47 protein-coding genes, 1 riboswitch and 1 other annotated feature (1 of these 49 only partly in view) are annotated in these 57,671 nt (G+C 49.1%); of the genes, 27 read left to right on the forward strand and 20 right to left on the reverse strand.

The window, feature by feature from the left end:
- Together nadR and HGT70_RS01825 are read left to right on the forward strand one after the other, a co-directional pair.
- Window positions 1-903 carry the 3' portion of a multifunctional transcriptional regulator/nicotinamide-nucleotide adenylyltransferase/ribosylnicotinamide kinase NadR gene (nadR, locus tag HGT70_RS01820; protein ID WP_071434032.1) on the forward strand. It extends 345 nt beyond the left edge of the window, so 903 of the gene's 1,248 nt are visible here — the last part of the coding sequence; the start codon falls outside the window, past its left edge; it ends in the stop codon at window positions 901-903.
- Between the two features lie 79 nt (window positions 904-982).
- Window positions 983-1,264 carry a hypothetical protein gene (locus HGT70_RS01825; protein ID WP_214194740.1) on the forward strand — a complete coding sequence of 94 codons (282 nt, stop codon included), beginning with the start codon at window positions 983-985 and terminating at the stop codon, window positions 1,262-1,264.
- Window positions 1,265-1,306: 42 nt separating this feature from the next.
- On the opposite strand, the gene ettA is transcribed toward HGT70_RS01825, so the two are convergent.
- Window positions 1,307-2,974 carry an energy-dependent translational throttle protein EttA gene (gene ettA, locus HGT70_RS01830; RefSeq protein WP_214194741.1) on the reverse strand — a complete coding sequence of 556 codons (1,668 nt, stop codon included), beginning with the start codon at window positions 2,972-2,974 and terminating at the stop codon, window positions 1,307-1,309.
- Window positions 2,975-3,163: 189 nt separating this feature from the next.
- Between ettA and sltY the strand changes: the two genes are divergently transcribed.
- Window positions 3,164-5,083, forward strand: a complete 1,920-nt coding sequence (gene sltY / locus HGT70_RS01835) for a murein transglycosylase (RefSeq protein ID WP_214194742.1) — start codon at window positions 3,164-3,166, stop codon at window positions 5,081-5,083.
- Between the two features lie 46 nt (window positions 5,084-5,129).
- Entirely contained in the window at window positions 5,130-5,468 is a 339-nt protein-coding gene (trpR, locus tag HGT70_RS01840; protein ID WP_241569358.1) for a trp operon repressor, read from the forward strand.
- Here trpR and yjjX read toward each other — a convergent pair.
- On the reverse strand, window positions 5,413-5,940 hold the full coding sequence (yjjX, locus tag HGT70_RS01845; RefSeq protein ID WP_214194743.1) for an inosine/xanthosine triphosphatase: 528 nt from the start codon (window positions 5,938-5,940) through the stop codon (window positions 5,413-5,415). The two genes, trpR and yjjX, sit on opposite strands and share 56 nt — an antisense overlap.
- Window positions 5,941-5,992: 52 nt before the next feature.
- Between yjjX and gpmB the strand changes: the two genes are divergently transcribed.
- Window positions 5,993-6,640 carry a 2,3-diphosphoglycerate-dependent phosphoglycerate mutase GpmB gene (gene gpmB / locus HGT70_RS01850; protein ID WP_071434044.1) on the forward strand — a complete coding sequence of 216 codons (648 nt, stop codon included), beginning with the start codon at window positions 5,993-5,995 and terminating at the stop codon, window positions 6,638-6,640.
- Between the two features lie 31 nt (window positions 6,641-6,671).
- On the opposite strand, the gene robA is transcribed toward gpmB, so the two are convergent.
- The gene (gene robA, locus HGT70_RS01855; protein WP_071434046.1) at window positions 6,672-7,538 is read right to left on the reverse strand and encodes an MDR efflux pump AcrAB transcriptional activator RobA; all 867 of its coding nucleotides are present in this window, start codon (window positions 7,536-7,538) and stop codon (window positions 6,672-6,674) included.
- A 213-nt stretch (window positions 7,539-7,751) separates the two neighbouring features.
- Here robA and creA point away from each other — a divergent pair, with 213 nt between their 5' ends.
- Window positions 7,752-8,243: a protein CreA gene (creA, locus tag HGT70_RS01860; RefSeq protein WP_214194816.1), complete on the forward strand. Its 492-nt coding sequence runs from the start codon at window positions 7,752-7,754 to the stop codon at window positions 8,241-8,243.
- Between the two features lie 41 nt (window positions 8,244-8,284).
- On the opposite strand, the gene arcA is transcribed toward creA, so the two are convergent.
- Window positions 8,285-9,001, reverse strand: coding sequence for a two-component system response regulator ArcA (arcA, locus tag HGT70_RS01865; protein ID WP_071434048.1), 717 nt, complete (start codon window positions 8,999-9,001; stop codon window positions 8,285-8,287).
- Between the two features lie 543 nt (window positions 9,002-9,544).
- Between arcA and HGT70_RS01870 the strand changes: the two genes are divergently transcribed.
- The 4 genes from HGT70_RS01870 to thrC all read left to right on the forward strand — a co-directional run bounded on the left by HGT70_RS01870 (window position 9,545) and on the right by thrC (window position 15,288).
- The gene (locus HGT70_RS01870; protein ID WP_214194744.1) at window positions 9,545-10,231 is read left to right on the forward strand and encodes a tRNA/rRNA methyltransferase; all 687 of its coding nucleotides are present in this window, start codon (window positions 9,545-9,547) and stop codon (window positions 10,229-10,231) included.
- Between the two features lie 212 nt (window positions 10,232-10,443).
- Window positions 10,444-10,565: a sequence feature (Thr leader region), on the forward strand.
- Window positions 10,566-10,591: 26 nt separating this feature from the next.
- Window positions 10,592-13,054: a bifunctional aspartate kinase/homoserine dehydrogenase I gene (gene thrA, locus HGT70_RS01875; protein ID WP_214194745.1), complete on the forward strand. Its 2,463-nt coding sequence runs from the start codon at window positions 10,592-10,594 to the stop codon at window positions 13,052-13,054.
- 2 nt (window positions 13,055-13,056) lie between these two features.
- The gene (gene thrB / locus HGT70_RS01880) at window positions 13,057-13,986 is read left to right on the forward strand and encodes a homoserine kinase (protein ID WP_214194746.1); all 930 of its coding nucleotides are present in this window, start codon (window positions 13,057-13,059) and stop codon (window positions 13,984-13,986) included.
- Between the two features lie 3 nt (window positions 13,987-13,989).
- A complete protein-coding gene (gene thrC, locus HGT70_RS01885) occupies window positions 13,990-15,288 on the forward strand; it encodes a threonine synthase (protein WP_214194817.1) in 1,299 nt (432 codons plus the stop codon).
- Window positions 15,289-15,321: 33 nt separating this feature from the next.
- On the opposite strand, the gene yaaA is transcribed toward thrC, so the two are convergent.
- Window positions 15,322-16,095: a peroxide stress protein YaaA gene (yaaA, locus tag HGT70_RS01890; RefSeq protein ID WP_214194747.1), complete on the reverse strand. Its 774-nt coding sequence runs from the start codon at window positions 16,093-16,095 to the stop codon at window positions 15,322-15,324.
- 263 nt (window positions 16,096-16,358) lie between these two features.
- On the opposite strand from yaaA, the gene tal reads away from it, so the two are divergent.
- The 5 genes from tal to dnaJ all read left to right on the forward strand — a co-directional run bounded on the left by tal (window position 16,359) and on the right by dnaJ (window position 22,645).
- On the forward strand, window positions 16,359-17,312 hold the full coding sequence (gene tal / locus HGT70_RS01895; protein ID WP_071434059.1) for a transaldolase: 954 nt from the start codon (window positions 16,359-16,361) through the stop codon (window positions 17,310-17,312).
- A 54-nt stretch (window positions 17,313-17,366) separates the two neighbouring features.
- On the forward strand, window positions 17,367-17,954 hold the full coding sequence (gene mog, locus HGT70_RS01900; RefSeq protein WP_214194748.1) for a molybdopterin adenylyltransferase: 588 nt from the start codon (window positions 17,367-17,369) through the stop codon (window positions 17,952-17,954).
- A gap of 86 nt (window positions 17,955-18,040) precedes the next feature.
- Window positions 18,041-19,333, forward strand: coding sequence for an MFS transporter (locus HGT70_RS01905; protein ID WP_214194749.1), 1,293 nt, complete (start codon window positions 18,041-18,043; stop codon window positions 19,331-19,333).
- A 165-nt stretch (window positions 19,334-19,498) separates the two neighbouring features.
- Complete coding sequence (gene dnaK, locus HGT70_RS01910; RefSeq protein ID WP_071434065.1) at window positions 19,499-21,403, forward strand: molecular chaperone DnaK; 1,905 nt, start codon at window positions 19,499-19,501, stop codon at window positions 21,401-21,403.
- Between the two features lie 99 nt (window positions 21,404-21,502).
- Window positions 21,503-22,645 (forward strand): molecular chaperone DnaJ, encoded by a 1,143-nt coding sequence (gene dnaJ, locus HGT70_RS01915; RefSeq protein ID WP_071434067.1) that lies wholly within the window; start codon window positions 21,503-21,505, stop codon window positions 22,643-22,645.
- 229 nt (window positions 22,646-22,874) lie between these two features.
- On the opposite strand, the gene rpsT is transcribed toward dnaJ, so the two are convergent.
- Complete coding sequence (gene rpsT, locus HGT70_RS01920) at window positions 22,875-23,138, reverse strand: 30S ribosomal protein S20 (RefSeq protein WP_048911476.1); 264 nt, start codon at window positions 23,136-23,138, stop codon at window positions 22,875-22,877.
- A 318-nt stretch (window positions 23,139-23,456) separates the two neighbouring features.
- On the opposite strand from rpsT, the gene ribF reads away from it, so the two are divergent.
- From ribF to folA, 9 genes are all read left to right on the forward strand, one after another.
- Window positions 23,457-24,395, forward strand: a complete 939-nt coding sequence (gene ribF / locus HGT70_RS01925; RefSeq protein ID WP_071435239.1) for a bifunctional riboflavin kinase/FAD synthetase — start codon at window positions 23,457-23,459, stop codon at window positions 24,393-24,395.
- 25 nt (window positions 24,396-24,420) lie between these two features.
- The gene (ileS, locus tag HGT70_RS01930; protein ID WP_214194750.1) at window positions 24,421-27,237 is read left to right on the forward strand and encodes an isoleucine--tRNA ligase; all 2,817 of its coding nucleotides are present in this window, start codon (window positions 24,421-24,423) and stop codon (window positions 27,235-27,237) included.
- Window positions 27,237-27,746: a signal peptidase II gene (gene lspA, locus HGT70_RS01935; protein ID WP_071434071.1), complete on the forward strand. Its 510-nt coding sequence runs from the start codon at window positions 27,237-27,239 to the stop codon at window positions 27,744-27,746. Before ileS ends, lspA begins: the two co-directional genes overlap by 1 nt.
- The gene (gene fkpB, locus HGT70_RS01940; protein ID WP_214194751.1) at window positions 27,743-28,216 is read left to right on the forward strand and encodes an FKBP-type peptidyl-prolyl cis-trans isomerase; all 474 of its coding nucleotides are present in this window, start codon (window positions 27,743-27,745) and stop codon (window positions 28,214-28,216) included. Before lspA ends, fkpB begins: the two co-directional genes overlap by 4 nt.
- Complete coding sequence (gene ispH / locus HGT70_RS01945) at window positions 28,197-29,150, forward strand: 4-hydroxy-3-methylbut-2-enyl diphosphate reductase (RefSeq protein ID WP_071434075.1); 954 nt, start codon at window positions 28,197-28,199, stop codon at window positions 29,148-29,150. Before fkpB ends, ispH begins: the two co-directional genes overlap by 20 nt.
- Before the next feature lie 147 nt (window positions 29,151-29,297).
- Window positions 29,298-30,104, forward strand: a complete 807-nt coding sequence (gene dapB, locus HGT70_RS01950) for a 4-hydroxy-tetrahydrodipicolinate reductase (RefSeq protein WP_214194752.1) — start codon at window positions 29,298-29,300, stop codon at window positions 30,102-30,104.
- A 451-nt stretch (window positions 30,105-30,555) separates the two neighbouring features.
- A complete protein-coding gene (gene carA, locus HGT70_RS01955) occupies window positions 30,556-31,704 on the forward strand; it encodes a glutamine-hydrolyzing carbamoyl-phosphate synthase small subunit (RefSeq protein ID WP_071434077.1) in 1,149 nt (382 codons plus the stop codon).
- A 14-nt stretch (window positions 31,705-31,718) separates the two neighbouring features.
- Complete coding sequence (carB, locus tag HGT70_RS01960; protein WP_214194753.1) at window positions 31,719-34,943, forward strand: carbamoyl-phosphate synthase large subunit; 3,225 nt, start codon at window positions 31,719-31,721, stop codon at window positions 34,941-34,943.
- Between the two features lie 118 nt (window positions 34,944-35,061).
- Window positions 35,062-35,547: a type 3 dihydrofolate reductase gene (folA, locus tag HGT70_RS01965; RefSeq protein ID WP_071434081.1), complete on the forward strand. Its 486-nt coding sequence runs from the start codon at window positions 35,062-35,064 to the stop codon at window positions 35,545-35,547.
- 36 nt (window positions 35,548-35,583) lie between these two features.
- On the opposite strand, the gene apaH is transcribed toward folA, so the two are convergent.
- From apaH to lptD, 6 genes are read right to left on the reverse strand one after another with little or no spacing between them, the layout of a single operon-like run.
- On the reverse strand, window positions 35,584-36,411 hold the full coding sequence (gene apaH, locus HGT70_RS01970) for a bis(5'-nucleosyl)-tetraphosphatase (symmetrical) ApaH (RefSeq protein WP_214194754.1): 828 nt from the start codon (window positions 36,409-36,411) through the stop codon (window positions 35,584-35,586).
- Window positions 36,412-36,438: 27 nt separating this feature from the next.
- Entirely contained in the window at window positions 36,439-36,816 is a 378-nt protein-coding gene (gene apaG / locus HGT70_RS01975; protein WP_071434085.1) for a Co2+/Mg2+ efflux protein ApaG, read from the reverse strand.
- The gene (gene rsmA / locus HGT70_RS01980) at window positions 36,816-37,643 is read right to left on the reverse strand and encodes a 16S rRNA (adenine(1518)-N(6)/adenine(1519)-N(6))-dimethyltransferase RsmA (RefSeq protein WP_071434087.1); all 828 of its coding nucleotides are present in this window, start codon (window positions 37,641-37,643) and stop codon (window positions 36,816-36,818) included. The genes apaG and rsmA overlap by 1 nt, the downstream gene beginning before the upstream one ends.
- Window positions 37,636-38,628, reverse strand: a complete 993-nt coding sequence (gene pdxA, locus HGT70_RS01985; RefSeq protein ID WP_071434089.1) for a 4-hydroxythreonine-4-phosphate dehydrogenase PdxA — start codon at window positions 38,626-38,628, stop codon at window positions 37,636-37,638. Before pdxA ends, rsmA begins: the two co-directional genes overlap by 8 nt.
- The gene (gene surA / locus HGT70_RS01990; RefSeq protein ID WP_071434091.1) at window positions 38,621-39,916 is read right to left on the reverse strand and encodes a peptidylprolyl isomerase SurA; all 1,296 of its coding nucleotides are present in this window, start codon (window positions 39,914-39,916) and stop codon (window positions 38,621-38,623) included. The genes pdxA and surA overlap by 8 nt, the downstream gene beginning before the upstream one ends.
- Window positions 39,917-39,970: 54 nt before the next feature.
- Window positions 39,971-42,328 carry an LPS assembly protein LptD gene (lptD, locus tag HGT70_RS01995; RefSeq protein ID WP_214194755.1) on the reverse strand — a complete coding sequence of 786 codons (2,358 nt, stop codon included), beginning with the start codon at window positions 42,326-42,328 and terminating at the stop codon, window positions 39,971-39,973.
- A gap of 181 nt (window positions 42,329-42,509) precedes the next feature.
- Here lptD and djlA point away from each other — a divergent pair, with 181 nt between their 5' ends.
- Window positions 42,510-43,322, forward strand: coding sequence for a co-chaperone DjlA (gene djlA / locus HGT70_RS02000; protein ID WP_071434095.1), 813 nt, complete (start codon window positions 42,510-42,512; stop codon window positions 43,320-43,322).
- A 27-nt stretch (window positions 43,323-43,349) separates the two neighbouring features.
- On the opposite strand, the gene rluA is transcribed toward djlA, so the two are convergent.
- The 5 genes from rluA to HGT70_RS02025 form a co-directional block, all read right to left on the reverse strand.
- Window positions 43,350-44,000, reverse strand: coding sequence for a bifunctional tRNA pseudouridine(32) synthase/23S rRNA pseudouridine(746) synthase RluA (rluA, locus tag HGT70_RS02005; RefSeq protein ID WP_071434097.1), 651 nt, complete (start codon window positions 43,998-44,000; stop codon window positions 43,350-43,352).
- 36 nt (window positions 44,001-44,036) lie between these two features.
- Window positions 44,037-46,943, reverse strand: a complete 2,907-nt coding sequence (gene rapA / locus HGT70_RS02010; protein WP_214194756.1) for an RNA polymerase-associated protein RapA — start codon at window positions 46,941-46,943, stop codon at window positions 44,037-44,039.
- 146 nt (window positions 46,944-47,089) lie between these two features.
- Window positions 47,090-49,456 carry a DNA polymerase II gene (locus HGT70_RS02015; protein ID WP_214194757.1) on the reverse strand — a complete coding sequence of 789 codons (2,367 nt, stop codon included), beginning with the start codon at window positions 49,454-49,456 and terminating at the stop codon, window positions 47,090-47,092.
- Between the two features lie 197 nt (window positions 49,457-49,653).
- A complete protein-coding gene (locus HGT70_RS02020; protein ID WP_214194758.1) occupies window positions 49,654-51,186 on the reverse strand; it encodes a phosphoethanolamine transferase in 1,533 nt (510 codons plus the stop codon).
- Between the two features lie 271 nt (window positions 51,187-51,457).
- Window positions 51,458-52,336: a LysR family transcriptional regulator gene (locus HGT70_RS02025; RefSeq protein ID WP_214194759.1), complete on the reverse strand. Its 879-nt coding sequence runs from the start codon at window positions 52,334-52,336 to the stop codon at window positions 51,458-51,460.
- 424 nt (window positions 52,337-52,760) lie between these two features.
- Here HGT70_RS02025 and HGT70_RS02030 point away from each other — a divergent pair, with 424 nt between their 5' ends.
- Window positions 52,761-53,339 carry a histidine phosphatase family protein gene (locus HGT70_RS02030; protein WP_071434106.1) on the forward strand — a complete coding sequence of 193 codons (579 nt, stop codon included), beginning with the start codon at window positions 52,761-52,763 and terminating at the stop codon, window positions 53,337-53,339.
- A 132-nt stretch (window positions 53,340-53,471) separates the two neighbouring features.
- A complete protein-coding gene (locus HGT70_RS02035; protein ID WP_071434108.1) occupies window positions 53,472-54,236 on the forward strand; it encodes a DedA family protein in 765 nt (254 codons plus the stop codon).
- Here HGT70_RS02035 and thiQ read toward each other — a convergent pair.
- The 3 genes from thiQ to thiB are packed head-to-tail and all read right to left on the reverse strand — an operon-like array spanning window position 54,223 to window position 57,501.
- On the reverse strand, window positions 54,223-54,933 hold the full coding sequence (gene thiQ / locus HGT70_RS02040) for a thiamine ABC transporter ATP-binding protein ThiQ (RefSeq protein ID WP_214194760.1): 711 nt from the start codon (window positions 54,931-54,933) through the stop codon (window positions 54,223-54,225). The genes HGT70_RS02035 and thiQ overlap by 14 nt on opposite strands.
- Window positions 54,920-56,527 carry a thiamine/thiamine pyrophosphate ABC transporter permease gene (gene thiP / locus HGT70_RS02045; RefSeq protein WP_214194761.1) on the reverse strand — a complete coding sequence of 536 codons (1,608 nt, stop codon included), beginning with the start codon at window positions 56,525-56,527 and terminating at the stop codon, window positions 54,920-54,922. Before thiP ends, thiQ begins: the two co-directional genes overlap by 14 nt.
- On the reverse strand, window positions 56,503-57,501 hold the full coding sequence (thiB, locus tag HGT70_RS02050; protein WP_214194762.1) for a thiamine ABC transporter substrate binding subunit: 999 nt from the start codon (window positions 57,499-57,501) through the stop codon (window positions 56,503-56,505). The genes thiP and thiB overlap by 25 nt, the downstream gene beginning before the upstream one ends.
- Before the next feature lie 43 nt (window positions 57,502-57,544).
- Window positions 57,545-57,639, reverse strand: a riboswitch (TPP riboswitch).
- Between the last annotated feature and the right edge of the window lie 32 nt (window positions 57,640-57,671).

Genomic DNA, 57,671 nt, shown 5'->3' on the forward strand with positions numbered 1-57,671 from the left:
GAACAGCCGACGACCGCTGATCGGTTGCGTTGGTTACTCCAAACCTTCAAGTACCAGAAAAATATTCGTATTCACTCTTTTAACGAAGAGGGGGTCGAACCCTACCCGCATGGTTGGGATGTTTGGAGCCAAGAGATTAGCGCCTTTATGGCGGATAAGCAGATTCATGCACAGCGTATCTATACCAGTGAGCAAGATGATGCTGAGATGTTCGAGCGTTACCTCAATATTGAAACGAGCGTTATTGACGCCCAGCGCAGCTTTATAAATATTAGCGGCCAGCAGATACGTCAGGACCCCTTTAAATATTGGGATTATATTCCTACCGAGGTAAAGCCGTTCTTTGTACGTAAGGTTGCGTTACTTGGGGGGGAATCCAGCGGTAAGTCGACATTAGTCAATAAGCTGGCGAATATCTTTAACACGACGAGTGCTTGGGAATATGGACGAGATTACGTCTTCTCACAATTAGGGGGAGACGAGCAGGCGCTCCAATATTCTGATTACGATAAAATCGCACTCGGTCAGGCACAATATATTGATTTCGCGGTAAAGTATGCCAACAAAGTCGCGTTTATCGATACAGACTTTGTGACAACCCAAGCGTTCTGTTTGAAATATGAAGGGAAGGCGCACCCATTCGTACAGGCTCTCATTGCAGAGTATCGTTTCGACTTGGTCATCCTCCTAGAAAACAATGTCCCCTGGGTTGCCGATGGCTTACGCAGTTTGGGAAGCTCGGTGGATCGTAAAGAGTTTCAATCTTTGCTCATAGCGCTGTTAGACGAAAATGAAATCCCTTTTGTACAGGTACTGGAAAACGATTACGACAGCCGTTTTCTACGCTGTATTGAGCTGGTTGAGCAAGTCCTCCTTAAATCTTCAGCGTCACGGTTAACGTAACGTTAGCGGAGCCATTGGTTTAGCTTTGATTGAAGGAGTCAGTATTATGCTCTCTACGAGGTATCACGGAGGAGAGGCAATGCAACGACGAGTTATTATAATGGGCGGTGTGGCGGCAATTATGCTGGTTGGCTGTTCGCCGCACAGCACGCAATTATCGGCCGATACGTATTTAGTTAAGTGTGAACAAATGTTTGGCGAGATGAGTGATTGCGTCGCGTTAGCAAGAAAGCAGTGTCCGGCAGGTTACGACGTTTTAAGTGCCAAAGACGAAACGTCGTCAGGGGCGATTGTGGGCGAGGACCAAACGACCCATTACACGGGTAACGTTAAACGCTCTATGTTGATCAGGTGCCCATAGGCAAGAAAAGAGAGCCGAAAAGTGGCTCTCTTAGTCGAGTAATTATTTACTCATTTTCTTATATTTCATTCGCTTAGGTTCGAGTGCTTCATTCCCCAGCGTTCGTTTACGATAATCTTCGTATTCGCTAAAGTTTCCTTCGAAGAACGTGACATTCCCTTCATCCTGATAATCCAGAATATGGGTAGCGATTCTGTCGAGGAACCAACGGTCGTGCGAGATAACCATGGCACAGCCCGGGAACTCTAGAAGCGCATTTTCTAAGGCGCGTAGCGTTTCAATATCTAAATCGTTGGTAGGCTCATCGAGAAGCAGTAAGTTACCGCCGACTTGGAGTAATTTGGCTAAGTGCAAACGCCCACGTTCGCCCCCAGATAGCTCACCCACGCGTTTCCCTTGATCGGTCCCTTTAAAGTTAAAGCGTCCAACATAGGCACGGCTCGGCATCTCGAAGTTACCAATACGCATAATATCTTGACCGCCAGAAACCTCTTCCCAGACGGTTTTACTATTATCCATCGCATCACGGAACTGATCGACTGAAGCCAGCTTCACCGTTTCGCCTAGGGTTATCTCACCGGAGTCCGGTTGCTCTTGACCCGACAGCATACGGAATAACGTTGATTTACCCGCACCGTTGGCACCGATGATCCCGACGATTGCCCCTTTCGGAATAGAGAAAGAGAGATTATCGATCAGTACGCGATCGCCGTAAGATTTGGTTAGGTTGTTCACTTCTACAACTTTATCGCCTAAACGTGCTCCAGGCGGAATGAAGAGTTCACTGGTTTCATTACGCTTTTGGTATTCGACGCTGTTTAGCTCATCAAAGCGGGCAAGACGTGCCTTACCTTTTGACTGACGGCCTTTAGTACCTTGGCGCACCCACTCCAGCTCTTTCTCGATCGATTTACGACGAGCCGCTTCTGCAGAGGCTTCTTGAGCTAGGCGTTGATCTTTTTGTTCCAACCAAGAGGAGTAGTTACCTTCCCATGGGATCCCCTCACCACGGTCAAGTTCTAAGATCCAGCCGGCTACGTTGTCGAGGAAGTAACGGTCATGGGTAATCGCGACCACTGTTCCCTCGAAATCATGCAGGAAGCGCTCTAGCCATGCGACTGATTCCGCATCTAAGTGGTTAGTTGGCTCATCCAGCAGTAACATATCCGGTTTTTCGAGCAGGAGGCGACAAAGTGCTACGCGACGGCGCTCACCTCCAGAGAGGTTGGCGACTTTAGCCTCCCACTCTGGCAGGCGGAGTGCATCGGCTGCACGCTCAAGTTGTGTATTGAGGTTATGACCATCGTGAGCATCGATTATCTCCTCAAGACGTCCTTGCTCTGCCGCTAACTTATCAAAATCGGCTTCTGGTTCTGCATAGAGGGCATAGACCTCATCCAGACGTTTTAGCGCTCCGACGACTTCAGAAAGGGCTTCTTCGATAGACTCGCGTACCGTATGTTCAGGATTAAGTTGGGGCTCCTGAGGAAGATAACCGATTTTGATACCCGGTTGTGGTCTTGCTTCGCCTTCGATATCTTTATCGATCCCCGCCATGATGCGTAGGAGTGTAGATTTGCCCGCACCATTCAGGCCTAGTACGCCAATTTTTGCCCCTGGGAAGAAGCTAAGAGAAATATTTTTTAAGATATGTCGTTTAGGGGGAACAACTTTCCCTACACGGTGCATACTGTATACGAATTGCGCCACGAGATAAGCCTCTTAGTAGTCGTTAAACGTGTTATTTGCTGAGAAGTGTATCTGTTTTCCCATCATATTCACAGTAACCGCGCAGTGGAAAAGACTATAATCGGAGGGCATTGCAGGAAAGCTGAACGAAGTGTTAGAAACATGTTAGCGTAAGCAGGTATTCACTATAGCGACGATAAGGGGTAAAACGTGGCAGATTGGAAGCATTGGGTAACAGGAATATGTCTTACCACTGTGAGTTGTGCGGCTTTTGCTGACTCACTTTCGGAACAGCGTCAGCGCTATAGTCAAATACGTCAAGCCTGGGACGCCAAGCAAATGGATGTGGTGGCACAGTTGATGCCAACGTTAAAAGATTATCCACTATATCCATACTTGGAGTACCGCCAGTTGTCACAAGATCTGAGCCAAGATACCGCGCTTGGGATCAATAATTTTGTGAACAGTTATCCTACCTTACCCGCTGCAAAAAGCCTGAAAAACCAGTTTGTCAGCGAGCTGGCACGGCGCGACGATTGGCAAGGATTACTGAGTTTTAGTCCGCAAGAGCCTCCTACTGCACAAGCAAAATGTAACTGGTATTACGCGAACTATGCGACTGGGCACCAGAGCCTGGCGTGGCAGGGCGCGAAGTCTATCTGGATGACGGGGCGTTCGTTACCCGCTGGTTGCGAGCGACTCTTTTCGGCCTGGCAAAATAGTGGTGATTTTAGTAACGATCAGATTCTTACCCGTCTTCTCCTCTCTGTTAAAGCGGGGAATGATAGCCTGACTCGTCAACTTACCGCCCAGCTCCCTTCTGATTACGATACGCTCAGAACTGCACTTAATGCCTTACAGAGCTCATCGCAGGGTGTTCTTACCTTCGCCGAATCCGTGTCGCCTACCGAGTTCAGTCGAAAAATAACGATAATCGCGTTTAACCGTCTTGCCCGCGATAATGTTGACCAAGCTCAGACCTTAATCCCACAGCTCGCGTCCCTACAACAGATGGACCAACAAGATACACAAGCATTGAAAGAAGCCGTGGCCTGGCAGCTGATGTCGACGGATATCACTTCGCAACAGCAACGCTGGCGCGATGAAGTGGTTATGGACAGTGAGTCTGAGACACTGCTTGAAAGACGTATCCGCCTCGCACTGAGCCAAAATGATCGGCACGGCTTAAATACTTGGATTGCGCGTCTGCCGGTTGAAGCCAAACAAAAAGATGAATGGCAATATTGGCAAGCCGATCTTCTGCTAGAAAGAGGTAGGAAGTCGGAAGCTGACGAAATACTGCATCAACTTATGCGTCAACGAGGTTTCTATGCCATGGCCGCTGCGCAGCGGCTCGGGGAGGAGTATCAGTTACAGGTGGATAAGGCTCCCGAGGCCGATAGCTCGGTCACCGAGGGACCAGAGATGGCAAGAATACGTGAACTCATGTATTGGAACCTCGATAATCTGGCGCGCAGTGAGTGGGCAAGCTTAATTAATAGTAAGAGTCTCACTCAGCAGCAGATGTTGGCGAGTTATGCCAATTCTCAAGATTGGTGGGATCTTAGTGTTCAAGCGACCATTACTGCAAAAATGTGGAACAGTATCAAAGAGCGTTTTCCTATTGCGTGGCAGACCTACTTCCAACGTTATGCAGCGGGTAAGGCGATCCAAACTTCCTTTGCGATGGCTATCTCGCGCCAAGAGAGTGCTTGGAATCCAAAGATTCAATCGCCAGTCGGCGCAACAGGTCTCATGCAAATTATGCCGGGAACGGCTAGCCATACGGTAAAAATGTATGAGATTGCTGACTATAGCAATAGTAGCCAGTTGCTCGACCCAGAGATGAATATCCAAATCGGCATGCAGTATCTAGACTACGTTTATCGCCAATTTGATAATAACCGTATTCTGGCGGCGGGCGCCTATAATGCAGGGCCTGGCAGGATCAACCGCTGGCTATCTTCCAGTCAGGGGCGTTTAGATCCTGTCGCCTTTATCGAAACAATTCCTTTCTCGGAAACGCGAAACTATGTCAAAAACGTTCTCGCGTACGATGCCTATTATCGTTATTTGATGGGATCTTCGGACAAAATCTTTACCGATAGTGAGTGGAATCGGCGCTATTGAGTATGTTATGCTTCTGTACTCGCCAATGAGTACGGAAGCCCACCTTATGACTATCGACCAAGACAATTCGCTTTCGGAGCGAGACTGGACGCGCTTCATCAAGCTTTTGGCGGAGGCTTTTTCCGCAGGGCAGGGTGAGGCGCTACTCAATCTTATGCTGACGGCAGACGAGCGACAGGGTTACGGGACTCGCTTGTGCATTATTGAAGAATTGCTACGCAGCCAGCTGAGCCAACGTCAGCTCAAAGATCAGCTTGGCGTTGGCATAGCCACCATTACACGTGGTTCCAACGGCTTAAAGTCGGCGGCTCCAGAATTACGTGAGTGGCTTACTGAGCAGCTTCTGCATAAAAAGGATGAAGCAACGGACTTATCGCGAGAATAATCGCTTGTTGATAAACCGAGGAGCGGGTTAAAACGCCCGACGTTATTGCCCCAATTGCGCCGCCTTTATGCTTTATGTTATCGATACCCGTAAGGGTGGACATAAGAGGCCCTAGCTCCGCACCTTCGTGCAGTGCATCAAGAATACGTGAGGGTAATTTAAAGCTCGCGGAACGAGACTCGCTACGCTGAAGACTATTTTCGACGATAACCCAAGCAAATGCTTGGTTGTCGTCTATACCCGCTTCGATAGCGAGCCAGAGTGAGGCGGCTGGGTAACGTTCTTTTGCATGACGTAAACGGTTATCGGCACCTTGCCATGTTTCTTCGTCCGTCAGGGGTTGTGCGCAGACACCACTCTCGACATCCACTCCTTGTATTTCTACTTGTTCATCAGGGAAGATAGCTTTACAGGCTTCGGTAACGGCTAATATTTTAGCTGGGTTGCAGGTTGCCACGACAACATGATACATAATGGTAGCTCGAAGGTAACAAAATTGTTTTGATCATATAATGGAAAGGGTTATGCAACAAGTTTTGCTGGTTCGCCACGGAGAGACGCTGTGGAATACTGAACAACGGATCCAAGGGCAAAGTGACAGTGAGCTCACTAAGCAGGGAATAGAGCAAGCACGGCAAACAGGTTTACGTCTACAACATTTGGGGATTACGCATATCATTTCGAGCGACCTAGGGCGGACACAGCAGACGGCAGCAATTATCGCGGAAAGTTGTCAATGTCAGTGTGTCATCGATGCTCGTTTGCGTGAAATCAACATGGGCGTATTAGAAGGGAGAGCGTTGAGCAGTCTGACTCAGCAAGAAGAACAATGGCGAAAGTCGCTATTGAACGGTGATCCTGCTGGGCGTATCCCACAAGGGGAAAGTATGGGAGAACTGGCTCAACGTATGCGCGAAGCGCTTGAAGCGACGCGATCACTACCTACCGGGAGTCGACCTGTATTAATTAGCCATGGCATTGCTCTCGGGTGTTTATTGGGGACCTTGCTAGGGTTGCCTGCATGGGCTGAAAGGCGCTTAAGATTAAGAAACTGCTCGGTATCGCGGGTCGATTATCAATCAAGTTCTTGGCTTGCCGAAGGGTGGATTGTCGAGAGTACCGGTGATATTGCACACCTATCAGCGCCTGCTTTAGATGAGCTGAAAGCTTGAACACTCCCGGCATATGGCCGGGAGGTAATAGTTAAGCGCTTTTTCTGATTGGGATCAGATAATCACAGCGAATATCGGCGGTGGTTACTCCATGTGGAGTATAAAAGCGCTCAATATCTTGCCCTGAACGACGTGTCAGATTCAACGTTGGCATACAGGTGCTGTAGAGCACTAAGATGAAATCTTGTAAGCCTTCTTTAAGCCCGTCATAACTAAACTGTACATAGTCTCCGCCTTCAAGAGTAATTTTCTCGACAGAATCTAATGTTTTCGCAAAGTTGTCGTCGGCAATAGCGGTGGTATAGAGGATCTCTTGTTCATCTTCTTTATCGGCGCTACTACGGACTTGGTGTAGCCCATAGAGCTTATCTGGAATAGTGTTTTTCGCGTTGTGCAAAAATTGCTGCCAGAAATGTTTACGCATCTCGGCGCGATACTGGGTAATTTGTTCAAGCGTACAGGCATAGCTCTGGGTATGACCAAATAATGTAATTTCGGGCAGATTCACCATCGTCGGCTGTGGCATTGAGAAGGCACCCATACGAATAGGGGGGCGCAGTCCAAACGATGACCAGTCTAATGCTCTACGATAACTCGCCGGAGTTTGATTAAATTGTTTCTTGAAAGCGCGAGTAAAGGTTTGTTGAGAATCGAAACGGTACTGAAGTGCGATATCTAAGATAGGCCTTCCCGTTAATCTTAATGCTACCGCAGCCTTTGAGAGGCGCCGTGAACGGATATAGGCACCAATCGCATGGCCCGTAATATTTTTGAACATACGCTGCAAGTGCCATTTGGAGTAGCCAGCTTTATGGGCAACATTATCGAGCGACAGAGGTTGGTCCAGATGACTCTCTAACCACACCAATAAGTCTCTGATAATTCCAGCTTGGTCCATAGTAAATCCCCTTATCCATTGGCAGGTTGAGCCGTGTAGGCAGACTATTATACGCTAGATTTCAATTTTCTGAATCTATTGCCACTAATAATTGAACCTATTAGTATTAATATTTGAAGGCATTGTTGTTATCCTTGGTTAATATAACGGTTAGTTATTATAACCTATAGTTACTTAGTGTATTATTTAAAGAGATAGATAGAATCTATGAGAATGCGTAACACAGCGGCAGTCATTAAACGTTTAGTTGGGGCTTGCTTAATTGCAACCACCCTCACACCACTTATCGCTCAGAGCGAGGAGATTGGCTCGGTCGATACAAAATTTAAAATAATCGGGGCAAATCATAAAATCGTTATTGAGGCTTTCGACGACCCGGAGATTAGTAACGTAACCTGCTATCTAAGCCGAGCGAAAACGGGTGGAATTAAAGGAAGCCTTGGTCTAGCAGAGGATACGGCTGATGCTGCCATTTCCTGTCATCAAGTAGGGCCTATCGAGGTACCTGATAATATTAAAGCAGGGAAAGAAGATGGTGATACCGTATTCAAACAGCGGACTTCTTTAGTATTCAAAAAGTTACAAGTTAATCGTTTTTACGATCAGAAAAGAAATACACTGGTTTATTTGGCTTATTCAGATAGAGTCGTAGAAGGGTCGCCGAAGAATGCCTTAAGTGCAGTCCCTATTATGCCGTGGCACTAAAAAAAAAGCCCAGATATTCTGGGCTATTCTGTCATACATATTTATTCTTCGATATCGCCGCAGAAGCGATAACCTTCACCATGGATCGTCGCAATAATTTCAGGGGTCCCTGGTGTGGACTCAAAATGTTTGCGAATACGACGGATGGTTACATCGACAGTTCGGTCGTGGGGTTTTAAATCACGCCCCGTCATTTTCTTCAAGAGCTCAGCGCGCGGCTGGATTTTTCCTGGATTCTCACAGAAATGTAGCATTGCTCTGAATTCACTGCGTGGTAATTTATATTGTTCGCCCTGCGGGCTAATCAGCGAACGACTATTAATATCTAGCACCCAACCATTGAAACGATAGTTTTCAACATGCTTTTGTTCTTCTTGAATCGGAGCAAGATTCATCGTGCGGGATAACAAGTTACGCGCACGGATAGTTAATTCACGAGGATTAAACGGTTTAGTGATGTAGTCATCCGCACCGATCTCGAGCCCAAGAATTTTATCAACTTCATTATCGCGACCGGTTAAGAACATCAGTGCAACACTTTGTTGCTCACGGAGTTCGCGTGCCAGTAAGAGTCCGTTTTTACCGGGTAGATTGATATCCATAATGACCAGGTTAACCGTGTGCTCAATCAACGCTTGATGCATTTCTGCACCATCTGTTGCCTCGTAAACGGTATAGCCTTCTGCCTCAAAAATACTCTTGAGTGTATTACGGGTGACTAACTCATCTTCGACGATAAGAATTTGTGGGATTTGCATGTTTTGCTACCTAAAATTTGCCAACGAAATTGATACAAGGCCACAGCGCTGATGTTGTAGAGAGTAAGTTAAATCAATTAATGCTGGGCGATGACGTACTGGGTTCGATATTTTGATTTTTAGCACGGACGATAAACATTAATAACTAGAATTCTCTATTTATGCTCGGTCAGCCAATAGGTTACTCACCTATCCTAACGCCTTTAACACTCAGCTAACAGCGTGAATAACATTCAGGAAGCAAATAAATGTGCTTCGTTGACTTATATCAAAGCTAAGTGTAGCACGTTAACAGTTGTATGAAAAATGACTATTTCTTTTTCTTTATCAGTATAATCAGTAACTTCTGAAATTCTTTTAGAAAAAAACCTCGCAATTCTTGAAGTTGCTACCATGGTACCGATTCCTGTCCTGTTACATTAACTCGGCATGATTAGTAAGAAAATTTAACATATCCCATCGAGTCTTCAGGAACAGTCATCGCTAGCCAAGATTATTTGGGCAGTCTATGATGGCTGCTTGCTTGGAATTTAAGGTATATGCATGTTTTTTCCGATTATATTAGTTGCCCCTGCGCGAGCTGAAAATGTGGGAGCTGTGGCTCGAGCCATGAAAACAATGGGGTTTACTCAGCTAAGGATAGTAAACAGCCAAGTTCATCGTGAGCCCGCTGCGCAGTGGACGGCGCATGGCGCAACCGACATTCTAGATAATGCTGAAACCTTCGCATCGCTGCCTGAGGCATTGGCAGATATTGATTTTTCTGTCGCCACCACCGCACGGAGTCGGGCGAAATTTCGCTATTATGCGACCCCTACGGAAGTCTTGGAACAGTTAAGCGAAAAGCGTCAATGGATGAACCGCTTTGCTTTGGTTTTCGGTTGCGAAGAGAGTGGATTGAGTAACGCCGACCTTGAATGTGTAGACCTGCTAACCGGGATACCAATGGCCGTCGATTATCCTTCACTTAATCTCGGCCAAGCTGTCATGGTATTTTGTTATCAGCTTTCCGCTCTGCATCTCGCTCCGCCTCCGGCTATACACCCAGAGTCCCCACAACAACTCGCGGCTTTAAGAGAAAGGATTTCACAACTTTTAACGAGGATAGAGGTCAGCGGAGACCAGAAATTGGTTGATTGGATTGAGCAGCGTCTAGGCTTTGCGCAGCAAAGAGATACGGCGATGCTGCATCGTCTTGTTCATGATATTGAAAAAAAACTCGCAAAATAAAATTCTGTCAATATGGCTTATGCTAGGGACTGATCTTGTTATAAGCGACCATGGTAAGGTATCAAGGAAATCGTTGTCTATTTTGAAGGATCTCTGCGCAATTCATAAGGCACAGTCCGCAGAATAAATTCGTTGACTTGGCGTAGCGTTTGCTTTACTTCTGTTAGGGACAGATTTTAAAGACAGACAGAACAATAGAGAAAAAATGCGTACAAACAGCCTGAATATCACCATTATTACAATTACCACCATTACAACAGGTAATGGTGCGGGCTAACGCATAACAGGAAAGATAGAAAAGCCCGCGCCCTATTCAGGTGCGGGCTTTTTTTTTGAACTATATTCAGGAGCTATAGCCCCATGCGTGTACTGAAATTTGGCGGAACCTCAGTGGCAAATGCCGACCGTTTTCTTCGTGTCGCTGAGATCATTGAAAATAATGGACAACAGGAACAGGTCGCGACGGTACTCTCCGCACCGGCTAAGATTACTAATCATTTAGTGGCATTGATTGAAAAAACGATCGCTGGTCAAGATACCACTGAAAATCTTGCGGATGCGCGTCGTATATTTGATGAGTTACTTAACGGGCTGGCTAGCGTTGAACCTAATTTCGATCTCGCGGCAATGCAGTTTGTCGTACAACACGAGTTCACGCAATTAGAGCAAGTGCTATTAGGTATTAGTCTCCTGAAGCAATGTCCCGATAGCATTAATGCCGGCATCATCTGCCGCGGGGAAAAACTTTCTATTGCGATCATGCAGGCGCTTCTGGTCGCGCGCGGTCATGCAGTGAGTGTAATCAACCCTGTTGAAAACCTTCTCGCCCAAGGACATTATTTAGAATCTACCGTCGATATTGCCGAGTCGACACGGCGCATTGCCGCACGTGAAATCCCAAGATCTCATTATATTCTCATGGCTGGGTTTACCGCGGGTAATGAAGCCGGTGAATTGGTCGTGCTGGGGCGCAATGGCTCTGATTATTCGGCAGCGGTGCTGGCTGCATGTCTACGTGCCCAGTGTTGCGAAATTTGGACCGATGTGGATGGTGTTTATACTTGTGATCCACGCCAAGTTCCTGACGCTCGCTTACTAAAATCCATGTCTTATCAAGAGGCGATGGAGCTGAGCTACTTCGGTGCAAAAGTCTTACATCCACGTACTATATCGCCTATCGCGCAATTCCAAATTCCGTGTGTGATCAAGAATACGGCTAATCCTCAAGCTCCTGGTACCTGTATTTCTGCGCAGGGGGGAGAAGATAAAACCCCGGTTAAGGGCATCACAAACCTTAATAATATGGCGATGTTTAGTGTCTCCGGCCCAGGGATGAAAGGCATGGTAGGGATGGCTGCACGCGTATTTGCGGTGATGTCGCGTAAGTTTATTTCCGTCGTGTTAATTACACAGTCTTCTTCTGAATACAGTATTAGTTTTTGTGTACCGCAAGGCGAAATGTTGCATGCTTGCCGGGCATTGGAAGAAGAGTTTGTGTTAGAGCTCAAGGAAGGTTTACTTGATCCTATCGACGTGACCGAGAATTTAGCCATTATCTCGGTGGTGGGCGACGGTATGCGTACCTTACGCGGTGTTTCAGCCAAATTTTTCTCTGCGCTTGCGCGGGCAAATATTAATATTGTCGCAATTGCACAAGGTTCTTCTGAGCGCTCCATCTCGGCGGTGGTAAGTAACGATAGCGCAACCACCGGAGTGCGTGCTGTTCATCAGATATTGTTTGCTACTGACCAAGTACTCGAAGTTTTTGTTATTGGCGTCGGTGGCGTCGGTAAGGCGTTACTTGAGCAGCTAGAACGCCAGCAAAGTTGGTTAAAGAAGAAACACATCGAGCTGCGGGTCTGTGGTATCGCTAACTCCAGTAAGATGCTGACTCGGGTAAACGGTATTGATCTTACCACGTGGCAGTCTGATCTAGACGGGGCGCAACAACACTTCTCGTTGGAATACTTAACGCAGCTGGCCAAAGAGTATTATCTCCTTAATCCGGTGATCATCGATTGTACATCAAGCCAATCGATGGCAGATCTCTATGCCGACTTCCTGAAGCAAGGTTTCCACGTTGTGACGCCAAACAAAAAGGCAAACACCTCCAGCTGGCATTATTACCAAGAATTACGAGCCGCTGCCGAGAAGTCGCGTCGTAAGTTCCTCTACGACACTAACGTCGGAGCGGGACTACCGGTTATTGAGAACCTGCAAAACCTACTGAATGCCGGCGATGAGCTGGTGGAGTTTAACGGTATTCTCTCAGGTTCGCTCTCCTTCATCTTTGGAAAGCTAGACGAAGGGATGAGTCTCTCAGAAGCGACAGGGCTTGCTCGTGAACTGGGCTATACAGAGCCGGACCCTCGAGATGACCTGTCAGGTATGGATGTCGCGCGTAAATTGCTGATCTTGGCGCGCGAAGCTGGATTAGCCTTGGAGTTAGCCGATATCGAGATTGCGCCTGTGCTGCCGCAGCATTTTCTCGATCTGCCTGATGCAAACAGCTTTATGCAGCAACTGCCTGAACTGGATGACCATTTCAATACGCTGTTCACCCAAGCGCAGTCGAATGGCAAAGTGTTGCGTTTTATCGGATCAATTAATGAAGCAGGTAAATGCCGAGTCGCGCTGAGTGAAGTCGATGCCAACGATCCTCTATATAAAGTGAAAAATGGCGAAAATGCCTTAGCCTTCTATACCCGTTATTACCAGCCGATTCCATTAGTGCTGCGTGGCTATGGTGCAGGTAATGATGTTACGGCAGCCGGTGTCTTTGCTGATTTACTGAGAACGCTGTCTTGGAAGCTAGGAGTATGAGCATGGTAAAAATCTATGCACCGGCCTCAATCGGGAATGTTAGTGTGGGTTTCGACGTTCTAGGCGCGGCAGTATCGCCTATAGACGGTTCGTTGCTTGGCGATTGTGTCAGTGTTGAAAGCGCGGACACGTTTACGCTTAAAACCCTCGGACGCTTTGTCAGTAAGCTACCTAGCGATCCAGAGCAGAACATCGTATTCCAATGTTGGAAACTCTTCTGTGAAACAGTGGGGGAAACACTGCCTGTCGTAATGACGTTGGAAAAGAATATGCCAGTGGGATCGGGCTTGGGGTCGAGTGCTTGTTCAGTCGTGGCGGCCCTAGTCGCGATGAATGAATTTGCCGGGAACCGACTCTCCGAACATCAATTATTATTGCTGATGGGTGAGCTAGAAGGGCGTATCTCCGGTAGTGTGCATTACGACAATGTTGCCCCTTGCTACCTAGGTGGCCTACAGTTGATGCTGGAAGAGCAGGGCGTTATCTCGCAGCCTGTACCGGCATTTGAACAATGGTATTGGGTGATGGCTTATCCCGGCATTAAGGTGTCTACCGCAGAAGCTCGCGCTATTCTTCCGGCACATTACGCGAAAGCCGACATTGTTCGTCATGGACGGTTGTTGGGGGGGTTCATCCATGCCTGCCACTCTCAACAAGCGGAACTGGCCATCGCCATGATGCAAGATATCGTCGCAGAACCTTATAGAACCCAATTGCTGCCGGGATTTGCGCAGGCACGTGAGCGTTCATTAGCGGCCGGAGCATTGGCCTGTGGTATTTCAGGTTCTGGCCCAACACTCTTCGCTATCTGTGATAACTTAACGGCAGCAGAGCAAGTCAAAGAACAACTCGTTAACCATTATCTACAAAATGATGAAGGTTTTGTCCATATTTGCCGACTGGATACCGCCGGCGCACGTAAACTGGGATAAATGATGAAACTCTATAATCTTAAAGACCATAATGAGCAGGTTAGTTTCACGCAAGCGGTAAAGCAGGGATTGGGATCGCAGCAGGGGCTTTTCTTTCCCCATGAGCTTCCTGAGATTGAATCAACCGTAATCGAAGAGTGGCTAGCGCTCGACTTCGTGACGCGTAGCAGTAAGATTTTATCTGCGCTTATCGGTGACGAGATCCCAGAAGAAGAACTGTTACAACGAGTGGGTGCCGCCTTTGCGTTTCCTGCTCCGGTTAAAGCCGTTTCTGATAACGTTGCTAGCCTTGAACTGTTCCACGGTCCAACACTAGCGTTCAAAGACTTTGGTGGCCGTTTTATGGCACAAATTTTGGCGTTAACGAAAAAACCTGAAGAAAAAATCACCATTCTTACGGCGACCTCAGGTGATACCGGTGCGGCAGTGGCCCATGCTTTTTATGGTATGGAAAATATTAATGTCGTGATCCTCTACCCTGAGGGTAAGATAAGCCCGCTACAAGAGAAACTCTTTTGTACGCTGGGCGGTAATATCACTACGCTTGCAGTAGCGGACGATTTCGATGCCTGCCAAAGCTTAGTGAAACACGCTTTCGACGATGTTGAACTGAAAAATGCGATTGGTCTTAACTCGGCTAACTCAATTAATATCAGTCGTCTACTGGCACAAGTGTGTTATTACTTTGAGGCAGTTGCTCAACTTCCTCAGGAGCAACGCAACCAATTAGTTATCTCCGTACCAAGTGGTAATTTTGGTGACTTGACGGCGGGCTTGATCGCCAAAGCAATGGGCCTACCGATCAAACGTTTCATTGCCGCGACGAATGCCAACGATACGGTACCCCGCTTCTTAGCATCGGGTCAGTGGACGCCAAACAAGACGGTTGCCACCTTGTCTAACGCGATGGATGTTAGCCAGCCGAATAACTGGCCACGAGTCGAAGAACTGTTCCGCCGGAAAAATTGGCAGCTGAACTCTCTCGGCTATGGTGCATTAAATGACGAACAAACGCGCGCTGCGGTTCGCTCGCTAGCGAGCCAAGGTTATGTTTCTGAGCCTCATGCCGCGATTGCTTGGCAAGTGCTGACCGAACAGCTGCAAGAGGGAGAATATGGCTTATTCCTCGGTACCGCGCATCCCGCGAAATTTAAGGAAAGCGTCGAAGATATTTTAGGTGAGACCTTGCCATTGCCGGAGCCACTGGCAGAACGCGCAGATTTACCTTTATTGTCTAACACTATCGGAGCTGACTTCTCTGAATTACGTCGTATCTTATTAGATACCGTCAGTAAAGTGTAATAGGCTAAGGCGGACCGTCGTCCGCCTTTTTTACTAGACTTCGTGGCGACAAAAAACCAGCTCATTTTCAGAGCTGCGTTGAGCGTCGTAAAAATACCCGTCCATATCGAATTGAGTGAGTTTTTCTGGCTGAGTGATCTTATTTTCGATAATAAACCGACACATCATGCCGCGCGCCTTCTTAGCGTAAAAACTAATCACCTTAAATTTCCCATTCTTCTCATCGAGAAAAACTGGCTTAATCAGCTTTGCCTGTAACTTTTTAGTGTTAACGGCTTTGAAATACTCATCGGAGGCGAGGTTGATGACCCACTTTTCGCGCTGCGTGTCGATGTGTTGATTAAGTTGTTGAGTAATAGTTTCGCCCCAGAATGCGTAAAGATCTTTTCCCGCCTGATTCGCGAGTTTTATCCCCATTTCCAATCGGTAGGGTTGCATCAAATCCAAGGGACGCAATACACCGTATAGCCCTGACAGCATTCTCAGATGTTGCTGAGCAAAGTGGATGGAGTCAGGTGAGAGTTGGTCTGCTTGCAGGCCGGTATAAACATCGCCTTTAAAAGCGAACAAGGCTTGACGCGCATTATCAGGAGAGAAGGGCGTTGACCATTGATTAAAACGATCGGCATTGAGGTGCGCGAGTTTGTCACTAATCTTCATCAGGGAAGCAATCTCGGCTGGCGAGAGTTTTTTCGCAATATCGATCAGTTGTTGGGAATCGTTGAGCAGCTCCGGTTGGGTATAGTCGAAAACCGGAACCGGTGATTCATAATCTAAGGTTTTAGCTGGCGAAATAAGCATTAACATCGTGAGACCCTCAGTCTGTATCGGTGTCAGTTGACAATATTCTGCAAGTGTAACAAATAAGTTGCACAAATCGACAAATGGCTCTGATACGAACAGGCTATGGTAGAGGGAATCAGTATTATTTTATCTCGGAAAAGTACCATCGTTGTTTATTCCTGCGGATAACGAGACTTACTTTCTCCCTGCGCTTGCGTGTCTGAGCGCGCGTGATATTATCGAAACAGGCTTTTAACACTTACTGTCAAACAGAAGAGAAGCAAAATATGACCGACAAACTCACATCACTGCGTAAGTTGACAACCGTTGTAGCCGATACTGGCGATATTGAAGCGATGAAGCTTTACAAGCCTCAAGATGCAACGACTAACCCTTCACTGATTCTGAACGCAGCGAAAATTCCCGAGTATCGCCGCCTCATTGACGAAGCTATCGAATGGGCTCGTAAACAAAGTAATGACCGCGAAGAGCAGATCGCGCTGACCTCAGACCGTCTTAATGTGAACATCGGTCTTGAAATCCTGAAGCTAGTCCCAGGTCGTATCTCAACTGAAGTTGATGCACGCCTTTCTTACGATACCGAAGCTAGCTTGGCGAAAGCTCGTAGCCTGATCAAGTTATACAATGACGCAGGCATCAGTAACGACCGTGTGTTAATCAAACTTGCGTCGACGTGGCAGGGTATTCGTGCCGCTGAGCAGTTAGAGAAAGAAGGCATCAACTGTAACCTGACCCTATTATTCTCCTTCGCGCAGGCGCGTGCATGTGCAGAAGCGGGCGCATTCCTGATCTCTCCATTCGTTGGTCGTATCCTCGATTGGTACAAAGCGAATACGGACAAGAAAGAATACGCACCGCAAGAAGACCCAGGCGTTGTTTCCGTTACTGAAATCTACAACTATTACAAACAACACGGTTATGAAACCGTGGTAATGGGTGCAAGCTTCCGTAACGTAGGCGAAATCATTGAATTAGCCGGTTGTGATCGTCTAACCATTTCTCCAGCACTGCTTAAAGAGCTGCATGAGTCTGAAGGTGAGTTAGAGCGTAAACTGAGCTACAGCGGCGAGACTAAAGCGCGTCCAGAAAAAATGACTGAATCTGAGTTCTATTGGGAACATAACCAAGACCCAATGGCTGTCGCTAAACTTGCTGAAGGCATCCGTAATTTTGCGGTTGACCAAGGCAAATTAGAAAAAATGATCGAAGAACTGCTGTAATCTTCCCCCTCCGCGGCCAATCGGCCGCGGTCTTCTTCCTGTTTAAGAATTGTTATGACGCCATTACGTATTGGAATTGTCTCGATCTCCGATCGCGCCTCGCAAGGTATTTATCCGGATAAAGGTTTACCGGCCTTAGCCGAATGGTTGGAGCAAGCGATCATTACCCCTTATCACCTCGAACAGCGTCTTATCGCTGATGAACAAGCGCTTATTGAACAAACCCTTTGCGAATTAGTTGATCAGCAAGGTTGTCACTTAGTGTTGACTACTGGGGGGACCGGCCCGGCATTACGCGATGTCACACCGGATGCCACTTTGGCTGTCGCTGATCGAGTAATGCCTGGATTTGGTGAACAGATGCGTCAAATCAGCTTACATTATGTCCCTACGGCAATACTCTCTCGACAAGTCGGCGTGATCCGTGGACAAGCGCTGATCCTTAACCTTCCTGGCCAACCTAAATCCATCAAGGAAACCCTTGAAGGGGTGAGGGATGAGCAGGGGAATATTCGCGTCACGGGCATCTTCGCGAGCGTCGCTTATTGTTTACAACTCTTAGATAACCCATGGTTGGATACGGACAAAGCAGTGGTTGATTCGTTCCGCCCGAAAAGTGCTCGCCGTCCGCCAGAGGTTTGACCGAGCGATTTTAAAATCGTTAATTTTATTAATGAGGTTATCCAGATATAGTCGAGGCTTACCCCAGTCATGGAGAGGCTTCGTTTATGCAGCACCCCGCAATTTCCCCCCGGCCCCTAACACGGCACGATATTAAAACACTCGCTTTAGCCGCCGTAGGCGGGGCACTAGAATTCTACGATTTTGTCATCTTTGCCTTTTTCGCGCTGGTTATCGGGGAGCGCTTTTTCCCAGCCGACCTTCCAGACTGGTTACGTCAGCTCCAAACCTTTGCGCTGTTCGCTGCAGGCTATCTGGCTCGGCCCCTTGGAGGCGTCATTCTGGCTCATTACGGCGATAAATTAGGCCGAAAGAAAACCTTCACGCTGAGTATTTTAATGATGGCTCTCCCCACGACGGTGATGGGGCTGCTACCCGATTACGCATCAATAGGGCTTGCCGCGCCGATCATTATGTTGCTGTTACGGGTTTTGCAGGGGGCAGCCATTGGCGGCGAGGTTCCCGGCGCGTGGGTATTTGTGTCTGAGCATGTCCCAAGCTCACGAGTGGGGGTAGCCTGTGGCCTGCTCACCAGTGGGCTCACCCTCGGTATTATCCTGGGTTCACTGATCACGCAAGGTCTCACCTATTTGCTACCAGCAGGGTTGTTGGCCGATATAGGCTGGCGAATTGCTTTTCTGATGGGGGGCGGATTTGGCTTGATGGGGATGTTTCTTCGGCGTTGGTTGCATGAGACCCCAGTCTTTCTGGCGATGCAGCAACAGCGCAGCCAGAATCATTTACCTATCAAGACCCTTTTACTCTCTCATCGCTCAGCGCTCTTCTTTTCGATCCTCCTAACCTGGTTATTAGCGGCTGCAATCATTGTGCTAGTGCTGATGGCACCCGTACTATTTCAAAAATGGTTCGCCATCTCGGCGGTTCAAAGCCTACAGGCGAATACTTTAGCGACTTGTATGCTGATGATCGGCTGTATAGGAGGGGGGATTGCAGCAGATAAGTGGGGGATGAGTAGGAGCCTGATTGCGGGGTGCTTGCTGCTCGCGGCGGCAATACTATGGCTTTTTTATTGCCTGAGTTTCGCCCCTTCTCAATTCTTTCTCGCTTATGGTGTGGTTGGGCTTATGCTCGGCGTGCTAGGAATTATACCGGCGATGATGGTGATGGCTTTTCCGCCAGAGGTAAGATTCACTGGGTTAGCCACAGCCTATAACATTGGATATGCCATGTTTGGCGGCCTTACCCCGCTGTTTTTGACCCTGTTAATGCCTTATAACAGACAGTCTCCGGCGATCTACCTACTGGCTCTCTGTGCAATAGCCATTGCGAGTTGCCTTATTTTCAGACGTGGACAGCGCCGCTTTTCGAAAAAAAAGTGAAATTTTTTTAGTTTATCCCTTGATGCTCGATAAACCGCCCCCATCTGGTAACTATCGAAAGTTATCAATGAAAAAAACTGAGATCGAAGTCTTGAAAATCACTGAATAGACCGCATCTATAGTTTATAACCGAACAAAACAGAATTTACGTGGGAGATGTTTATAATGGGTAAGATTATTGGTATTGACCTTGGTACAACCAACTCATGTGTTGCCATCATGGACGGCGGTAAAGCGCGCGTACTAGAAAATGCAGAGGGCGATCGTACCACTCCATCAATTATTGCTTATGCGCAAGACGGTGAAACCTTAGTAGGCCAGCCTGCTAAGCGTCAGTCAGTCACCAACCCGCAAAATACATTATTTGCTATTAAGCGCCTAATCGGTCGTCGCTTCCAAGACGAAGAAGTACAGCGTGATCTGAAAATCATGCCTTACAAAATCGTATCTGCTGACAATGGCGATGCGTGGTTAGACGTGAAGGGCCAAAGAATGGCGCCGCCACAGATTTCTGCAGAAGTTCTGAAGAAGATGAAGAAAACGGCAGAAGACTACCTGGGTGAGCCAGTTACCGAAGCAGTTATCACTGTACCGGCATACTTCAACGATGCGCAACGTCAAGCAACGAAAGATGCGGGCCGTATCGCAGGCTTAGAAGTTAAGCGTATCATCAACGAACCTACTGCAGCGGCATTAGCCTATGGCTTAGATAAAGGCCAGGGCAACCGTACTATCGCGGTCTACGATTTAGGCGGCGGTACTTTTGATATCTCTATCATCGAGATCGATGAAGTTGATGGCGAAAAAACCTTCGAAGTATTAGCGACTAATGGTGATACTCACTTAGGTGGTGAAGATTTCGATAGCCGTATGATCAACTACTTAGTGGCTGAGTTTAAGAAAGATCAAGGCATCGATCTGCACAACGATCCTTTAGCAATGCAACGTCTGAAAGAAGCGGCAGAGAAAGCAAAAATTGAGCTTTCCTCGGCGCAACAAACTGACGTTAATCTGCCATATATCACAGCTGATGCGACAGGTCCTAAGCACTTAAACTTAAAAGTGACGCGTGCGAAATTAGAATCTTTAGTTGAAGATTTGGTTGCTCGCTCTATCGAGCCGTTAAAAATTGCTCTGCAAGATGCGGGTCTGTCTGTATCAGAAATCGACGACGTCATCCTGGTGGGTGGTCAAACACGTATGCCACTGGTTCAAAGCAAAGTTAAAGATTTCTTTGGTAAAGAGCCACGTAAAGACGTGAACCCTGACGAAGCGGTTGCCGTGGGTGCAGCAGTTCAAGGTGGTGTATTAGCGGGTGACGTTAAAGACGTATTACTGCTAGACGTAACCCCACTATCTCTGGGTATCGAGACTATGGGTGGCGTGATGACGTCGCTGATTAGCAAGAATACTACGATCCCAACTAAACATAGCCAAGTGTTCTCGACGGCAGAAGATAATCAATCAGCAGTAACGATCCACGTACTACAAGGTGAACGTAAGCGTTCAGGTGATAACAAGTCACTCGGCCAGTTCAACCTAGACGGTATCCAGTCGGCACCACGTGGTATGCCACAGATCGAAGTGACTTTTGACATCGATGCGGATGGTATCCTGCACGTTTCTGCTAAAGATAAAAATAGTGGTAAAGAGCAAAAGATCACCATCAAAGCCTCTTCAGGTCTGAACGACGAAGAAGTGGAAAAAATGGTTCGTGATGCCGAAGCGAATGCTGAATCTGACCGCAAGTTCGAAGAGCTAGTACAGACTCGTAACCAAGGTGACCAGATTGTTCACAGCACCCGTAAGCAGTTGGAAGAAGCGGGCGACAAGCTGTCTGCTGACGACAAAGCCCCTATCGACACAGCACTGACTGAGCTAGAGACCGCTCTGCGTGGTGAAGATAAGGCTGAGATCGAAGCCAAGATCCAAGCGCTAGGTGAAGTCTCGGGTAAACTGATGGAACTGGCTCAGCAGCAGCAAGCTCAATCAGGTCAACCTGAAGGCGCAGCTCAGCAAGATAACGATGCTGTCGATGCTGAGTTCGAAGAAGTCAAAGATAAAAAATAATTGCCCATGACCGGGCTCAATATGGCAAGTCTATATTGCTAACCAGCACGGGCGTAGGAGTTTCTCCACGCCCGTGCTCTCATGTTAAGGGCAGGATCGATGGCGAAAAGTGATTATTACGAGATTTTGGGCGTATCCAAATCAGCGGACGAGCGTGAAATCAAAAAAGCGTACAAACGCTTAGCAATGAAGTTTCACCCGGATAGAAACCCGGGGAACGCAGAGGCTGAAGAAAAGTTTAAAGAAGTTAAAGAAGCTTACGAAATTCTTACCGATGAGCAGAAACGTGCTGCTTATGACCAATATGGTCATGCTGCCTTTGAACAAGGTGGAATGGGCGGTGGTGGTTTTGGTGGCGGCTTTGGCGGTGGTGGTGCCGATTTTGGTGATATCTTCGGTGATGTTTTCGGTGACATTTTCGGTGGCGGTCGTCGTCAGCGCGCAGCGCGTGGCTCCGATTTACGCTACACCATGGAGCTGACTCTTGAAGAGGCAGTACGTGGCGTCACCAAAGAGATCCGTATCCCTACCTTGCAAGAGTGTGAGAAATGCGACGGTAGTGGGGCGAAGGCGGGATCCAAACCACAGACATGTTCGACGTGTCATGGCGCAGGACAAGTCCAAATGCGCCAAGGTTTCTTTGCGGTACAACAGCCTTGTCCAACTTGCCATGGCCGTGGAACGGTTATTAAAGACCCTTGTAATGCTTGCCACGGACATGGTCGCGTTGAGAAATCGAAGACGTTGTCAGTGAAAATTCCGGCGGGCGTTGACACAGGTGATCGTATCCGCTTGAGTGGTGAAGGCGAAGCCGGTGAGCAAGGTGCACCGTCTGGTGATCTGTATGTTCAGGTTTCCGTTAAAAAACACGCCATCTTTGAACGCGAGGAGAGTAACCTCTTCTGTGAAGTCCCCGTTAACTTCGCGATGGCTGCATTAGGGGGGGAGATTGAAGTCCCAACCCTCGATGGTCGGGTGAAGCTTAAAATTCCTGCTGAGACGCAAACGGGTAAACTGTTCCGTATGCGCGGCAAAGGCGTTAAATCCGTTCGTGGCGGCGCTGTAGGCGACTTACTCTGCCGTGTGGTCGTAGAGACGCCTGTGAAGCTCAATGAGAAGCAGAAACAGCTACTGCAAGAGTTGGGTGAATCTTTAGGTGGACCGGCAGGTGATGCCAATAGCCCACGCTCTAAGAGCTTTCTTGATGGCGTGAAGAAGTTTTTTGATGATCTAACCCGCTAGTCATCCCTTACTGATTTAATCTGTTTGTATACCCTGTAGGTTGGCTGCCAATCTATGGGGTATTTTTTTAGGTGTAAGCTAATAATCGACTGCATAGAGATAGACGTTATTGGAGGAAGATATGGGCTTGGTGCGGCAGGAGGGTATCGTTCGCGGGGGAGAGAAGGGAAAGCGAAAACAAAAAAACCGACCAGAGGTCGGCTTTTTATAGAACATCAACGTGTGGCGATTAAGCCATTTTGTTGATTTGTGCAGTCAAGTTAGCTTTATGACGTGCAGCTTTGTTCTTGTGGATCAGGCCTTTAGCAGCTTGACGGTCCACGATTGGTTGCATTTCGTTAAATGCATTTTGTGCAGCTTGCTTGTCGCCAGTCGCGATTGCAGCGTAAACTTTCTTGAGGAAAGTACGCATCATAGAGCGACGGCTAGCATTGTGTTTGCGACGCTTTTCAGATGTTACCGCGCGCTTCTTAGCTGATTTGATATTAGCCAAGGTCCAACTCCCAAATTAGTTCTTTATGGACAAATCAAAGGTCGAGGACTATGCCTTTTGTCCCTTCATTTGTCAATGGATTTGTGCAAATAAGCGTCGCTAACTTCTCGGCGCTCGGTTACGTAATTGATGGCGCAGGATTCTAACAGTTTCCCGCCCTTGAATACAGTCTTTCGCAACAAAATTGTGCGGAATTTAGGCCTACCCCATTTCGACAGGATAAAAACACGAAAACTAGTGCGTAAAGCCGACATCAACGGGTTAATTTTGAACGCTGAACAAGGTATAATCGGGCATTTTCAGCAAATCGAGTTTGCCATGAAGTTTATCCGTGGGCTACATAATCTCACACAGCATCATCAGGGGTGTGTTTTAACGATTGGAAACTTTGATGGTGTGCATCGGGGGCACCAAGCGTTACTACGCCACTTACGGCAAGCAGGTTCACATCTCCATTTACCTGTCGTGGTCATGGTGTTTGAGCCTCAGCCTCTCGAGCTTTTCCAGGCGGAGATGGCCCCTCCAAGACTGACCCGCTTGCGTGAGAAATTAGAAAATCTAGATAAATTTGGTGTTGATGAAGTCGTTTGCATTAATTTCGACCAAGAATTTGCGAAACTTACCGCAGAATCCTTCATCAGCGAACTTCTTGTGCGTAGGCTCAATGTAAAATTACTCGCGATTGGTGACGATTTCAGATTCGGCGCTGGCCGGCAGGGGGATTTCCTGTTATTACAACAGGCGGCGAAGCAGTATGGCTTCGATGTGGTCAGTACCGAAACCTATATTGAACAAGGCAAGCGTATCAGCAGTACGGCAGTCCGTCAGGCGTTGGCAAACAACGATTTCGAACTGGCTGAACGCTTACTTGGTCGCCCATGGGCAATAACCGGGCGCGTAGTACATGGTGATGCGCTCGGAAGAACACTTGGCTTCCCTACCGCTAATCTACCCTTGAAACGGTTAGTGACGCCGGTAAAAGGGGTCTTTGCAGTCGAAGTGCACGGGGTAGACGAGCGCCCGATAAACGGCGTCGCAAATATTGGTACCCGACCTACCATCAAGGGTATTCGCCAGCAGCTTGAGGTTCACCTTCTCGATACTCAAAGGGATCTTTATGGTCGGCGGATCCGAGTAGTAATTAAACATAAAATACGCGATGAGCAACGATTTGCATCCTTAGACGCGTTGACGCAACAGATTGCGCTGGATGTGGAAACGGCCCGAAATTATTTCGTTCAACGAACAACGGTGTAATCCCGAAACCTGGAACTAAAAAATAATGAGTGACTATAAATCAACCCTGAATCTTCCTGAAACAGGTTTTCCGATGCGTGGCGATCTAGCGAAAAGAGAACCAGACATGCTTAAGCGTTGGTATGCGGACGATCTCTACGCGACCATTCGTGCAGCGAAGAAAGGGAAAAAAACCTTTATTTTGCATGACGGCCCTCCGTATGCGAATGGCAACATCCATATTGGTCACTCAGTCAATAAAATTCTGAAAGATATTATCGTCAAGTCTCGCGGTATGGCAGGCTACGACGCGCCTTATGTTCCAGGTTGGGATTGCCATGGCTTACCTATCGAACACAAAGTCGAGCAAATGATTGGCAAACCCGGTGAGAAAGTGACTGCCGCCGAGTTCCGTCAAGCTTGTCGTGAATATGCGGCTGAGCAAGTCGAAGGGCAAAAGAAAGACTTTATACGTCTTGGTGTCTTAGGTGACTGGGATCGCCCTTATCTCACCATGGACTTCAAAACAGAAGCCAACATCATTCGTGCGCTAGCCAAAATTATTGGTAATGGCCACCTGCATAAAGGGGCTAAACCTGTTCAATGGTGTTTAGATTGTCGTTCTGCCCTAGCAGAAGCGGAAGTTGAGTATTACGACAAAACCTCGCCATCGATCGATGTCATGTTCAATGCTGTTGATGCAGAGGCGGTAGCGGCTAAATTTGGTGTGCCGGCGGAAGGCCAAGCAATCTCTCTCGTTATCTGGACGACCACGCCGTGGACTTTACCTTCTAACCGCGCCATCTCCTTGAACGCTGAATTCACCTATCAACTGATCGAGGTGAAGGGTCAGCGCATCATTTTAGCGAAAGACTTAGTTGAAGCCGTAATGACCAAGATCGGCGCAGAAACATGGCAAGTATTGGGTGAATGCCAAGGGGAAGCTTTAGAACATCAACGTTTCCAACATCCATTCTTAGCGTTGGATGTACCTGTATTATTGGGCGACCATGTCACACTCGAGGCAGGTACAGGTGCAGTACATACGGCGCCTGGTCATGGACCTGAAGACTACGTAATCGGTCAAAAATACGGCATTGAAACCGCTAATCCGGTTGGGGGAGATGGCTGCTACTTGCCAGGTACATACCCTGGTCTTGATGGGGTTAACGTGTTTAAGGCGAACCCATTGGTCATTGACATCCTGCGGGAAAAGGGCGCGTTACTGCATCTTGAAAACCTTCATCATAGCTACCCACACTGCTGGCGTCATAAAACGCCGGTCATTTTCCGCGCGACGCCGCAATGGTTTATCAGCATGGATCAGAAAGGGCTGCGTGCGCAATCCTTGAAAGAAATCAAAGGCGTGCAGTGGATCCCAGATTGGGGCCAAGCGCGTATCGAATCTATGGTAGAAAATCGCCCCGATTGGTGTATCTCGCGCCAAAGAACCTGGGGTGTGCCGATGTCGTTGTTTATCCATAAGCAGACCGGGGCTATCCACCCAGAAACGTTATCGTTGATGGAGAAGGTTGCGCAGCGTGTTGAACAAGACGGTATTCAAGCTTGGTGGGATCTAGATAGTGCTGATCTACTGGGTAGCGACGCAGATAACTACGAAAAAGTTCCTGATACTCTAGACGTATGGTTCGATTCAGGTTCGACGAGCTGTAGTGTTGTTGATGTTCGTCCTGAGTTTAATGGGCATAGCGCCGATATCTATTTAGAGGGCTCAGATCAGCACCGTGGCTGGTTTATGTCATCGCTGATGATCTCGACGGCGATTAAATCGACAGCACCGTATCGTCAAGTGTTGACCCATGGTTTCACCGTAGATGGTCAGGGCAGAAAAATGTCTAAATCCATCGGTAACACGGTAAGCCCGCAAGACGTGATGGATAAGCTTGGTGCCGATATTCTGCGTTTATGGGTAGCGTCAACCGACTACTCCGGTGAGATGGCTGTATCCGATGAGATCCTTAAGCGTTCAGCGGATGCTTATCGTCGTATCCGTAACACCTCACGCTTCTTACTCGCTAATCTCAATGGCTTCAACCCAGAGACCGATCAAGTTGCCCCAGAAGAGATGGTGGTGGTTGATCGTTGGGCGGTAGGACGTGCCTTAGCGGCACAGCAAGATATTATCGCTTCATACGAAAAGTATGACTTCCATGAAGTTGTCCAGCGCTTAATGCATTTCTGCTCTGTAGAGATGGGGTCATTCTATCTGGATATTATCAAGGACCGTCAATATACCGCCAAAGCTGATGGGTTAGCGCGTCGTAGCTGCCAAACGGCACTATGGCATATCGTTGAGGCCTTAGTTCGCTGGATGGCACCTATTCTCTCCTTTACGGCTGATGAGATCTGGGGCCACTTGGCGGGTGAGCGCGAAAAATATGTCTTTACCGGAGAGTGGTATCAGGGACTGTTTGGCTTGGCAAACGATGAGCCGATGAACGATGAGTATTGGGACCAATTATTAAAAGTCCGTAGCGAAGTCAATAAGGTTATTGAGCAAGCGCGTTCCGATAAAAAAATAGGGGGTGCCTTAGAGGCCTCCATCACGCTTTATGCGGAAACCGAATTGGCTCAGCGCTTACAAGCCTTAGGTAACGAGCTACGCTTCGTTCTACTGACGTCGGAAGCGCAAGTTGTAGAGAGTAGCGCGGCGCCTAGCGAAGCGGTACAGAGCGAGCAACTGAAAGGGTTACGCATCATGCTAGGTAAAGCACAGGGTGAGAAATGTCCACGCTGCTGGCACTATAGTAATGACATTGGTGCGAATCCTGAACAGGCCCAGATTTGTGGCCGCTGTTACAGCAATGTGGCAGGAAACGGTGAAGAGCGTAAGTTTGCCTAATGAAAAAGTCACTTTGTTCTACAGGCTTACGTTGGTTATGGGTGATGGTGGTGGTTATCGTTGTCGACTTATCCAGTAAATACTGGGTAATGACATCGATGCAGCTGCATGAATCACGCGCTCTGATACCGTTCTTTAATCTTTTTTATGCGCATAACTATGGTGCTGCATTCAGCTTCTTGGCTGACAAAGGTGGCTGGCAGCGGTGGATGTTCGCTGCGATCGCGGTCGCTATAGCAGTCTCGTTAGTGGTCATGATGTATCGTAACCGCGCTGAACAAAAGCTGGCGAATATTGCCTACGCGATGATTATCGGGGGAGCGTTAGGTAACCTTTTCGACCGTGCTTGGCACGGTTTTGTTGTCGACTTCATCGATTTCTATGTCGGAGATTGGCACTTCGCGACGTTCAATATTGCGGATTGTGGGATCTGTATCGGTGCAGCATTGATCGTATTAGAAGGCTTTTTACCTAAGCCCCACGCTGATTCTGTGGAGGATAAATCATGAGTGAACGCACTGTGATGGCGGATAGTCGCGTTGTGGCACAATTAGTGCTGACGCTCTCTGATGGTTCAGTCGCAGAATCGACAAAAGCGAACAACAAACCTGCACTACTCACTTTAGGAGATCAATCTCTTTCTCCAAAGCTTGAGGCGCAATTGCTTGGGCTAACTATTGGTCGTCAACATAAGTTTAGCTTAGCGGCAGAAGATGCATTCGGTGCGAGTAACCCTAATCTGGTTCAATACTTTTCTCGTCAATCTTTCCTCGAAGCGGGGGAACCTGAGGTGGGGACGATTATGCTATTTGGCGCGATCGATGGCACTGAAATGCCAGGCATCGTTCGTGAGGTTTCCGGTGATTCGGTCACCGTTGACTTCAATCATCCGCTAGCAGGCCAAGATATCACCTTCGATATCGAGATCGTCGATATCGATCCAGAGATGGAGGAGCAGAATGAAAATCTTACTGGCTAATCCGCGTGGGTTCTGTGCAGGTGTCGATAGAGCTATCAGTATCGTCGAACGCGCTCTTGAAATGTATGGCGCCCCCATCTATGTGCGTCATGAAGTGGTACATAATCGGTACGTTGTAGAAGGATTACGCGAGAGAGGGGCTATTTTTATCGAAGAGATTAGCGAAGTGCCTGATGGCGCTATCCTTATCTTCTCGGCTCACGGTGTCTCGCAAGCGGTTCGTGCTGAAGCGAAAGCTCGACAACTTACAATGCTGTTCGATGCGACCTGTCCTCTCGTAACTAAGGTTCATATGGAAGTGGCGAGGGCGAGTCGTAAAGGGACTGAGGCGATACTGATCGGCCATGCCGGTCATCCCGAAGTCGAAGGGACGATGGGACAATACAGCAACCCGCGAGGGGGAATGTATTTAGTAGAGTCTCCCGAAGATGTAGTAAAGCTGACCGTCAAAGATGAAGCTAATCTCTGCTTTATGACACAAACGACCTTATCGGTGGATGATACGTCTGAAGTTATAGATGCCCTGCGTGAGCGCTTCCCATTAATTATCGGTCCACGTAAAGACGATATTTGCTATGCGACGACGAATCGCCAAGAGGCAGTTCGGCAGTTGGCGGATGAAGCGGAGGTGGTACTCGTTGTCGGGTCGAGAAACTCATCGAACTCTAATCGATTAGCCGAACTGGCTCAACGTGCCGGAAGGCTAGCGCGACTCATTGATAGCGCGGAAGACATTGATCCGAAGTGGTTAGAAAATATCAGTTGTGTAGGCGTGACCGCCGGGGCATCTGCTCCTGATATTTTAGTCCAGCAAGTCATCGCTCGTTTACGGGAGCACGGTGGCGAACCGGCCGTCGAGCTTTCCGGTAGAGAAGAAAATATCTTCTTCGAGGTACCGAAAGAACTTCGTGTTCCGGTTAAAGAAGTTAATTAAATCCGGTCTCCAAATGTCGAAACCAGCTTTTCTAAAAGCTGGTTTTTTTTCGCCCTTAACGAATCGAAATCCTTTAATTTACGCTGGAGTTAGCGTTGTATGCCCGTTATGCTGAATCAAGAAAATAATACAGATAGGGTTTTTGTTATGGCTGCAACACGTATTGCTATCATCGGCGCCTCTGGCCGTATGGGAAAACAATTAATCGAAGCGGTTAACGCCGACGATTCCGTTCAACTAGGTGCTGTAATTGTACGTCAAGGCTCGTCGTTGACAGGATGCGATGCAGGAGAGTTAGCGGGTATTGGCTCCCTAGGTATCGCTATCGTTGATGATATTCAACAGGTCATCGACGACTTCGATATCCTAATCGATTTTACCCGTCCCGAACTTACCCTCGACCTCCTAAAACTTTGTCGTCAGTCCCGCAAATCAATCGTTATAGGGACAACCGGTTTTGATGAGGTAGGCAAGCAACAGATTGCTGAAGCCGCCCAACATATCCCGGTAGTCTTCGCCGCCAACTTTAGCGTCGGCGTTAACCTTATGCTGAACCTTTTGGATCAGGCAGCCAAGGTGATGGGGGACTACACCGATATTGAAATCGTCGAAGCCCATCACCGACATAAAGTCGATGCACCGTCTGGTACGGCGTTGGCCATGGGCGAAGCGATTGCTACGGCGATGGAGTGGTCGCTGGATGAGCACGCCGTCTATGCGAGAGAGGGAATAACAGGAGAGAGAAAAGCCGGAACGATTGGTTTTTCGACGATTAGAGCCGGCGATATCGTTGGGGAGCACACCGCTATTTTTGCAGATATTGGTGAGCGGATAGAGATAACTCACAAGGCCTCTAGCCGAATGACCTTTGCAAAAGGAGCGGTTAAGTCTGCTTTTTGGTTGAGTGATAAAAAACCTAAGCTTTATTCGATGAAGGATGTGCTTGGTTTCTAATTTTATATAATAAGTTTATTTGTAATCATTTGATATATCGACATTTATTTTTCAATGTCGATATTATTAGTGTTTTATTAATTTTTTTAATCTAAAGTATCATTTTTAGTGGTTTTGTGATTTTTATTTTACCAAATGGTCTGGTTTTGTGGGGTAATTGGCTGTTTTATACTCTAAGGGGTAGGGTTTAGGTTTTATTTCGTTAATCATTTCTTAGCAAACGGTTTTTTCGATAAGATAAGATGCTTTTTTATCATGAAAACCATGAAATCAGCCTGAAAGACGTAAAAAAAAAAATTAATTCGGCTTCAGTATAGACATCAGCCCTAGGGAACATTAGAATGCCGCCAATTTGCCAAAATCCAGATAGGCAGGCATTTTTGCATTGATTTAATCTCACTAATTGAATTAATATGCATGAACAGTGACTATTTATTCCCTGGAGGAAGTTTTGACTAAGTCAGCAATTTTGGTTCTGGAAGACGGAACCGAGTTTCACGGCCGGGCGATCGGCGCATTGGGATCGGCAGTCGGAGAGGTCGTTTTCAATACATCAATGACCGGTTATCAAGAAATCCTTACTGATCCTTCTTACTCCCGCCAAATCGTCACTCTCACTTATCCTCATATTGGTAATGTCGGCACAAACCCCGCCGATGCCGAATCAACATCAGTTCATGCCCAAGGCTTAGTCATTCGTGACCTGCCTCTGATTGCCAGTAACTATCGCAGTACCAGCGACTTATCCTCCTACCTTACACAGCATAATATTGTGGCGATAGCCGATATCGATACGCGTAAATTAACTCGCCTGCTTCGTGAGAAGGGCGCGCAAAATGGCTGTATCGTGGCGGGTGACCATCCAGATGTTGCTCTTGCCTTAGAAAAGGCGAAGGCTTTCCCTGGCTTAAAGGGAATGGATTTAGCAAAAGAAGTGACCACGCCAGAAAGTTATAGCTGGAAACAAGGGAGTTGGACGCTTGATAGCGAATTACCCGATGCGCGCGATGACGCGGATCTCCCTTGGCATGTAGTGGCCTACGACTACGGCGCAAAGCACAATATCTTACGTATGCTGGTCGATCGCGGCTGTAAACTGACTGTCGTACCGGCTCAAACGCCAGCCGAAGACGTTTTAGCGCTCAATCCAGATGGAATCTTCCTCTCTAATGGACCTGGTGATCCAGAGCCTTGTGACTATGCGATTACCGCAATTCAAGCCTTTCTTAAGACAGAAATCCCGGTCTTCGGAATCTGCCTAGGGCATCAATTGCTGGCCTTAGCGAGCGGCGCGAAAACAGTAAAAATGAAGCTAGGCCACCATGGCGGTAACCACCCGGTTAAAGATATCGATAATAACGTCGTGATGATCACAGCGCAAAACCACGGCTTCGCGGTCGATGAACAACAGCTTCCAGAATGTTTGCGTGTGACGCACCGTTCTTTGTTCGATCAAACGGTACAAGGTATTCACCGCACGGACAAGCCTGCCTTTAGTTTCCAAGGGCACCCTGAAGCGAGTCCTGGCCCACACGATGCGGCCCCGTTATTCGACCATTTTATTGAACTTATTCACGCTTATCGTGGCGCTAAAGCGTAATCAGGAGAGAAGCAATGCCAAAACGTACTGACCTCAAATCTATCCTGATCTTAGGGGCTGGGCCTATCGTCATCGGCCAGGCCTGCGAATTTGACTACTCGGGCGCGCAAGCTTGTAAAGCGCTGCGCGAAGAGGGATATCGGGTTATTTTAGTTAACTCGAACCCTGCGACTATCATGACTGACCCAGAGATGGCGGATGCCACCTATATTGAGCCGATCAACTGGCAAGTCGTCAGAAAAATCATCGAAAAAGAGCGCCCCGATGCAGTCTTACCGACGATGGGCGGCCAAACGGCACTGAACTGTGCGTTAGAGCTTGAGCGCCACGGGGTCTTAGAAGAGTTTGGCGTAACGATGATCGGCGCAACGGCAGATGCGATCGATAAAGCAGAAGATCGCCAGCGTTTTGATAAGGCGATGAAAAAAATCGGCTTAGATACTGCACGTTCCGGTATCGCTCACACCATGGAAGAAGCGTTGGCGGTAGCGGCAGATGTCGGCTTTCCTTGTATTATTCGTCCCTCATTCACCATGGGGGGTACGGGCGGCGGGATCGCTTATAACCGCGAAGAGTTTGAAGAGATCTGTGAGCGCGGGCTAGATCTGTCCCCGACCAATGAGTTACTGATCGATGAGTCGCTCATCGGTTGGAAAGAGTATGAGATGGAGGTGGTGCGGGATAAAAATGATAACTGCATCATTGTCTGCTCAATTGAAAACTTCGATGCCATGGGGATCCATACTGGTGACTCCATTACTGTTGCGCCGGCACAGACGCTGACCGACAAAGAGTATCAGATCATGCGTAACGCCTCGATGGCGGTCCTACGCGAGATTGGTGTCGAAACGGGTGGGTCCAACGTTCAGTTCTCGGTAAACCCAGAGAATGGTCGTCTGATTATCATCGAGATGAACCCTCGCGTGTCACGCTCCTCTGCGCTGGCTTCAAAAGCGACGGGCTTTCCGATTGCAAAAATCGCTGCCAAACTGGCCGTCGGTTATACTTTAGACGAATTAATGAATGATATCACCGGTGGACAGACCCCGGCATCGTTCGAACCGTCTATCGACTACGTTGTGACTAAAATTCCTCGCTTTAACTTCGAGAAATTTGCAGGGACTAACGACCGCCTGACGACACAAATGAAGTCTGTGGGCGAGGTCATGGCAATTGGCCGTACTCTACAAGAATCGATGCAAAAAGCATTACGCGGATTAGAAGTCGGCGCAACTGGCTTTGACCCGAAAGTCGATGCCGATGATGTTGAAGCTTTAACGAAGATTCGTCGCGAGCTTAAAGATGCGGGGGCAGACCGTATTTGGTACATCGCCGATGCTTTCCGTCATGGCATGTCTGTAGAAGGCGTGTTTAACCTGACGAACGTCGACCGTTGGTTCTTAGTCCAAATTGAAGAGTTGGTTCGCCTTGAGGCGCAGGTAACGCGTGGTGGCGTTCAAATACTGACCGCTGACTTCCTGCGTCAGCTGAAGCGTAAGGGTTTTGCCGATGCGCGCCTTGCGACCTTGACTGGTGTGGCTGAAGCGGAAATCCGTAAACTGCGCCAGAACTATAATCTCTATCCTGTCTACAAGCGTGTCGATACCTGTGCAGCAGAATTTGCGACGGATACGGCGTACATGTACTCCACGTATGAAGAAGAGTGTGAAGCGCAGCCAGACAGTGATCGTGAAAAAATCATGATTCTAGGTGGCGGGCCGAACCGTATCGGACAAGGTATCGAGTTCGATTACTGCTGTGTTCATGCAGCGTTAGCCCTGCGCGAAGATGGTTACCAAACCATTATGGTCAACTGTAACCCTGAGACAGTCTCTACGGACTATGACACCTCAGATCGTCTCTACTTTGAGCCGGTGACCTTCGAAGATGTGCTGGAAATCGTCCGTATCGAAAAACCGAAAGGCGTTATTGTGCAGTACGGTGGTCAGACGCCATTGAAACTCGCGCGTGCCTTAGAGGCGGCTGGTGTTCCTGTCATCGGAACCAGTCCTGATGCCATCGACCGCGCAGAAGATCGTGAACGTTTCCAACAAGCGGTTGACCGTCTGGCGTTAAAACAACCGGCGAACGCGACGGTGACGGCGCTGGAACAAGCGGTAGAGCGCGCAGCGAGCTTAGGCTACCCACTCGTCGTCCGTCCATCCTATGTATTAGGTGGCCGAGCAATGGAAATTGTTTATGACGAGCAGGATCTCAAGCGCTACTTCCAAACGGCAGTCTCCGTTTCAAATGATGCGCCAGTATTATTAGACCGCTTCTTAGACGATGCCGTGGAAGTCGATATCGACGCCATCTGCGATGGAGAGCATGTGTTTATCGGTGGCATCATGGAGCACATCGAACAAGCGGGGGTTCACTCAGGGGACTCAGCCTGTTCTTTACCGGCCTATACGCTAAGCAAAGAGATCCAAGATGTTATGCGTAAGCAGGTTAGGCAGTTAGCTTTCGAGCTGAATGTGCGTGGTCTGATGAATGTGCAGTTTGCGGTGAAGAACAATGAAGTTTACCTCATTGAGGTTAACCCGCGTGCTGCGCGGACAGTACCATTTGTTTCAAAGGCGACCGGCGTACCGTTGGCAAAAGTGGCTGCGCGCGTGATGGCAGGGAAAACCTTGGCAGAGCAGGGCGTAACGGAAGAAGTTATCCCGCCTTACTACTCTGTGAAGGAAGTGGTACTGCCCTTCAATAAATTCCAAGGTGTCGACCCGATTCTTGGGCCAGAAATGCGCTCGACCGGGGAAGTCATGGGTGTTGGACGGACCTTCGCTGAGGCCTTCTCAAAAGCGATGCTCGGTGCGCAAGCCATTATGAAGAAAAAGGGACGTGCCTTACTCTCGGTACGTGAAGGCGATAAGAAGCGCGTTGTCGATTTAGCTGCGAAACTCATTAAGTTTGGCTTCGAACTCGATGCGACACACGGTACTGCGGTCGTATTAGGTGAAGCGGGCATTAACCCTCGCCTCGTTAATAAGGTACATGAAGGCCGCCCGCATATCCAAGACCGTCTGAAAAATGGTGAGTACGCTTATATCGTTAACACTACTGAAGGACGTCAGGCTATCGAAGATTCACGCTTGATTCGTCGTAGCGCACTGCAATATAAAGTGCATTATGATACGACGATGAACGGTGGCTTCGCGACCGCGATGGCACTCGACGCGGATCCGACTGAGCGTGTGATCTCTGTACAAGAGATGCATGCTGAGCTGAAAGGTTAAGTCTGCTAGAAAACGGCCCTGCAATAGGGCCGTAATTTTTTCATACCGCTTTCTAATCTCTCGACTAACGCCATGCCTTCTCGTATGATTGCGCGTCTTTTATGCAGAGAGTGCAACTATGTTAAGCCTAATTGCCGCGATGGCAATCGACCGTATCATCGGTAAAGAAAACCAAATGCCTTGGCATTTACCCGCCGACTTCGCTTGGTTTAAACAGCAGACTCTGGGCAAGCCCATTATTATGGGGCGTAAAACGTTCGAATCGATTGGACGTCCGCTTCCTGGGCGTAAAAATATTGTGCTCAGCCGCGAGTCTCAGCCAGCACAAGAAGGGATCCACTGGGTAACATCGATCGAAGAGGCACTAGCCAGTGCGGGCGATGTTGACGAGGTCATGGTGATTGGCGGGGGGTATCTCTACCAGCAATTACTGCCCCAGGCGCAGCGGCTGTATCTCACCCATGTCGATGCGGAAATTGAAGGGGATACCCAGTTTCCCGAATATGATCCCGATCAGTGGGAATCTACTTTTAGTGAGTTTCGCGATGCTGACGAGGCGAATAGCTATGGCTTGTGCTTCGAGATTTTAGAGAGGCGTGCCTAGGTAATAGGATGTCTGTCCGCAGACATCCTTTTTTACTTACTCTTCGGCTTTCAACTGGGTAGAAGGCTGATGGAAATAGCGGCCATCTTCCCATCGTAACAGCGTTAACGAACCGCCCCAGCAGCATCCCGTATCTAAGCCAATCACATTACTTGGCGTCCCTTTACCTTCCAACGAAGCCCAATGACCAAAGACAATCGTATAGCTTGGCGGGATCTGTGTGGGAATATCGAACCATGGCTTCAACGGTGGAGTCGCCTCCTCAGGTTTCTCTTTACAGATCATGTCGAGCTGCCCAGCCGGGAAACAGTAGCGCATGCGCGTCAGCGCATTCGTGCTAAAACGCAGACGCGCTAAGCCGCTCAGGTTTTCGGACCAGTTATTCGGCATATCGCCATACATGGCATCAAGCAGCAACGGATAGCTATCACTCGCTAATACTGCCTCAATATCCTTGGCACAGCGCTGAGCAGTCGGCAAGTCCCACTGCGGGGTAATGCCGGCATGCGCCATAATCAGCTGTTTATCGTGATCGATTTGTAATAGGGGTTGGCGTCGTAGCCAGTTAATCAAATCGTCGCAATCTTCCGCCTCAAGTAACGGCTGTAACCGATCTTTGGACTTGTTTTTGCTGATACCTGCGAATACCGCCAGAAGATGAAGATCATGGTTACCTAACACGATCCGGACCGAATCACCGAGGGATTTCACCTTCCTTAATACTTCCAGAGAATTAGGGCCGCGAGCCACTAAGTCACCCGTTAACCATAGTTCGTCCTGCGACGGGTCGAAGGCGACCTGCTCCAGTAATTGACAGAATTCTTGATAACAGCCATGAATATCGCCGATTAAGTAGGTACTCATTGTCACCCTTCGTAAGAAAAATTGCGGTTAGTGCAGGGCGCCTTCTACGGCTAAGAGAAATAGAGGAATCTGGGCTTTGAACTCGCTACCATCTTCATTTCTCATTAAATAATGACCTTGCATCGTGCCTACAGGCGTTTCAAGCATCGCGCCACTCGTGTATTGGAAGCGTTCGCCCATTTTGAGGTGCGGCTGTTTACCTACGACGCCTTCGCCTTCTACCTCCGTGATTTTTTCATTACCATCAGTAATCAGCCAGTAACGCTCTAGTAGCTGCATAGGCTGATCGCTCTGATTCTCTAGGGTAATAGTATAGGCGAATTGGTACTGATTGTTATCCGGCGCCGAATGCGCCGGAAGATAATGAGTGGTGACGCTAATCTTTAAGGCGGTAGTGTCCGACATTATTCCTCGCGAGGTTGTTGGGGAGGATGGGCCGTCAGCCATTGCGCAAGTTGGCAATATTGACCGATGGTAACATTCTCAGCACGAAGCGTGCCATCAATCCCTAATTGCTCAAGCACGTCAGCGCTGAACAGGTGTCCTAGGCTGTTACGCAATGTCTTACGACGTTTTCCAAAGGCTTCTAAGGTAATACGACCCAGTACGCGGACATCGACCTCAGGATAAGGCGATTGCTGATGGGGAACTAAACGTACCACGGCTGAATCGACTTTTGGCGGCGGAGTAAAGGCATGCGGCGGCACTTCGAGTACTGGGATGACTTGGCAGTAGTACTGTGCCATCACCGTTAAGCGTCCATAAGCTTTACTATCCGGTCCTGCTACCAGACGATTAACGACCTCTTTCTGCAGCATAAAGTGCATATCTTTAATCGCTTTGGTGAAGCTGAAAAGATGGAACATTAATGGCGTCGAAATATTATAGGGCAGGTTACCAAATACGCGTAGCGGTTGGCCTCTTTGCTCAGCGAGCTCGCCGAAATTAAATGTCATCGCGTCTTGCTGAAAAATAGTCAGCTTAGGCCCTAAGAAGGGGTGTGTCTGCAGGCGCGCAGCCAGATCGCGATCGAGCTCGACAACGGTCAGGGCATCAAGGCGCTCGCCGACCGGCTCTGTAAGTGCACCAAGACCTGGGCCGATTTCTACCATGGCATCCTGTTTGGTCGGATGGATAGCAGAGACTATGCTATCGATAACATAGCTGTCATTCAGGAAGTTTTGTCCAAAACGTTTGCGGGCATAGTGGCCCTGATGTACGCGATTATTCATTACTACTCTTAATCATAGTGATAGCGAGGCGCAGGGCAGTGATAAAACTCCCCGTATCCGCCTGGTGTGTCCCGGCTAAGTCGAGGGCAGTGCCATGATCGACTGAGGTCCGGATAAAAGGTAAACCTAGGGTAATATTTACCGCGCGACCAAACCCCTGATACTTCAATACCGGTAGCCCTTGGTCATGGTACATAGCCAGTACCGCGTCGGCCTGCTGCAAATATTTAGGTTGGAAAAGTGTATCGGCAGGCAGCGGGCCAGTGAGGCGATAGCCCCGTTCACGTAACTTAGCGAGAACCGGTTCGATCACGTCGATCTCTTCGCGACCCATATGCCCGTTTTCGCCGGCATGTGGATTGAGTCCACTCACTAGAATATGCGGATCACTTAGCCCGAATTTACGACACAGGTCTGTGTGCAGAATGGTGATCACCTCGCATAAGCTTTGCTGAGTGATGGCCGCGGAGACATCTTTCAACGGAAGGTGCGTCGTCGCGAGCGCTACTCGTAGCTCCTCGGTGGCTAACATCATCACAACACGCGGGGTTAACGAGCGATCCGCGAAGAATTCGGTATGACCCGTGAAAGGTATGCCTGCGTCATTGATAACCCCTTTATGGACGGGGCCGGTGACGAGTGCGTCGAATTCACCATTGAGATTTCCATCGCACGCGCGTGCCAGCGACTCGAGAACATACGGGCTATTAGCTACATTGAGTAGGCCGGGTGTCGTGATCGCGGGTAAGGGGATCTCACAGAGCGTTAAACTTCCGGCTGCCTGTTCTTGCGCGGGTCGTTGCGGTTGGTAGTCGTGCAGGGTAAGAGGTAAGCCAAGCTGTGTGGCTCGTTGCAAGAGTAGGGTGCGGTCGGCACAAACTACGAGTTCTGCGGGCCAAGCCTGTTGCGCTAGTTGCACAATGAGGTCTGGACCAATCCCGGCGGGTTCGCCGGGAGTGATAGCGATACGAGGAATATCAGCCATTAGAGTCTAAGATTTTTACGTATGCAGAAGCACGTTCTTCTTGCATCCAAGTTTGCGCTTCTTCTGCAAACTTACGATTGAACAGGATGCGGTAAGCCCGATCTTTTTCTGCTTCATCTGTCTTATCTACCTGACGTGTCCCCAGCAGCTCGATCAAATGCCAGCCGAAAGTAGAACGTACCGGTTGACTGAGTTTGTTCGGTGACAGGTGCATTAATGCATCGCGGAACGCAGGATCGTAAATAGTCGGCGACGCCCAACCTAAATCACCACCTTGGTTAGCAGAACCCGGATCGTCAGAATTCTGACGTGCCGCGTTAGCGAACGTCGTTTTGCCGCTACGGATATCCGCAGCAATCTGTTCGATTTTAGCGCGTGCTTGATCATCGTTCATGATCGGTGAGGTCTTGATTAAGATATGGCGCGCATGCACTTCGGTCACAGAGACGTTTTTACTTTCGCCACGCATATCGTTGACTCTCAGGATATGAAAGCCGACGCCAGAACGGATAGGACCGATAATATCACCTTTCTGCGCGGTGCTAAGGGCTTGGCTAAACAGGGAAGGAAGCTCTTCGATTTTTCCCCACCCCATGTTGCCGCCTTTCAGCGCTTCAGGCGCGGCGGAATAGGTCACCGCCATTTTACCGAAGTCTGCTCCGCCACGTAATTCACCGATTAACTTCTTCGCTAAGTCTTCTTCGTCGTCGACTTGTTGTTGCGTCGGGTTCTCTGGCAGAGGCAGTAAGATCATGCTCAGGTTCATCTCAGTGCCCGGAACATTCTGCGCAGCGACTTGTTTCGCTAGGGTATCGACTTCTTGTGGAAGAATAGTGATACGGCTACGCACCTCGTTATTTCGCACTGCCGCAATCGTCATTTCATGACGGATCTGGGTACGATAGGTTTGATAGTTCATGCCATCGTAGGCCAGACGGCTGCGAAGTTGATCCAGAGTCATATGGTTTTGACCGGCGATATTTTGGATCGCTTCGTCTAACTCTTGGTCGCTGATATTAACGCCAGCGCGTTGACCCTGTTGCATGATAATGCTGTCCATGATCTGCCGTTCTAAGATCTGATGGCGTAATGTTGCATCATCCGGTAATTGCTGCCCTGCCTGACGAGCTTGGCTCTTCACAGATGCCATCATGCTGTCTACATCACTTTCGAGTACCACACCGTTATTGACGACGGCTGCAACTTTATCGATCACTTGAGGCGCTGCAAACGTGTAACTAGCGTTCGCCATTAAAGCGCCGAGCATCAGGAGTTTCCAATTCTTCATACATATTCCATCGTTAAGGCCGCAATGCGGAAATTACCGGTTATCGACTAATAATTAAAACGCTGGCTGATAAGGGATAATTCCCTGAGTCCGCATCTCTGCGGTGCCTAGACCGTAGTTAGCCCCTAATCCTCTGAACTCAATATTGAATGAGATTTGATTATCGTACTCACTCGTATTGTTCTGCCAGCCATTGATCTTACGTTCATAACCCAAGCGTACCGCATAGCAACAAGAGCTATATTGCACGCCAAGCAGCTGCTCCGCAGGCTTACTATTACGCGTATCATAATAGTAAGCGCCAACTACCGACCATGCATCAGCAATCGGCCAGCTGGCGGTGGCACCGACTTGTGAGATCCCGTTCTTATAGATTGGGCTAGTGGTGTAGATCGAGTTATTCATCGCACGAGCAATGTATTCAGGACTACTATAGCGATAGTTCAGTTGTATCACACGGTCACTATCTTGGCGGTATTCCAGACCAGCATTACCTTGAGCGACGTTGTTCAAGTGGGTGTCATACTGAAGCCCACCACGTAAACCCCATTGATCAGTCATGCGCCAGTAAGTGTCACCTGCCCAAATAATACTTCCCGTATCATTATCATCCGACGGGTCACCCGTACGAGAACGGGTAAACGCGTATATCTGACCTACAGAAGCGTTAAAACGTTCAACTAAATTTTCGTCATAGATACGCGTCGTAACGCCGGTTGCTAATTGGTTAGTCGACGCAATACGATCTAGCCCGCTATACGTACGGTCACGGAACAGGCCCGTGTAATCCGTCTGCAAGAGTGTGGAATCGTAAGGATAGATATTATTTTGATTACGGTATGGCGTATACAGGTACTGAACACGTGGTTCCAGTGTTTGAGTATACCCTTGCGCCCAGTCCATATCGCGGTCAAAGACGAGCTTACCATCGACCTTGAATTGCGGTAGTGTGCGGTTAACCGAGCTTTTTAAATTGTAATCGCCACCATTAGGGAGGTCATTGGCGTTTTGCAAGTGTTCTTGCTGGTAGTGGGTCGCCAGTAATTTTGCTTCGGTATTTAAACTCGCCCAGCCATTAGACAGCGGTAAGTCGATGGTCGGCTCAATGTGCAACCGGGTCGCGCGAGGTAAACGCGAATTCGTGTTGGTAAAACGCGCGAATTGACCATAAACATGGGTATCGAACGGCCCGACATCATTTTGGTAAAGATTGACATCCAACTGTGGCAGGGTGCGATAAATACTAGTGTTTAACTTATTAAACGTCTGGAAATCACGCGTCGAGAGCGTTGCATCCCAATTAGTTGCGGCGTAGCCGAAACTAAATTTCTGATCCGCATAGCCGTCGGTCGAGCTGTAATATTTTGAGTCGAGATCGTTAAAGTAGTAACGGTCGCTGACCTTGGTATAGTCCGCGTTGAAACGCCAATGTTGGTCATAGACCCCACTGTGGTTCCAGTAGAATAACCAGCGCTTCGACCCATCGCCTGATGAGAGGCCGCGAGCCTCTTTTTGTTTATCGTACTGATTGTCCGAACCGAGATAGTCGAACTCCATCAATCCGGCACCGAGTACGGAGAGGTAACGGAATTCGTTTTGTAACTGCATGCCCCGCTTACTCATGTAGTGCGGAGTAATGGTCGCATCCATCTGCGGCGCAATGTTCCAGTAATAAGGCAACATAAACTCGAAGCCATTCTTACTGCCATATTTCGCGTTAGGGATCAGGAAACCTGAGCGACGACGGTCGCCGATCGGTATTTGCAAATAGGGGCTATAGAAGACCGGTACTGAACCGATTTTAAAGCGAGCATTCCAGATTTCAGCCACTTCTTCTTGGCGATCTTCGATTATTTGTGAACCGACTACGCTCCAACTATTCGCGTTGGGTAAACAGGTAGTGAAACTACCGTTTTCTAAAATAGTATAACGGTTATCGCCGCGCTGCTTCATTTGGTCGCCGGTACCACGGCCTTGGCGATCCACCATTTGGTAGTTACCATTCCAAACGTTGGTATCTTTAGTATTGAGATTGGACCAGGCCTTCGGGCCTCTTAAGATAACTTGGTTATCATCATAATGAACATTGCCCAAGGCATCGACGGTACGAGTCGGTGTAGATTGACCTGCTTGCTGACGTTGGTGAAGTTGAACTTGGTCAGCCTGTAGGCGGCTATTACCTTGGTTAACATCTACTTTACCATCGAAAATCGCATCATCTGGATAGTTCCCTTTGACACTATCGGAGTGAATAGTGACTGGCTGGGTATTCGGGTCGCTATTGACCAGCGGACGATTATAAGAAGGAACGCCCAGCATACATTGCGACATCAGATCGTCAGCAAGCGAATACTGGCTGTATAAGGCTGATCCAATCATGGTGGCCAGCAATGTAGGTAGTCTTTTATTCATACGCGGTATCTAGGATTCCGTTAGTTCTGGCAAGGGGCCAGCAGTCCGATAAAGAGTAACTTACCGAAAGTATCAGCGCCAGCGATAATCACGATTAAGCTGGTTTAGCGATAGGCGGTTTAGTAAATGACGGGTATGATAATCGAAAATGAAAACATTAGCATGACGAATTGAGGAGTTTATGCGCTACCGCGGCAAAGTTATTGGTTTTTTATTAGGGCTCTTTTCGGGGATTGGTTTCTGGGGCATCGTCGGCGGCGTACTCATTGGGCATCTTCTCGATACTTTCTTGTCCACATTTGGGGGACAATTTAAGGGTACGGCGCATTCACGCCAAAACCTCTTCTTTATTACTACCTTTCAGGTTATGGGGCATTTGACCAAATCGAAAGGACGCGTCACCGAAGCGGATATTCAGCTGGCGTCGACGATTATGGATCGTATGCAGTTGCAAGGCGCGGCGCGCCAGCTCGCCCAGCAGGCTTTTCGTGAGGGAAAGGAGGCAGGTTTTCCGTTACGCGATAGGCTGCGAGAATTCAGGCAGGCATGTGCGGGGCGCGTTGATCTGATTAAGATTTTTCTGGAAATCCAAATCCAAGCGGCATTGGCTGACGGTGAGTTACATCCGAATGAACAGCAGGTGCTCTATATTATCGCCGAAGAGCTAGGTATTTCCCGCCAACAGTTCGATCTGTTTATCCGCATGATGACGGGTGGGAGTCACTTTGGTCAGCAGGGCTACTCGCAGCAACAGGGCGGCTTTCATCACTCACCGCAAGGGCCTACGTTACAAGATGCATGCTCGGTGCTGGGCGTATCGCCACAGGATGATGCCCTGACGATCAAACGCGCCTATCGCAAGTTGATGAGCGAGCATCACCCGGATAAGCTGGTCGCCAAAGGCTTACCGCCCGAGATGATGACGCTAGCGAAAGAGAAAGCGCAGAAAATCCAGTCTGCCTACGAACTGATCCGCACACAGAAAGGGTTTTAATCTTAAGGTGTGCGCAGGCTTGGCTGACTAGAACTCAGCAGGCTGTTTAAACGTCATGCTGTTGCCAAACGCAGGGTGAGTAATCGTCAGACGCTCTGCATGGAGTAGCAAGCGCGGTGACAGCGCCTTGGCTTCTGGTGAGGCATAAAAATTATCGCCCAAGATAGGGTGTCCCATCGCGAGCATATGAACGCGCAGCTGGTGGGAGCGCCCGGTAATGGGCTTGAGTTGCACGCGACAGCTTAGCGCATCCCGCGCCAGCACTTCCCACTCTGTTTGCGCCGCTTTGCCGGTTTCGAAACATACCTTTTGCTTAGGTCGATTAGGCCAATCACAAATCAACGGTAAATCGACCAATCCTTCGTCGGGGACGAGCTGGCCCCAGACCTGCGCGATGTAGGTTTTGGATGGCTCTCGTTCGCGGAACTGACGTTTTAACTCGCGTTCGGCATCCTTAGTTAGGGCGACAACCATCACCCCACTCGTCGCCATATCGAGACGATGCACCGATTGAGCATTCGGGAAGTCGCGTTGAATACGCGTCATAACACTGTCGTTGTGTTCGGGTAACCGTCCGGGGACTGATAACAGCCCGCTGGGTTTGTTAACCACTAAGATATGCTCGTCTTGGTACAGAATGTGCAGCCAGGGTTCGAGCGGGGGATGATACGCTTCCATTTACTTTCCTAGAGGGGGTTTCCCCCCTCGTCACTTTTACTGGTGGGTCACCACAATTAGGCGCAAGGCATCGAGACGCCAATTGGCCTGTGACAGGCTTTCGAGCACCTCTTGGCGGTTATCGCGTAGCGCATCAATTTCGTCTTCACGAATATTTGGGTTCACATTTTTGAGGGCTTCCAAACGTGCGAGTTCGGCAGTTAACTGTTTTTCCGCCGTCTGGCTCGCCTCGGCGATGACCGCCTGCGCGCCCGCCGTGACGAGCTGTTCGCCCGTCTTCAACATCTGGTGAACTTCCTGCTGAACTGCGTTGACCAGTTTACTCCCGGTGTGGCGATTGACGGCATTAAGCTGACGGTTGAAGCTTTCGAACTCGACCTTATCCGCTAAGTTATTCCCCTTCGCATCCACTAATACGCGCAGCGGGGTAGGGGGAAGGAAGCGTGTGAGTTGGAGTTGCTTCGGCGCTTGGGCTTCGACGACATAAACTAATTCAAGCAGCAGGGTTCCCACGGGTAGCGCTTTATTTTTCAATAAAGAGAGCGCACAGCTACCGGTATCACCGGATAAGATCAGGTCGAGGCCATTACGGATGAGTGGATGTTCCCACGTAATGAACTGCGTATCTTCCCGCGATAATGCTTGGTTACGATTGAAGGTAATGGTGCAGCCATCTTCCGGTAACCCTGGGAAATCGGGGACTAGCATATGGTCTGAAGGCGTTAAGACAATCAGATTATCGCTACGGTCTTCCTGATTAATGCCGACAATATCGAATAGATTCAGAGCGAAGTTCACCAATGCGGTATCGTTATCTTGAGCGGCAATCTCGTCGGCTAAACGCTCGGCCTTTTCACCCCCATGGGAGTGCAGTTCCAGCAAGCGGTCACGGCCTGATTCGAGTTGGGCTTTTAGGGCATCGTGTTGCGCGCGGCAAGTCTCGATAAAGGTATCCAAGCCCTCATCCTTCTCGGGAGCGACTAAGAACTCGAGGAGCTGTGGATGGACGCTATCGTAAATGGTCCGACCGGTCGGACAGGTGCTCTCGAACGCATCTAATCCCTCATGGAACCAGCGTAATAACACGGCTTGCGCGGTGTTTTCCAGCCATGGAACCATGATTTCGATGTCGTGGAGTTGTCCAATACGGTCTAATCGGCCAATACGCTGTTCTAATAAATCGGGATTGAAAGGCAGGTCGAACATGACCATCCGGCTGGCAAATTGGAAGTTACGTCCCTCAGAGCCGATCTCAGAGCAGAGCAGCACTTGCGCACCATCTTCCTGCGAGGCAAAGAAGGCCGCGGCCTTATCGCGCTCGATGATCGATAGCCCTTCATGGAATACGGCCGCGCGGATCCCCTCACGTTCGCGAAGTACTTGTTCGAGCTGCAACGCCGTGGCCGCCTTCGCACAGATCACCAGCACCTTCTCTTTGCGATGCTCAAGAAGATAATCGATCAGCCACTCTACGCGCGGATCGAACGCCCACCAGGTGCCATTATCCCCTTCAAATTCTTGATAAATTTGCTCTGGATAAAGGAGATCCCGTGCGCGCTCTTCCTTGCTTTTACGTGCAGACATGATGCCTGACACCTTGATTGCCGTTTGGTATTGGCTAGGAAGCGGCAAGCGAACAGCCTGCAGCTCCCGTTTTGGAAAGCCCTGTACCCCTTGACGGGTATTACGAAAGAGAACACGGCTGGTGCCGTGACGATCCGTCAACATCTCGACCAATTGCTCGCGGGCGGCTAAGCGCTCATCGCTATCGCTATTGGCTTGCAAGATCAGTGGGCGGATATCCTGTTCCTTGATCAACCCGTTAATGACCGCGATTTGTTCGTCGGCAAGCGACTCTTCTGCTAGCAAGCTCGCCACAGCATCGGCGATTGGTTGAAAATGGCGTTGTTCTTCTACAAATGCATCGAAGTCATGGAAACGATCCGCATCGAGCAGACGTAAGCGCGCGAAGTGACTTTCCATCCCCAATTGTTCTGGCGTCGCGGTCAACAGCAGTACGCCGGGGACGACGTCCGCGAGCTTTTCGATTACTTGATATTCACGGCCAGGCTTCCCAGCCGACCAAGAGAGGTGATGGGCTTCATCGACAACCATCAAGTCCCAATCGGCCTCTAGCATATCTTCCAAACGCTGCTTGTTTTTACACACAAAATCCAATGAGCAGATGACGAGTTGCTCGGTAAAGAATGGATTAGTGCTATCGAAGCGAGCTTCGTTATACCGTTCATCATCGAACAGCGCGAAGTGCAGGGTAAAGCGGCGTAACATCTCAACTAGCCACTGGTGCTGTAACGTTTCTGGGACGATGATTAAGACGCGCTCGGCGCGGCCAGCGAGTAACTGCTGCTGAATAATCATCCCCGCTTCAATGGTTTTACCTAATCCGACTTCGTCTGCCAACAATACGCGTGGGGCATGGCGGCGGCCGACATCTTTAGCGATATGGAGCTGGTGCGGGATTAAGTTAGTACGCATGCCGCGCATGCCACTGGTCGGGAGACGGTATTGTTCGCTCTGATACTTTCTCGCGCGGTAGCGTAATGCGAACCGATCCATCCGGTCCAATTGTCCCGCGAACAGGCGATCCTGTGGCTTACTAAAAATAAGTTTGCTGTCTAACATGACCTCGCGCAGCACCACGTCAGCTTCCTGCGTATCGTTTCGCGTGCCGATATAGGCCATTAGCCCATTTTCATCACGAACTTCGTCAACCACCATTTGCCAACCTTCGTGACTGGTAATGGTGTCGCCTGGATTAAACATGACTCGAGTGATGGGAGAATCATTACGGGCATAAAGTCGGTTTTCGCCGGTGGCAGGGAATAGTAGGGTTACCATGCGGGCATCGATAGCGACGACTGTTCCCAGTCCGAGTTCACTTTCTGTATCACTAATCCAGCGCTGACCAAGTGTAAAAGGCATAAATTTTGCTCGATTCTCTTAATTATAGGGATGTATTGCTTCACGGATAACGGGCCGACTAACGTTTACCACCCTGGTAGTGGGAAAAAGGCCACGGTTATTTTGAAGGGCGCTATGGTACTGGAAGGCGAAGGTTTCGTCACCTATCAAAATAGGCCTAATTGCCCGGTCATCACATTTTCGAAATTACCGCCGACAAAGCCAAGAATACCCTCTGCGACTGGCTGCAATTGCTTTGTTAAGTAATGAGTATAGTCGAGGGGGGCTGTGGTCGCCGCTACCGGTTCCGGGCCGGCTAGCGTGATGACATAACGAATAGAACTGCCACGTCGATAGGTTGGGCCTTGGCCTTGGGCGACCGCTAGCTGTTCCGCTAGCCGGGCGGCACGGACATGGGGGGGGATATTTTTTTCGTAATCGGCAAGTGGCCGACGCAGACGTTTTTTATAGACGAGCTGTTCGTCCAGCTCCCCGGCGAGCAGTTGTTGCACGGTGTGTTGTACATAGTCCTCCCAAGGTTGGTCGCGGAAAATTAACCCGTAGAGAGTCTGCTGAAAGTGTTGGGCGAGCGGTGTCCAATCGGTACGTACCGTTTCGAGACCTTTAAAAACGACGCTCTCCTCGCCATTATCGACGACTAAGCCAGCATAACGCTTTTTACTGCCTTGTTCCGCACCACGGATGGTCGGCATCAGGAAACGAGTAAAGTGGCGCTCGTATTCGATCTCTAAGGCGCTCTCTATTCCCAGTTGCGCCTGTAGTACCTCCTGCCACCAGCGATTAATTATCGTGACTAATTGCTGACCGATGGTATCGGCCTTCTGCTGATCGCAGTGCTCACCCAGAGAGATAAAGGTCGAGTCGGTATCGCCATAAATGACCGAATAACCCTGTTGTTCGATGAGCTGACGCGTCTGCTGCATAATCTCGTGGCCGCGCAGTGTAATCGAGGATGCCAGGCGCGGGTCGAAGAAACGGCAGGAGGGGGTCCCGAGTACGCCGTAAAAAGCGTTCATAATAATTTTTAGCGCCTGCGAAAGAGGAGCATTGTTATCACGCTTAGCCTTTTCTCGCCCTTGCCAAATTTGCTCAACGATGGCCGGTAGGCAATGTACGGTGCGTGAAAATTGTGCTGAGAGGAAGCCCGGCACCGCCTGCTCAGGTTCCGCCAGACCGACGACTAAGCCCACCGGATCGATTAAGAATGTACGAATGATGGAGGGATAGAGGCTCTTATAATCCAACACAATGACTGAACGATAAAGCCCGGGCTGAGAATCCATCACAAACCCGCCGGGGCTAGGTTGCGGGGCGATATCGCCAAGATTCGGCGCCACATAGCCAAGACGATGCATGCGCGGAAGATACAGGTGGGTAAACGCCGCAATCGACCCCCCGTGGCGATCGGCGGGAAGCCCGTTGGTACTGGCTCGTTCAAGTAGAAAAGCCATGAGATCGGTTTTTTGAAAGATGCGTGTAACTAACTCACAATCCTTTAGGTTATAACGCGCGAGGGCCAGCTTATCATGGCGGAAGCGGTGGTTAATCTCGGCCATTCTGTCGTGCGGTGTGGCACTGTCTTTTCCTTCACCGAGCAGGGTCTGCGAGACATTCTCTAAGCTAAAAGAAGGGAAATCCCAGTATGCAGACTTCAAGGCCTCAATCCCATCGACGATCCAACGGCCCGCGGCTTGGGCGCTGAACACCCCGGGCTTGAAACCATGTTCTTGCCAGCCGAGTGTCGCGCCTGCACGCCCTAACTTAAGCGGTACGGCGAAACGCTCCGCCTCACGGTGTAATATGCGTAGATCAAACTGGATCACGTTCCAGCCGATAATAACATCGGGGTCATAGGCCGCCATCCATTGATTAAGAGCGTGGATGAGCTCGCGGGGATGTGCGACATAGGAAAGCTGAAAATCTACGGGATCCGTACTCGGGGTCGGAGGTCCGAGCATAAAGACCTGGCGTTGCCCACAGCCTTCTAGACCGATACAATATAGCTCCCCTCGCTCGTTGGTTTCGATATCCAGAGAGACCCATTTAAGCGTCGGACGATAGTCAGGATGCGGTTTTAGCCGCGCAGGTCCCGGCGTAGAGGATTGCCCTATCCAGACGGGCGCGGTGATGAAGCGCTCCATCATATAGCGGTCGGTGGGGCGAATATCGGCTTCGTAGAGAGGAATATTCGCGTCGTTGAACTGCTGAATAACGGTTTTTAGCGTACGTTGCTGTGTCAGGTAAAGCGTTGTTTGGCGGCGGCCCGAGAAGTCGTTTAGCGCTGAATCTTGTAGCGTAATCCCTGCGCATTCAGCGAGTAGACTTTCTACACTGGGACGATGCTCAGTAGGAAAAAAGGCGGTGGCACGCTGTAGAGGGACGCTAATCAATAGCGGCCCGTCGTCGGTGGCGATCCAGAACGAAACCTCGATACCCCGTGGCGTGTCGCGCCAGTGACGCGTTAAGATAAACCCCGCAGTAATCGTTTCCACTTCACTTCCCCGCCATGACATTTGCTAACAAGTATAAACCAGTGGAGTGGCGACGATAGGGTTTTTAGTGTGAGGACTGGCTGCTAGCCTTGTTCAGTGAGCTTCACGTACAGCGATAATTGCCTTAGAGGCCAGAGCCTTGTCTCGCCATTCTGATCATAGAAAGCAAAGCGTGCGGCTATCGTCAAACGCCGCACTTACTTTGTGATGGCTACCGGTTATGGTATTGAGGGGAGTGCATTGTAATTTGTCAGTCGCTCGTTAAAGTCGTAGACAGTATTTACCTCATCACAATCACTCTTCGATAGCATGGAACAACGATCGGTTATTGCAGGGTCATCGATATTGAGCCACTGAGCAAAGGTAGTTATAAAGTCGAGACCGCTTCTACGCTGAGAAATCACGCGGCGTTGCGTCGAGTCGCTGCTTAAGATAAAGAAGGGAACCTGATAATTTTGTTTGGTGCTATCGCCGTGGGTTAAATAAGCACGGGAGCTATTTTTATCGATATATGACAAGCCATGATCTGAAAAATACATCATCGTCCAATTAGCGGTAGAGTTGCTAAGTAACTGATTGGCCTTACGTAACAGCGAGTCAGTCATCGCAATTGATTTGACGTAGCATGATAACTCTTTTGAACCGATATCGCTGTCGAAACGGCCCTGAGTTCTATCGCAGGCTCTGGGGTGAGACCCCATCAAATGTAAGATAATGAGTTTATCACCCGCCGGGCTTTTTAATGCCTCTGCGAGGAGGGGGAACAGGTTTTCATCGGAAGACGAGGCACTATAATCTGCTTTACCTGTATTAATAAAGCCCGTGTGGTTAGCGCTTTTCGCTATTCTGGCTATAGGGGAATCTGAATGACTTTTAACGCCTTGGTTCGATAGCCACCATGTTTCGAAGCCACTTTTCTCGGCTAGGGTCACAACGCTATTATTAAGTTGCTTCTCTCTATCTTGCTTATAGACCAAAGTATTAGTTAATGAGATCACTGTAGCTGGCCCAGCAGAAATATAATTGTTAAATAGCGTAGCGGGGACACTATCAAGCCAAGATGTATTGTTAAATTGCCCACCAAAGGCATGAACATAATCGCGACGTACGCTCTCACCGATAACTAATAAATAGGTATGGTAACGCCTACTTTTTATTACCGGCTGCCAAATAGGCTTTTTCTGTATGATTGCCGCATAACCTTGGTTTTGCGTACTGACGGTACGATAAGCCGTAACTAGGTCACTGATAAAGCGGTATGCCGAGAGATCAATCCTATTTTTCTTCATGGGGCCGAAGGAGACTAATACAACAAAAAATACCGACAGCATCATGAGGCTTTTTTTAGAGGCCACAGCGTGAGTTGATTTTTTTTCAGTTACCAGGGCAATGCCTAAGATCAGAACAACTAGACCGAGAAGAAAAGCATAGAAAGGGGTCTGCTTTAAGAAGCCGATACTCTCTTCTAGCGTAGTGTAGAGGAATGAGCCGACGACATTGACATCCGGTGAGCCATAGATGATGCCCGTGGGCGCATAGAGAAATCCTATTAGCGAATAAATAATAACCAGTAGTTTGTATAGCAATTGGCTAGTCTTGGCGAGTAATTTAGCGCCCATAAAGAGCGCTAATAGCGGAATTATGTTAATTCTGTACCCTAACGACAGCGTTAACACGCCGAGCCATACTGCTAGAAAAAAATCCCATTTTGAGAACAGAGGTTTAATAATATTGGAAACAAAACCCTTCAACTTATACTCCGAATAACACAATGCATAGAATATTTTCGAGATAGTAATCTATTTTATCAACTGATGGTAGCAACGCCTTACTGGATCTAGGGGGGCTTATTTTATAGGTAAATAAATAAGAAATAATCGAGATAAATAACGTCTAGAGAAAGGCCTAGGGTAATTCAGTAATCAACCGTTGAAAATATAAGAAAATTCAGATCCATATTGAATTAATAAATAAGCACCTTAATAATAAGTTTGCCTATTTATTTGTATTTGTCTGCTACTTCTAGTTAGGAGGAAATGCGGCGCATAGCGCATTTAAGATAAAATTCATTCTGGCCGAGCGATACTTACTGCGTAAGTAGAGAGCGTTGACCTCTCTTGCCGGGAGAGGATGGTCTTCAAGGATCGGAACGAGTAATCCCTGGTTAATATCGTTTTCTAGGAATATTTTGGATTGAATAATCACGCCCATTCCGGCGATAGCCCCTAATCTGATGGCTTCGCTCGAATCACTGCTAAGTCGGCTTTGCCTAATCTTCTCCTTAAAGTGCGGCGGCTGCCATTCATCAAGTATAGTTTTGTTCAAGGAGAGGCATGAGTGGTTGAACAAATCTTCCGGAACTCGCGGATACCCTTGTTTTTTTAGGTAGCTCGGACTGGCGCAAGCCACAATTTCGTAAGCACTGAGCGGTCTTGCGATAATATCGGTACTCTCTGGTGGTCGTCCAATGCGTATTGCAATATCGCTATCTTCGCGCATCAGATCGATAAGTCTATCAGCCAACGAGAGGTGGATCTGCACGTCTGGAAAACGCTGCATGTAGTCCAAGGAGAACGGCAAGATCCGCTTTATTCCCAGTATCTCCGGACAGGAAAGCGTTACGGGGCCATAAGGAGTGAGCTGGGTGTTTTTTATTCTCTCCTCTCCTTCATCGATCAGCTCTAAGACTTTTTTACAGTGCTGGTAGTACTCTGCGCCCGATGAGGTTAAGGCAATACGTCGGGTCGTCCGATTCAAGAGCTGCGTTCTTAGGTGATCTTCTAGAGACTTGAGATGCTTACCGACCATCGTCGGCGATATATTTAAGGCCGCTGCGGCGCCGTTTAGACTGCCTAACTCTACGATGTGGACGAATACGGACATATTCAGAAAAAGGTTCATTATCTACCTGAAGTTTATAGTGAACTAACTTATTGCTAGTTTATCAATCTCCAGTTTTCCTTCAATCTCTCTTTATCTATCTAAGGAGAGAACTTATGGCACACCTGACCCGCTATCTTTTCTACGTTGTTGTAGTTGTCGCCTTTTTCAGTTTTTACTTCACCGGTAACTTTACAGCGGTTAATTTTTTTCCGCATTTAAGCCCGTAACCGCTTTAGGCTTTAGCGACTGGGAGAAGCGGAGCACTAACACCTTTGCAAAGCGCCCTACATAAGAAACCCTAACCTCGTGGCGAATAAGTCGCCACTTCCTTAATCATTGCTCAACTAACCATGAAAAATTCTGCACCAGGCTGCAGCGACCGATATTTATCGGCTATAGTCAAAGCCATTCACCCCCCTGAAGGTTAAGCGCCTGAGGACCTATGCGTAGAATTTTATTACTGTTATTAGCGTTGAGTACGGCCAGTAGCTACGCGCAAAGTACCTTCGTGTTCTTGCGTCATGGCGAAAAACAGATCAATTTTAGTGGTCAGTTATCCTGCCAAGGGCTAAACCGTGCGTTACGGCTCCCTTCGCTGTTGGTAAGCCGCTATGGAGAACCCGATGCGTTGTACGCCTCGGCACCGATTGAGGAGAAGAAGGGAAGCTCGGTGCGCGCCGTCGCGACGTTGATGCCAACTGCGATTCAGACCTCCCAAGATATCGGTTTACAGTTTCATGCCAAGGATACGCACGCCCTAGTGACTAAACTCCTCGCCGGCGATAATCATCAAGTCACTTATATTGCTTGGGAACATGATCATCTCGTGGAGGCGGTTAAAGAATTAGTTACGACGACAGGCGGCGATGCGTCGACTATCCCTTCGATTTCCCCGTTCGACTACGATGCACTCTACGTGGTGAAGATTGATAAGTCTCGGCACTTTGTCTCTTTTTCACTCGAAAAAGAGGGTTTAGATCATCTCTCCTCTGAGTGTATTAACCCGATCGAGGGGGAATAACGGCTTGCCTTTTCGCTATCATGGGGAGAGACGATACGATTTTGTTTCGGAGTGTTTTAATCGCGGTAACTTTGCTTGACGTAGCGGGAGCAGATCGCAACAATCCGAGCTCGCGAATTATGAGGAAAGTTAATGGAAGCCTGGATCCAACATTTATTAGAGCAATCGGTCGGATGGGCGATAGGCGTTGTTGCGGTAGTCACCTTCTTAGAGTCGCTGGCGCTGGTGGGATTGATACTGCCTGGCACGGTAATGATGGCCTCTCTGGGAGCCTTGATCGGTAGCGGCCATGTCAGCCTATATCCAGCATGGGCAGCGGGCTTCGTTGGGTGCTTAGTCGGCGACTGGTTATCTTTTTACATCGGCTGGAAATTTCAGGGTCCGTTACATCGCTGGAAGTACCTGCAAAAGCACCAAGCTTTGCTGACCAAAACCGAACATGCTCTGCATAATCATAGTGTCGCGACCATTCTGATCGGCCGCTTCGTTGGCCCGACCCGTCCGTTAATCCCGTTGATTGCCGGGATGCTAGAATTACCGGCTAAAAAATTCTTACCGCCGAATCTCGTCGGCTGTATCTTGTGGCCGCCTATCTATTTACTACCCGGTATTTTAGCGGGAGTCGCCATTGATGTACCGGCAGGGACGCAAGATGGCCTGTTTAAGTGGTACCTCGCGGGCGTCGCGGTGCTGATATGGCTAAGTGTGTGGTTATGCTGGCGCTGGTTACGTCCCGCTAAGCAAGACGCAGCTAAGGGGTGGTTGACCCCAGCGCGGCTACGCTACCTTACGCCACTTACACTGATTGTTACGGTTATCGCTTTTCTTGCCTTGCTGCGCCATCCCATGATGCCGGTGTTTGCTCATCTACTAGGGAAAGTTTTTATTGGCCACTAGTCTTCGCAAGTCCTAATGCACGGGCGGCCGCCAGGTCGCCGCTTTCTAGCTGTTGCCACGTTCCACTCCCAGCCACTTTTCCCTCATCGATCACGATACAGCGATCGGCAATATAACGGGCATCCGCGAATTGGTGGGAGACCATCAGTAAGGTCAACTGATTTTCGCGGCATAGCTCATCGGTCAGGACAAGCATCTCTTGACGCAGGGCAGGATCGAGCGCAGAAAAGGGTTCGTCAAGGAGAAGTAAGGGACGGTCACGTAGCAAACAACGCGTTAAAGCGACCCGTTGGCGCTGGCCGCCTGACAGCTGCCCAGGTAAACGATCCATTAACGGTGATAATCCGGTCCGTTCCGCCAAGGCCTGTAAAGCGGTCGTTTGGGTCGCCGAGAGGCGCATCGTAGGGGATAAACCGAGGGAAAGATTCTGTTTTACGGTGAGATGCGTAAAAAGGTTATTTTCTTGGAATAGGATGGAAAGCGGTCGCTTCGCTGGGGGAAGCGCAGTGACATTATGCCCGGCGATCCATACCTCGCCCCGCGTCGCGGGAATAAAACCCGCCACGAGGTTAAGCAGCGTACTTTTTCCCGCTCCACTCGGGCCTAGTATAACGATGCGCTCGCCAGCGGCGACCGAGAAGGTAAAGTTCAGCGGTTGCTGGGGATAATGACAACTCAGTTGATTAACGGTCAGCATGGCGGTCTGCGAGGCTCTCGATCAGAATAAAAAACAGGAAGCAAAGGAGTAACAATAGTAACGCCGTTACCGCGGCTTGTTGCGTACGATACGCGCCCATTTGCTGATAAAGATAAAAGGGAAGCGTTTGAAAATCTTGGCTACCGAATAGCGCGATCACACCGAAATCGCCCATCGACATGAGTGAAGCAAACGCAAAAGCCTGCAATAGAGGTTGGCGTAATGCGGGTAGCTCAATACGGCGTAGGCGCTGCCAACCGTGAATATCTAAAGATAAGCAAAGATGGCTATATTGGTTGGCTAAATCTCGCATCGGGCCATTAAGGAGCTTACTGGCATAGGGTAAGGCCATTAACGTATTAATGAGGATGACGAGCGCCGCGGGGGAGCTATCGATCCCAATCGTTTGATTGAGAATAAGAAAGGCGCCTGTCGCCAACACGATACTCGGCACGGCGAGAATAATCATCGCGCAGGCATCAATCGTGCTGGCCCAGCCCGAGAGGGCGCGCCGATGGTATTCTCGCGAGGTCCATAACAACATTAGGGTCAGGGCAACGCTGCATCCACCAGCCACTAGCGCGATTTTCAACGATAATATGACCGCTTGCCACAATGCCGGATCGCTTAAGGCGCTGAGAGTTTGCGGTCCAATTCCCGCCACGGCGACCGCGATCAGGGGGGGGATAAGCAGCAGAATCAGAACCAATATGGCGATGCTATCGATGATCGCCCCCCAGATACCCTCGACGCGAGGTCGCCAATGTTGGCGAAGGCTGACGTCATGCGCACCGACTGGCGTTAACCAGTGACTGAATAGTAATAATCCGCCGCAGCATACGAGTTGGACTAGGGCGAGGAGCGCGGCGCGGCCAGGATCGTAATCGAAGTTTAGCGCCTGAAAAATTGCCAGCTCCAAGGTCGTGGCTTGCGGGCCACCCCCTAGGGTTAAGACGATGGCAAAACTGGTAAAGCAGAGCATAAAAATTAGGACAAAAGCCGGGACGAGTTGGCGTTTTATCCAAGGCCATTCGAGGAACCTAAAGAGGTTCCATCCGGTTATCCCTAATTGCGCAGCAAGCTGTCGCTGCTCGGTAGGGATCTGTTGCAGTGCCTGTAACAGGAGACGCGTCGCAAGGGGAAGGTTGAAAAAGACATGGGCGAGCAGAATACCGCTGAGACCGTAGGGACTAAACGAGTAGTGAATGCCAAGTCGATGACAGAGTAACGCAAGCCACCCCTCGCGACCATAAACCGTCAGTAGGCCAAAAACCGCCACCAAGACCGGGAGGATCAGCGTCATGCTGGCGAGACGCAGGAGTAAGGTCTTGCCGAAAAAGTGCCGGCGCTGTAGGGCGCGGGCGATCGGGACCGCTATCCCGACCGCGAGGAGCGCGGATAGCGAGGCTTGTTTCAACGAGAAACCTATCACATGCTGAAGATAGGCGTCCTTGAGGATACCCATCAGTGAGGGCAAGGGTGCGGCATACAACAGCGCGGTGAATGCCGCGCCGAGTATACCTAGGATAGCGATCCCCGCAATGGCGCCCGGCAGTTGCCAGCCTTTCATCAATGTGAAACAGCCAACTGCCATGCCTCAACCCAAGATGCGCGGGATGCGGCGACCTCGGCGGCACTATATTGTAACGCGTGTTGGGGAACGGGGAGTTGCTGGATTGCCGTCGGTAGTGTTTGCGAGGTGGCGGGGTACATCCAGTTACCTGTCGCTAAAGTTTTTTGGAACACATCAGACAGTATAAATTGCATAAATTGGTGGGCCAATGCCGGTTGCGGGCTGTGAGCCAACTGCGCCGCAACCTCAACCTGCAGATAATGCCCCTCGGAGAAGTTCGCTGCGGCGTAATCATTATTATGCTCTTCCATAATATGGTACGCCGGAGAAGTGGTGTAACTCAGCACCAAGTCGGCTTCACCTTTTAGAAACAGTCCGTAAGCTTCACTCCACCCGCGTGGGATGGTGACGGTCTTCTTCGCGAGCTGCTGCCACGCCTGCGCGGTTTTGTCGCCGAAGACGCGGTTCATCCATAATAATAAGCCTAGTCCCGGTGTGCTGGTACGAGGGTCTTCATAGATAACGCGCCATTTTTGCGGGCTTTCTACTAGCTCATGAAGGCTTTTCGGTGGGTGGGGTAAACGTTTCTTATTGTAGACGAAGGCAAAATAGCCGTAGTCATAAGGGATAAACGTCGGATTACTCCAGCCATTCGGCACCTTAAGCTTTTGTGTATCGATATTGGCCGGGGCGAATAGGCCGGTTTTCGTCGCGCTATCGAGCAAATTATTATCCAGTCCCACGACCACATCTGCCTGGCTGCGCTTGCCTTCCATGCGTAGGCGATTAAGCAGCGAAATGCCATCACCTAAGGCTACATAACGTAGAGTACAGCCACAGTCCTGTTCGAAAGCGGTTTTAATCGCTGGGCCTGGGCCCCACTGCGACGCAAAAGAGTCATAGGTGTAGACCGTTAATACTGGCTTGGCAGCCAAGGCGGGCAGTGCGGTAAGGGCGAAGAGTAGCCCTAAGACGATTTTTTTGCTTGGAAACACTTTGCGCTCCTACAATAACGTTGCTCGTTGACGCAAAGGATCTGAGAAGGCTGCGCTCAAATCCCTCCGCCGGTATTAACCGGATCAGGTTCTACGGGTTTCTCTCAGCAGCTGTTGACTGCACCCCGTTGAGTCTGAGCATTCTAGGCAATTATTGGGTAAGAGGAAAG

Origin of the sequence: Rosenbergiella collisarenosi (genome assembly GCF_018494085.1) — a bacterium.
Taxonomy (GTDB): Bacteria; Pseudomonadota; Gammaproteobacteria; order Enterobacterales; family Enterobacteriaceae; genus Rosenbergiella; species Rosenbergiella collisarenosi.

What these genes read in the sequence shown, in the direction of transcription:
- carB (WP_214194753.1), top strand. Translation starts at nt 31,719, where the DNA reads ATGCCAAAACGTACTGACCTCAAATCTATCCTGATCTTAGGGGCTGGG.
- rluA (WP_071434097.1), bottom strand. Translation starts at nt 44,000, where the DNA reads ATGGAAGCGTATCATCCCCCGCTCGAACCCTGGCTGCACATTCTGTAC.
- ispH (WP_071434075.1), top strand. Translation starts at nt 28,197, where the DNA reads ATGAAAATCTTACTGGCTAATCCGCGTGGGTTCTGTGCAGGTGTCGAT.
- surA (WP_071434091.1), bottom strand. Translation starts at nt 39,916, where the DNA reads ATGAAGAATTGGAAACTCCTGATGCTCGGCGCTTTAATGGCGAACGCT.
- HGT70_RS02030 (WP_071434106.1), top strand. Translation starts at nt 52,761, where the DNA reads ATGCGTAGAATTTTATTACTGTTATTAGCGTTGAGTACGGCCAGTAGC.
- tal (WP_071434059.1), top strand. Translation starts at nt 16,359, where the DNA reads ATGACCGACAAACTCACATCACTGCGTAAGTTGACAACCGTTGTAGCC.
- djlA (WP_071434095.1), top strand. Translation starts at nt 42,510, where the DNA reads ATGCGCTACCGCGGCAAAGTTATTGGTTTTTTATTAGGGCTCTTTTCG.
- mog (WP_214194748.1), top strand. Translation starts at nt 17,367, where the DNA reads ATGACGCCATTACGTATTGGAATTGTCTCGATCTCCGATCGCGCCTCG.
- yjjX (WP_214194743.1), bottom strand. Translation starts at nt 5,940, where the DNA reads ATGTATCATGTTGTCGTGGCAACCTGCAACCCAGCTAAAATATTAGCC.
- HGT70_RS01825 (WP_214194740.1), top strand. Translation starts at nt 983, where the DNA reads ATGCAACGACGAGTTATTATAATGGGCGGTGTGGCGGCAATTATGCTG.
- thiP (WP_214194761.1), bottom strand. Translation starts at nt 56,527, where the DNA reads ATGGCAGTTGGCTGTTTCACATTGATGAAAGGCTGGCAACTGCCGGGC.
- dnaJ (WP_071434067.1), top strand. Translation starts at nt 21,503, where the DNA reads ATGGCGAAAAGTGATTATTACGAGATTTTGGGCGTATCCAAATCAGCG.
- dnaK (WP_071434065.1), top strand. Translation starts at nt 19,499, where the DNA reads ATGGGTAAGATTATTGGTATTGACCTTGGTACAACCAACTCATGTGTT.
- rapA (WP_214194756.1), bottom strand. Translation starts at nt 46,943, where the DNA reads ATGCCTTTTACACTTGGTCAGCGCTGGATTAGTGATACAGAAAGTGAA.
- thrB (WP_214194746.1), top strand. Translation starts at nt 13,057, where the DNA reads ATGGTAAAAATCTATGCACCGGCCTCAATCGGGAATGTTAGTGTGGGT.
- lptD (WP_214194755.1), bottom strand. Translation starts at nt 42,328, where the DNA reads ATGAATAAAAGACTACCTACATTGCTGGCCACCATGATTGGATCAGCC.
- HGT70_RS02015 (WP_214194757.1), bottom strand. Translation starts at nt 49,456, where the DNA reads ATGTCATGGCGGGGAAGTGAAGTGGAAACGATTACTGCGGGGTTTATC.
- HGT70_RS01870 (WP_214194744.1), top strand. Translation starts at nt 9,545, where the DNA reads ATGTTTTTTCCGATTATATTAGTTGCCCCTGCGCGAGCTGAAAATGTG.
- gpmB (WP_071434044.1), top strand. Translation starts at nt 5,993, where the DNA reads ATGCAACAAGTTTTGCTGGTTCGCCACGGAGAGACGCTGTGGAATACT.
- lspA (WP_071434071.1), top strand. Translation starts at nt 27,237, where the DNA reads ATGAAAAAGTCACTTTGTTCTACAGGCTTACGTTGGTTATGGGTGATG.
- pdxA (WP_071434089.1), bottom strand. Translation starts at nt 38,628, where the DNA reads ATGGCTGATATTCCTCGTATCGCTATCACTCCCGGCGAACCCGCCGGG.
- arcA (WP_071434048.1), bottom strand. Translation starts at nt 9,001, where the DNA reads ATGCAAATCCCACAAATTCTTATCGTCGAAGATGAGTTAGTCACCCGT.
- folA (WP_071434081.1), top strand. Translation starts at nt 35,062, where the DNA reads ATGTTAAGCCTAATTGCCGCGATGGCAATCGACCGTATCATCGGTAAA.
- ribF (WP_071435239.1), top strand. Translation starts at nt 23,457, where the DNA reads ATGAAGTTTATCCGTGGGCTACATAATCTCACACAGCATCATCAGGGG.
- yaaA (WP_214194747.1), bottom strand. Translation starts at nt 16,095, where the DNA reads ATGTTAATGCTTATTTCGCCAGCTAAAACCTTAGATTATGAATCACCG.
- thrA (WP_214194745.1), top strand. Translation starts at nt 10,592, where the DNA reads ATGCGTGTACTGAAATTTGGCGGAACCTCAGTGGCAAATGCCGACCGT.
- HGT70_RS01905 (WP_214194749.1), top strand. Translation starts at nt 18,041, where the DNA reads ATGCAGCACCCCGCAATTTCCCCCCGGCCCCTAACACGGCACGATATT.
- robA (WP_071434046.1), bottom strand. Translation starts at nt 7,538, where the DNA reads ATGGACCAAGCTGGAATTATCAGAGACTTATTGGTGTGGTTAGAGAGT.
- dapB (WP_214194752.1), top strand. Translation starts at nt 29,298, where the DNA reads ATGGCTGCAACACGTATTGCTATCATCGGCGCCTCTGGCCGTATGGGA.
- apaH (WP_214194754.1), bottom strand. Translation starts at nt 36,411, where the DNA reads ATGAGTACCTACTTAATCGGCGATATTCATGGCTGTTATCAAGAATTC.
- HGT70_RS02035 (WP_071434108.1), top strand. Translation starts at nt 53,472, where the DNA reads ATGGAAGCCTGGATCCAACATTTATTAGAGCAATCGGTCGGATGGGCG.
- thiQ (WP_214194760.1), bottom strand. Translation starts at nt 54,933, where the DNA reads ATGCTGACCGTTAATCAACTGAGTTGTCATTATCCCCAGCAACCGCTG.
- rsmA (WP_071434087.1), bottom strand. Translation starts at nt 37,643, where the DNA reads ATGAATAATCGCGTACATCAGGGCCACTATGCCCGCAAACGTTTTGGA.
- fkpB (WP_214194751.1), top strand. Translation starts at nt 27,743, where the DNA reads ATGAGTGAACGCACTGTGATGGCGGATAGTCGCGTTGTGGCACAATTA.
- thrC (WP_214194817.1), top strand. Translation starts at nt 13,990, where the DNA reads ATGAAACTCTATAATCTTAAAGACCATAATGAGCAGGTTAGTTTCACG.
- ileS (WP_214194750.1), top strand. Translation starts at nt 24,421, where the DNA reads ATGAGTGACTATAAATCAACCCTGAATCTTCCTGAAACAGGTTTTCCG.
- HGT70_RS02025 (WP_214194759.1), bottom strand. Translation starts at nt 52,336, where the DNA reads ATGAACCTTTTTCTGAATATGTCCGTATTCGTCCACATCGTAGAGTTA.
- trpR (WP_241569358.1), top strand. Translation starts at nt 5,130, where the DNA reads ATGACTATCGACCAAGACAATTCGCTTTCGGAGCGAGACTGGACGCGC.
- apaG (WP_071434085.1), bottom strand. Translation starts at nt 36,816, where the DNA reads ATGTCGGACACTACCGCCTTAAAGATTAGCGTCACCACTCATTATCTT.
- creA (WP_214194816.1), top strand. Translation starts at nt 7,752, where the DNA reads ATGCGTAACACAGCGGCAGTCATTAAACGTTTAGTTGGGGCTTGCTTA.